Origin of the sequence: Pseudomonas zeae (genome assembly GCF_014268485.2) — a bacterium.
Taxonomy (GTDB): domain Bacteria; phylum Pseudomonadota; class Gammaproteobacteria; order Pseudomonadales; family Pseudomonadaceae; genus Aquipseudomonas; species Aquipseudomonas neuropathica.
Window position 1 is genome coordinate 403,248 of record NZ_CP077090.1, and the last position, 57,671, is coordinate 460,918.

The following is a 57,671-nucleotide window of genomic DNA, read 5'->3' on the forward strand; positions in this document are numbered from 1 at the left end:
GCGTTCGTTGAGCAGGCCGTGGCGCAGTTGTTCAAGCAGGATGTGCTGAAGCAAGCGCGGGTGATCGCGCCGGAACTGCTCAGCGAATCGATCCAGGCCGACTGGCGCAGTCTGTCCGCTGCGCAGGTGTTCTGGTTACCGCTGGTGGATCGCGACGCGCAGGTGTTCGGCGGCTTGTGGCTGGCGCGTGATGTGCCGTGGAATCCTTCCGAACAAGTCTTGCTGTCGCAACTCGGTGACACCTACAGCCACGCCTGGCTGGCGCTGCAACCGCGCAAACCGTGGCGGCTGCGCTGGACCCGCAAGCGTCAGGTGGCGTTGCTCGCGGTGCTGTTGCTCGGGCTGTTGCTTCCGGTGCGTCAATCGGTGCTGGCCCCGGCCGAAGTGGTACCGCTGGGTGGCCGCGTGGTGGCGGCGCCGCTGGACGGAGTAATCGCCGAGTTTCTGGTCAAACCCAATCAAACTGTAAAAAACGGCGATGTGCTGGTGCGTTTCGAAAGCACCACGCTCAAGGCGCAGGCCGACGTCGCTGAGCGTGCGCTGGGTGTGGCCGAAGCTGAACTGAAATCCAATTCCCAGCGCTCGTTTGCCGATGCCGAGTCGAGCGCAAAAGTCGACTTGCTCGCCGCTCGGGTTGAGCAGAAGCGCGCCGAACGTGACTACGCCCGTGAGCTGCTCAAGCGCAGCGAAGTGCGTGCCGAACGCGATGGCATCGCGGTGTTCGCCGACGCCGAGCGCTTGACTGGCAAACCGGTGCAGACCGGCGAACGCCTGATGGAAATTGCCGACCCCAATCAGGCCGAACTACGTATCGAACTGGCGGTGGGCGACGCGATCTCGTTGGAGCCTGGTGCCGAAGTGGCGTTGTTTCTCGACAGCGATCCGCTGAAGCGCCATCTCGCCACACTGGAACGCTCGGCGTACGAGGCGCAGCCGACGGCGGGCGGGCAACTGGCCTATCGGCTCGACGCCAATTTTACCGAGGCACCGCCACGCATCGGCCTGCGCGGCACGGCGAAAATCTTCGGCGACCGCGCGCCGCTGGCGCTGTACCTGCTGCGCCGGCCACTGGCCGGTTTGCGCCAGAGTGTGGGTCTGTAGATGAATCTGCCGAGCCTGCGTGCCGACCTGCAACTGTCGCCCGCGGCACCAGCCTTGGACGGTTCGCCGCGCTGGACCCTCGCCGATCCGGTGCGCGGGCGTTATTTCAAACTGGGCACGGCGGCGATGCGCTTGTTGCGCCATTGGTCGTTGGGCGACGCCGAGCAAGTCTTGCGCGCGGCCAATCGCGAGCCGGGTTTACCGTTGGCCGGCACCGAGCTTGAGCAGTTGCTGGAGTTCTTGCGCGGACACGATTTGATCAGTGCGCTCGACGGTCAACAGCGCGCCAGCTACCGCCTCAAGGCCTTGGCGCAGAAGCAAAGCCTGTGGCAAATCCTCCTGCATCAATATCTGTTTTTCCGTATTCCGCTATGGCGCCCGGACGCGTTTCTCAATCGCGCGTGGCCGTGGCTTGCGCGCTTCGGCCCGCGCCTGCTGCGTTACGGTTTACCGGCGACGCTGGCGTTGGGTGTGTTTCTGGTGGAGCGCGACTGGCAGCGTTTTATCGGCACGTTTCCACACCTGTTCAGCCTCGGCGGCGCATTGGCGTTTGGCGTGGCGTTGTTCTTTGCCAAGCTCTGTCACGAATTCGGCCATGCGTTCATGGCCAAGCGCGCCGGGTGTCGAGTGCAGAGCATGGGCGTGGCGTTCATGGTCTTGCTGCCGATGTTCTACACCGATGTAAGCGACGCCTGGCGGGTCAATGATCGCCGTGCGCGATTGCTGATCGGTGCCGGCGGTGTGCTCGCGGAATTGCTGTTGGCGTGTATTGCGCTACTCGCATGGTCGTTGCTGCCAGATGGACCGGGGCGCACAGCGGCGTTCATGCTCGCCAGCGCCACGTGGATCACCACGCTGGTGGTCAACCTCAATCCGTTCATGCGTTTTGATGGTTATTTTCTGATCAGTGATTTCTGGGAAGTCGACAACTTGCAGGGGCGCGCATTTGCCCTGTGCCGTTGGCGCCTGCGCGAGTTTTTGTTCGGTTATGGCGCCCCGGCGCCGGAGCCTTGGTCGCCGAAGATGCAACGGCGTTTGCTGATCTGGGGGTATGGCTCATGGTTGTGGCGTGCGGCGTTGTTTTTCGGGATCGCACTGGCGGTCTATCACCTGTTTTTCAAGGTATTGGGGATCTTCCTGATGCTGGTGGAACTGGTGTGGTTCATTTTTCTGCCGATCATGCGTGAGTGGCGCCAGTGGTGGAGCCGCCGCGAACAAGCGCACGGCCCGCGCGTGCTGCTCAGTGGGTTGGCGCTGCTCGGATTGTTACTGGTGCTGATCGTGCCGTGGCGCAGTTCGGTGGAGTTGCCGACGATGCTCGAAGCCGGGCGCGCCAGTGCTCTGCATGCACCGGCGGCGGCGCGGGTCAAAGCGGTGAACGTGACGGACGGGCAGAAAGTCGCTCAGGGCGATGTGCTGATCGAACTGGAGTCACCGGATCTAGAATCGCGGCTGGCGATCGTGCGCCGGGAAATCCAGATCCAGCAGCTGTTGATGCGTCGTCAGGCCAGTCGCAGCGAAACCGCCGCCGACGCTGGCATTGTCGAGCAGCGATTGGCCGAAGCGGTCGCCGAATACCGCGGGCTGACGGCGCAACGCGAACGCTTGCTGCTGCGCGCACCGCAGGCCGGCAACGTGCGTGATCTGCTGCCGAACATGACGGTCGGGCGCTGGCTGTCGAGCAAGGATGCACTGGCACGGGTCGTCGAAGACGGCGCGCGCCTGCGCGGTTATCTCGCCGAAGCCGAATTGTGGCGAGTCAAGCCCGGGGCCAGTGGCCGCTTCATCGCCGATGACCCGATGCACCCGGCGCTCGCCGTGCAATTGAATGAAATCGACACCAATGGCGTGGCCTACGTCGATCAGGAGGCGCTGACCTCCGATCACCACGGGCCGATTGCCGTGCGCCGCGATCAACAGCAGCGGGCCGAACCGGTGCAGGCGCAATACGGCGCACGGCTCAGCGTGGTCGATACCGCGCCGACACCGCCGCAACCGTTGCGCGGTGTTGTGATTTTGCAGGGTAGCGGCGAATCGTTGCTCGGTGTGGCATGGCGCCGAATGGCGGCGCTGGGGGTCAGGGAAAGCGGTTTTTAACGGAGAGCACGATGGCGGACAACGCAGCAGTGGCGGCAGACGGATTGGTGGTGCGACCTTCGCGGGCAACCGACGCGCCGTTTTTGCAGGGCCTGTATCAGACGGCGCGGCCGGACCTGCAATGGGTCGACGGCGAGCAGGAACAGGTGCAGCAACTGGTCGCGCAGCAGTTTCAGGTGCAGGAGCAGGGCATGGCCGACAACTACCCCAACGCCATGCACTACGTGGTAGAAAAACTCGGCACGGCGATTGGCGCGTTGAGTACTGATTTCGGCGCCAACGAGATTCGCGTGTTGTACCTGGCGTTCATTCCGCAGGCGCGTGGCCAGGGTTTTGGGCGGGCGGTGCTGCAAGGCGTGCAGAAAGCCGCGCAGCAGATTCGCTGCCCGGTGGCGACGGTGGTCTGGACCAGCAATCCCCATGCGCGACGGCATTACCTCGCGCTCGGGTTTGCGGTTGAAGAAAGCAACCCGGCGGCGGAGCGACTGGTCTGGTATCCCCAGTAATCTCCGTGCAGGAGCCGCCGAAGGCTGCTCCTTGGGTTCGGGTCAGTTGAAGGTGATGTGGAAGTAAGCCAGCTCTGGCGGCCGCCCCATCGGTGGTACGCGCGACACGAAGATGCCGTCCACTCGCCCCAGTTCAGGCAACTCCAGTGCACATAAACCATCGACGAATTCAGTCGCTTCCAGGCTGCTCAGTTCGACGCTGAATGGCATGCGCTCGCTGTAACGCATTTGCGCCAGCGGTTTCTCTGCGAGTTCGCCGATATGGATTTGCAATGCGCTGCCATCGGGCAGATACAGGGTGCCGATCCGCCCGAGAAGGGCCTGGAAATGTTGGCTTTTAACCGATTGCAGCATGGTCTCGCTCCGGCAAAGTGGGGAGCCGGGGGAGGGTGATCCCCCGGTGGTCGATCAGTTACGCGAAGGGAAAATGCCGTTCAGCGCGATGCTGAAGTTCATCACCAGATACGGGTTCATGATGGGCAGCGGCAAGCCGTTGCCAGTTGGCGAGATCGTGCCGCTGATAGTGGTGGCCGCGCCTTTGAGCGGAACGGGTGATGCGCCCTGAGCATCGGAAAAGATATTCGCCAGACCTGGTCCGGTCCCCGAAGCACCAATGTAGGCGTTGGTCGCGGTCGGCGCGCCCGCCGGATTGCTGGCCGGGTTGGCCAGTTGCACGGTGGTGGTGGCGGTGAGGCCGGCGAGGGTGTGAGTGTGGTTCGGCAGGTTGTTGAGGGTGGCGGTGACTTGTTCGGCGCCGGAGATTTCGCCCATGACTCTCGGCGTCAGGCCCCCGCCATTGCCTTGGCAGATCGGCATGCGGCTCTGCAGGTTGGGCAGGCCGAAGTTGACGGTACCGTTGCCGCCGTAGGTGGTGCCCAGCAATGCAAACAACGCCTGGTTCTGGTTGATGCCGATGATCTGACCGTTGCACAAGGCCCAGCCGCTGGGCGCGTAGTTGAAGGCAAACGTCAGAACAGTGCCCATGTAAACGTCCATAAAGTCCTTATCCTTCTGATTGGTTGTCGGCGGGCCGCTAGTGGGATCAGGCTGGTGCTATTGCCTTGGCACTCCGTGGCCAGGTCACGCCACGCCAGAGCGTAGACGCGGATTGGCAAGGTTGCCGGGTGTCGTGAAGTCGCAAATCGGCATCGACGGTTCTCCTGCGCCTGACCTAGAGTGACTGGCAGGTTCGGGCTCATACAGGCGTGGTGTCGTGGCACGGCAAGAGGAAGCGATGGCGGTCAACAGAGTGACACCGGTGGGCGACACACAGGATCCGCATGCGACGCCGGGTTCGTGGTTTGTCCGCTTGCCCTTGATCCGTTGGGCGAGGGAGCACTGGCTGCTGCCGATCCTGCTCTTGGCCGCCGCTGTGCGTTTTTACGACCTGACTGCGGCGGCGATCTGGGGCGACGAAGGTTCCAGCCTGCTACTGGCGCGCTACTCGCTGGGCGATATCTGGCGCCACGCGGCGTTCGATGTGCATCCGCCGCTGTACTTCATGCTGCTGCATGGCTGGATCGAACTGTTCGGCGACGGGATTTTTGCCATTCGCTGTCTTAGCGCTCTGGCCGGCCTCGCCGCAGTCGGAATGGGTATCTGGCTGGTGGATCGCTTGGCCACGCGCCGCGCTGCGATCCTCGCCGGCCTGCTGCTGGCGCTGTTGCCGACGGCGGTGCGCTACAGCCAGGAAGTGCGCATGTATTCGCTGCTCGGCCTGTTGTTGATCGCCGCGACGCTGGCGTTGGTCTACTGGATCCGCCGGCCGCAGCGTCATCGCTATCTGGCGGTTTATGCGCTGTTGATGACGGCGGCGTTCTACACCCATTACTTCGCGGTGCTGGCGGCGCTGTGTCACTGGGTTTATCTGGGAGTGATCCGGTTCCAGCGCGGCTATCGCTTGCGGCATATCCAGCGCCCGGGCTGGTGGCTGGCGAATCTGGCCATCGCGGCGTTGTACCTGCCGTGGCTGCCCAACCTGCTCGATCTGACGCAGCACATGGAACAACTCAAGGTCGGTGGCGATGTCGGCTGGGAAGATCCGGTGACGCTGGCGTCGTTGCCGTCGATGATCTGGACATGGCTGATCCAGGATGACGGCGAACATCTGCCGTTGCTGGTGTTCGGCGCGTTGCCGCTGGCATTGCTGCTGCTGACGGCGGTGGCGGTCATTCGTGATCGCAGCGTGTCGCGCGGCAGTGTCCTGCTGGCGTTGTACACCGGCTTACCGCTGTTGCTGGTGTTTGCGGTGTCGTTCATCACGCCGGTATTCATCGAGCGCTATCTGACCGCCTACGCCTTGGGGTTGCCGCTGCTGGCGGCGCTGGCCATCGACCGTTTGTACAGCCGCGTGCGGGTCCTCGCGTTAGCGCTGCTGGTGGCGTTGCTCGGGGTGGAAATGGTTGGTCTGAACAACAACGCGGCGGTCGACAGCAGTGATCAGTTCGATCGCGTGGTGAACTACGTCAATCAGCATTTCCAGCCCGGTGATCGCATCATCACCAGCGACATGCTCTGGTACTTGAGTTACGTCTACTACGATCGCACCGGCGCACAGGTGCGGCTGTACACGCCGCCGGCTGCAGACGGCCGCTCGACGCGGCCGAATCAATATGGTTTCGGTACGCTGGTCAGCGACGATGTCTACCTCGACAGCCTTGCCGAGGTTTCTGGCAACGCGCGGATATGGCTGGTCGGCACCCAGGATGACCCGACAGAGTTTGCAGCGCTGCCCGCCACTTGGCAGATCAGCGCGCAAGTCCATGCGGGCGGGGCGCAAGCGCGCTTGATCACGCCGAAATCCGCAGCCGAATAGCGACTGTTCAGACTAAAACGTTTCACCTTTAAATCCGCGATAAAAAATTAACTGGTTAGTTCTTTTTGCTCTGAGTTGATATCAAAACACTACTAGTCGCAGGGGGGTTGTTGGACTACGCTTTGTCGGACAAAGGGACTTTTGATCAGGGTGAAGGGATTGCAGCAGTTCCACTTTATCTCCGGCTTGCCGCGCTCAGGCTCCACCCTGCTTTCTGCGATTCTTTTGCAGAACCCGCGCTTTCACGCCGGCATGACCAGCCCGGTCGGATCGCTGTTCGCCAGTGTCCTCGAGCAATGCAGCGCCGGCAGTGAATACGGCGCGGTAATTGACACCGACATGCGCCGTCGTCTGTTGCGTGGTCTGTTCGACTCCTACTATGCCGACAAGGCCGACAAACCGGTGGTGTTCGACACCAATCGGCAGTGGAGCTCGCGCCTTCCGGCGCTCAACGATCTGTTTCCGCAAGCCAAAGTCATCGCCTGCGTACGCAACGTCGCTTGGGTCATGGACAGTCTTGAACGCTTATACCGCGCCAATCCCTTTGAAAACACCAAGCTGTTTGGCGATGCCGTCGAGCGCAACACGGTGTACAGCCGTTGCGAAACCCTGGCTCAGCGCAATCGCCTGGTAGGTTTTGCCTGGGCTGCGCTCAAGGAAGCCTATTACGGCGAACACGCTGACTCACTGCTGATCATCGATTACGACTTGTTGACCCAGGCGCCGGAGCGCGTGCTGCGGCTGGTCTATGAATTCATCGGTGAGCCCTGGTTCGAGCACGATTTCGAACATCTGGCCTATGACGCGCCGGCGTTCGACCAAGGCCTTGGCCTGGCTGGCCTGCACAAGGTCAAACCGAAAGTGGCCTTGCAGTCACGGCGCACCATTCTGCCGCCCGACCTGTTCAAGCAATACGCTGATTTGTCCTTTTGGCTCGATGGCTCAGCCAGCGCCGCCAATGTCATTCGTATGAAGTCCGACGCCGCGATCAGTTGATCGCGGCGTTTTTCATTGATGCCTTACGTACCTTCGTTCGAGTTCGGGTGAGCAACATGTGGTGGAGCATTTTTGGCGGTGCAAAAGTCAGGTCTCGGGCAACCGCAGGTCAGCGTTCGCTGGCCTCGCCGATGATCATGTCGCTGGAGCCGCGCATGCTGTTCGACGGCGCGGTGGCCGCCACCGTGGCCGATACCGCTGCGCAAGCCGACAGCCATGCACCCACCGCTGCCGATGCGGCCAAGGCGCCGGCAGCCGATCATCCCGTAGCGAGCAAAGACACCCACGGCCAGGCTGATGCCACGCCGGCGGCCAGCCCGGTCGCGGTGCCCGGTCAGAGTGTGGTGTTCGTCGATTCGCGGGTGAAGGATGCCGACAGCCTGGTGCAAGGGATTGCTCCCGGCACGCAGGTAGTAAAACTCGACGCGACCAAGGACGGTTTGCAGCAGATCGCCGATTTTCTCGATCAACATCACGGCGTCAGCTCGGTGCAGATCATTGCCCACGGCAACGCCGGTGACTTGTGGCTGGGCAACAGTTATCTCTCGGCAGACAACGTCGCCCAGCGCAGCGCGGTCCTCGCGGAAATCGGCAAGGACATGAATGCTGGCGGCGACATCCTGATTTACGGCTGCTACACCGCCGAAGGTGATCGTGGCTTGAGTTTCGTCGACTCGCTGGCGCAGTTGACCGGACGTGATGTGGCCGCTTCGAACAATCGCACCGGAGTCGGCGGCGACTGGGATCTGGAGATCGCCACCGGCACCATCGAAAGCGCCAACGTGCTGTCGAGCAAAGCCATGAGCGAGTACCAGTGGGGCCTGGCCACCTGGACGGCGACCAACAACCTCAACTCGGGTGTCGGCTCCCTGCGCGCGGCGCTGGCTTCGGCGCAGAACGGCGACATTGTCACGTTCAGTTCCGGCATGACCGTTCAGCTCACGTCGGAATTGCTGATCAACAAGAGCATCACCGTCGATGGCGACCTGAACAACGACGGCGTCGCCGACGTGACCCTCGACGGGCAATACAAGACCCGTGTGGTGGAAATCACTTCCGGCGCCACCGTGACGCTGGACGGGCTGGTGATCACCAAGGGACTGGTGGCGGGCAACGGCGGTAATGGCGGCTCGGCGGCGGCGGGCGCCATGGGCGGCGGCATTTTCAACGCCGGCATTCTTACCCTGAACAACGTCACCGTGACTGCGAACGCCGCTTCCGGCGGTGGTGGCGGCGGGGGTGTGACCGGCGGTTATGTCGGCGGTGGCGGTGGCGGTGGCGCGGGTATCGGTGGCCAGACCGGTGGCCATGGCGGCTCGTCCGGCCCAGCCACCGGCACTTATGCCGGCGGCGCAGGCAGTGCCAATGCCGGCGGTTATGGCGGTGGTTACAGCCCGACCGACATGGGCGGCCGAGGCGGCACCAGCACCGGTGGCGTGGGCGGCAATGGCGGCAGCGCCGGTGCCGGTTACAGTCATGGCGGCAATGGTGGCTCGGCCAGCAACGGCACGCTGTCGATTGGTGGCGGCGGTGGCGGTTCCGGCTGGGACAAAGTCGGCGGCGTCGGCGGCAATGCGGCGGGCGGTATCTACAACGCTTCGAGCGGCACCCTGAAAGTCATCGGCACCTCGGTCATCAGCAACAACATTGCTGCTGGCGGCGGCGGTGGTGGTGGCGGTGGTGTCGGCAGCAACGGTGCCGACGGCGGTGCCGGCGGTCGCGGCGTCGGGGCGATCTGGAACAACGGCGGTGTGGTGCTGATCACCGCGAGCAACTTCGCCGCGATCAGCGGCAACGGCGCCGCCAGCGGTGGCGGGGGGCTTTCCAACGGCGGTTCGACCGGCACGACGCCGAGCGCACTGGTGGGGATCTACAACAACGGCGGTACGCTCAACACCGCTTACGTGGAACCACCCACCGCCACCGTCGTGGTCGCCGATACCGCGCTGAGAATCGGCGAAACGTCGCTGGTGACCATCACCTTCAGTCGTGCGGTCAGCGGTTTCACCAACGCCGACCTGACCATTGCCAACGGCACGCTGACCAGTGTTTCCAGCGCCGACGGCGGAATTACCTGGACGGCGACCTTCACGCCGACCAACAACATTACCGACACCACCAACCTCATCACCCTCGACAACACCGGGGTGGCGGCAGTGTCCGACAGCGTGGCCGGTGTTGGTACCACCAACTCGAACAATTACGCGATCGATACTCAGCGCCCGACCGCGACCATCGTCATGGCCGACACCGCGCTGAAAATTGGCGATACATCTCTGGTGACCATTACCTTCAGCGAAGCGGTATCCGGTTTCACCAACGCCGACCTGACCATTGCCAACGGTACGCTGACCAACGTCAGCAGCGCCGACGGCGGCATCACCTGGACGGCGACGTTCACCCCGAACGCGAGCATTACCGATGCCACCAACCTGATTACCCTGGACAACACCGGGGTGGCGGATCTGGCCGGCAACGTCGGCAGCGGCACCACCGATTCAGCCAATTACGCGATCGACACCGTGCGTCCGACAGCGACCATTGTCGTTGCCGACACCAATCTCGCGGCAGGCGAAACCTCTGTGGTGACCATCACCTTCAGCGAAGCGGTGAGCGGCTTCACCGCCGCCGACCTGACGGTGGCCAACGGCACCTTGACCGGACTGAGCAGCAGCGACGGCGGCATCACCTGGACCGCCACGCTGACGCCAACCACGAGCGTCACCGACGCGACCAACCTGATCACTCTGGACAATACCGGTGTCAATGACCTGTCCGGCAACGCCGGCACTGGCAGCACCAACTCCAACAACTACGCGATCGACACCGCGCGGCCGACGGCGACCATCGTGGTCGCCGACAACGCGCTGAAAATCGGTGAAACCTCTCTGGTGACCATCACCTTCAGTGAGGCGGTCAGCGGTTTCACCAACGCCGATCTGAGCATTGCCAACGGTACGTTGAGCGCAGTCAGCAGCGCGGATGGCGGCATCACCTGGACGGCCACTTTCACGCCGACCAGCAGCATCACTGACGCCACCAACCTCATCACGCTGAATAACAGCGGGGTCACCGATCTGGCGGGCAATACCGGCGTCGGCACCACCGATTCCAACAATTACGCGATCGACACCGTGCGGCCGACCGCCACCGTGGTGTTCGCGCAAAATACTTTGAAAATCGGCGATACCTCGCTGGTGACCATCACCTTCAGTGAAGCGGTGAGCGGTTTCACCAACGCCGACCTGACCATCGCCAACGGCACTCTGACGGCGGTCAGCAGTGCGGACGGCGGGATTACCTGGACGGCGACGTTTACGCCGAGTGCGAACATCACCGATGCCACCAACCTGGTGACGCTGGACAACACCGGTGTTGCCGACCTGGCCGGTAACGCTGGCAGCGGCACCACCGATTCGAACAATTACAGCATCGACACCCAGCGGCCGACCGCGACCATCGTGATCGCCGATCCTGCCCTGAGCGCCGGCGAAACCTCACTGGTGACCATCACCTTCAGCGAAGCGATCAGCGGTTTCAGCAACGCCGACCTGACCGTGCCCAACGGCACGCTCACGGCGGTCAGTAGCGCGGATGGCGGCATCACCTGGACAGCGACGTTCACGCCGACCGTGGGGGTCAACGACACCAGCAATATCATCACCCTGGCCAACACCGGGATCGCTGACCTGGCCGGGAACGCCGGCACGGGCACGACCAACTCGGGCAACTTCACCATCAACACCGTGGCACCGACCGCGACCATCGTCGTCGCTGACAACAGCCTGACGATTGGTGAGACGACGACGGTGACCATCACCTTTAGCGAAGCCATCAGCGGTTTCAACAATGCCGACCTGACCATCGCCAACGGGACACTCACTGCGGTGAGCAGCAGCGACGGCGGCATCACCTGGACGGCGACCTTCACGCCAACCAGCAACATCACCGACGCCTCCAACCTGATCAGCCTCGACAACAGCGGCGTGCAAAACGCCTCCGGCAACGCGGGCAATGGCACCACCAACTCCAACAACTACGCCATCGACACCCAACGCCCAACGGCAACCATTGCACTCGCCGACTCGGCACTGGGCGTCGGCCAGACCACCACCGTGACCATCACTTTCAGCGAGGCGGTCAGCGGTTTGACTCTGGCCGATCTGACTGTGGCCAACGGCACGCTCTCCGGATTGAGTACGTCGGACAACATCACCTACACGGCGACGTTTACGCCGTCGGCGGGCATCACGGACACCAGCAACATCATCACCCTGGACAACACCGGCATCACTGACGTGGCGGGCAACGCCGGCAGCGGCACCACCGACTCGGGCAACTATGTGATCGACAGCCAGCGCCCTACCGCCACCATCGTTATCAGTGATACCGACTTGCGCCCGGGCGAAACCGCGCTCGTCACAATTACCTTCAGCGAGGCGGTCACGGGCTTCGACAATTCCGACCTGAGCGTCGCCAACGGCACACTGAGCAACGTCTCGTCGAGCGACGGCGACATCACCTGGACCGCCACGTTTACCCCGACCATTGGCCTCAGCGATGCGACTAACCTGATCGTGCTGAATAACGCTGGCATCAGCGATCTGGCGGGCAATGCCGGCACCGGCACCACCAACTCGGCCAACTACGCGGTGCAAACCGAAGTGCCGACGGCGACCATTGTCGTCGCGGATACTGCGCTCAAGGCCGGTGAAACCTCGACGGTGACCATCACCTTCAGTGAAGCGGTCAGCGGTTTCAGCAACGCTGACCTGACCATCGCCAACGGCACCTTGAGCAACGTCGCATCCAGTGACGGTGGCATTACCTGGACCGCTACGCTGACGCCGACCGCCAACATCACCGACACCAGCAACCTGATCACCCTCGACAACAGTGGGGTGACCAACGCTTCTGGCAACAGTGGCGTCGGCACCACCGATTCGAACAATTTCGCCATCGACACGGCGTTGCCGACCGCAACCATCGTGGTCGCCGACAATCGCCTGGGCATCGGTGAAACCACCACGGTCACTATCACTTTCAGTGAAGCAGTCAGCGGTTTTGACCTGTCGGACATCAGTGTCGCCAACGGCACACTGGCGAACCTGACCAGCAGCGATGGCGGCGTCACCTGGACCGCCACGCTGACGCCAACCGCCAACGTCAACGATGCGACCAACCTGATCATCGTCGACACCGCCGGCGTGCAGGATCTGGCCGGCAACCTTGGCGCCAGCATCGCCATTTCCAACAATTACGCGCTGGATGCGACCCGGCCAACGGTGGACATCGTGGTCGCCAATTCGCACTTGGGCATCGGCCAGACCACCACGGTGACCTTCACTTTCAGCGAGGCGGTGAGCAATTTCGACTTATCCGACCTGAGCGTGACCAACGGTGATCTGAGCAACCTCAGCAGCAGTGATGGCGGCAAGACCTGGACCGCGACCTTCACGCCGACCGCCAACGTCAGCGATCCGAGCAACTTCATCGCGCTGGACACCAGCAACGTCACGGATCTGGCCGGTAACGTCGGCAGCACGGTGGCGGTGTCGAACAACTACGCACTCGACAGCGAACGGCCCACGGCGACGGTGGTGATTGCCAATCCGAATCTCGGTCTCGGCCAGACCTCACAGGTAACCATCACCTTCAATGAGGCGGTCAGTGGTTTTGATCTGGCGGACATCAATGTTGGCAATGGCGCCTTGTCCAACCTGAGCAGCAGCGACGGCGGAAAAACCTGGACCGCGACCCTGACGCCGAATGCCAACGTCAACAGCGCCAGCAATGCCATCAGCGTCAACAGCGCCGGGGTCAGTGATCTGTCAGGCAACAGCGGCAGCGGTGTCAGCAGCTCGAACAATTACGCGATCAACACCGTGCCGGCGGTCGTTCCTCCCACTACGCCAACCAGTGTGGTGATTCCCGATCCACTGATTCGCAGCAGTGATCCGGTGGTGGCACCACCGCCACCGAACGTGCCGTTACAACCGATCATTTTCACCGCGCCGACCGGCGACCTCGGCTCCCCGCTGACCTTCGCGCCGCTGTTCGAGCAACGGGTGATCGGCAATGGCATCCGTCCTTTGGGCGATATCTTCATGAACCACGGTGCCCTCAGCCCGAGCTTCATCGCGCAGGTGTTCAGCAGCAGCGACAGCGGCGCTGATGGATCCGGCCACGGCTTCCTCGGTTTTGGCGGGGGTGACGGCGGCGTGTTCGGCAGCAGCACACTGGCGAGCCTGTTCAATCAGGACAGTGCCGCCGAGCGCGATTCATTGAATGCGTTCGGCAGTCAGTCACTCAAGGCGGGTGATGTTTCTCAAGGCCTGCGCGGCGTGTTTGGCGCGCCGACGCTGGGCCAGCAACTGCAACAACTCAAAGACACCGAACAGCACCGGGTCGACAACCTGGCGGCAGCACTGCAACAGGTCGGCATCAGCGAAATATCGGCCTGAACCAACCATTACTCAACACTGTGCGGGACCTAGGGGCGATCCAGGGATGAAGAGAAGTCAGAAGTTGTTCGGCGCCAGCCTGCTGGCGCTGGCGATCAGCGGATGTGCAGTGACCAGTGAACCGATTGAGCGCAGCGTCAGTGAACAGCGTGCCAAAAGCGATCTGCAAGGCATGTACAAGGATCAGGAACCGTTGCGCGGTCCGTTGACCTTGCACCAGGCCATGGCCCGCGCCGTGAAGTACAACCTCGAAGGCCGCTTGAAGATCATGGAGGAAGCGCTGGCCAAGCGGCAGCTCGACCTCGCCAGTTTCGACATGCTGCCGCGCATGGCGCTGGACGCTGGCTACGTCGGGCGCAACAACGTCAACGCCTCCAGCAGCCAGAGCGTACGCACCGGCACCCAGTCTCTGGAACCGTCGACCTCGCAAGATCGTGACCGCGAAGTCGCCGACCTGACCATGGTCTGGAACGTCCTCGACTTCGGCGTCAGCTACATCAGCGCCAAGCAGCAGGGCGATCAGCGCCTGATCGTCCAGGAACGGCGCCGCAAGGTGATCAACACCATCGTTCAGGACGTGCGCTCGGCCTATTGGCGGGCGATGGCCGCTGAACGTCTGCTCAAGCAGATCGACAGCCTGATGGCACGAGTGCAGACCGCCCGCGACAACAGTCAGACCCTGAGCGATCAACGCATTGGAGATCCGGTGCAGTCGCTCGGTTACCAGCGCTCGCTGATCGAAGCGACCCGGCAACTGGAGGAACAACGCCGCGCCTTGTCGCTGGCGAAAACCGAACTGGCGACGCTGATCAACTTGCCGCTGGGCACCCCTTTAACTTTGGCCACCGATGACGGTTATCAGATTCCCGAACTCAAGGTCGATCTGGCCAAACTCGAACAGGAAGCCCTGACCAGCCGCCCGGAACTGCGCGAGCAGGATTACCAGACGCGCATCAGCGCCGCAGAAACCCGCAAGGCCATGCTGCGCTTGCTGCCGGGCCTGGAGTTTTCTGCTGGCGGGCATTACGACAGCAACTCCTTCCTTGTCGAGCAGGGCTGGGCCGACTATGGCGTGAAAGTCACCTGGAACCTGTTCAACGTGATCTCCGCTCCGGCGGCGATCAACGTCGCCAAGGCCGGCGAAGAAGTCGCCACTGCGCGGCGACAAGCAATGTCGATAGCGGTGCTCGCGCAACTGTATGTGGCGAATGCCAACTATCAAGAAGCCATGCGCCAGTTCAAGACCAACCAACAGTTGTCGGACATCGACGGGCAAATCGTCGGTCAATTGCGTAACCGTCATCAGGCGGCCGGGATTGGTGAACTGGAACTGATTCAAGGCGAGCTGAACAACCTGCAAGCAGACCTGCGTCGCGATCTGTCGTACGCCGATTTACGCAATGCCTACGGCCAGATCTTCGCCAGTGCCGGCCTCGATCCGTTGCCGGATCAGGTGCAGTCGACCGAAGTGCAGTCGATCGCCACCGCGCTGGCCAACCGCGAGTCGGCGTGGGCGTCGGGGGATATTTCGGTGCCGGTGGTGGCGCATGCCCCAGCGCAGTGACGTGCTGGCGCCGAGCGCCAGCATCAGCCGCACCCAACGCGAGGTTCGTAATGGGCATCGCGGTGCAGCGATTCTGTTGACCGGTTTGCCGGCGGCGGGCAAGTCGACACTTGCCCAGGCGCTGCACGCCGAGTTGTTCGGGCGAGGTTTGCAAAGCGTGGTACTGGATGGCGACGGTTTGCGCATCGGGCTCAATCGGGATCTGCGATTCACCGACGCTGATCGCCAGGAAAATATTCGTCGCGCCAGCGAGCTCGCCGCGTTGCTGGTGGAAAACGGGCAAATCGTGATTTTGGCGATGATTGCGCCACTGGCCGAACTGCGTGAGGTGTTTGCGCAACGCTTGGGGGACGACTATCGCGAAGTCTGGTGCAGCGCTTCGCTGGCGGTGTGCGAGCAGCGTGATCCGAAAGGGCATTACGCCCGTGCGCGACGCGGTGACCTCGCTGGATTTACCGGAGTGTCGGCACCGTATGAGCCGCCAACGCAGGCGTCGCTGGTGCTCGACACCGGTGCGCAAACGGTCGAAGCCTGCCTTGATCGATTGCTGACCTGGCTCGGCGAGTGCGCGGTGTTGCCCAGGACATGAGCCGGCCGGCGTTCTCGCGTTTGCCGGTGACGGTGGATTTGCCGCTGTTGCTGCAAGCGCTGGCGGCGATTGCCGACGACGCCTGGCGCAGTCACTTCAACACCGAGTATTTCTCGGGTGACTGGAGTGGCGTCGCGCTGATTTCGGCAGCCGATGCGTTGACCGAACTGTCGCCCGGTCGCGGTGAGCCGTTGCTACGCGAACCGTGGTTGCGTGATGAGCGCTGGCGCCACGGCTTGCGCAATCTGTCGCTGAATATCGTCAGCGCTCGACTGCTGCGCCTGGGCCCTGGCGCGCGCATTCACGAACATCGCGATTACGATCTGAATGGCCCGGACGCCGATCGCCGTTTGCACATTCCGTTGCTCAGTCCGCCCAATGTCGACTTCTGGCTCGACGGCCAACGCGTGCCGATGGCTGCTGGGGAATGCTGGTTTCTCGATCTCGCCCGTCCGCACCGAGTGGATAACCGCGATACCTCTGCGCGTATTCATCTGGTCATCGATTGCAAACCCGATGCCTGGCTTGAACAGATGATCGTCGAAGGATTGCCCGACACACCAGCGCCGGGTTTGGCCGATACCGACTTGCAGCGCTTTCAAAGGCTGGTGACTGAGGATGGCTCGCTGTCACTGGTCTTGCGCACGCTGCATGACCCTGAGGTATTTATCGCTCGAACGCTGGAACTCGCGACGGAACGCGGCTTGGTATTTTCTCGCGAAGAACTGCGTACCGCGATGCGCAATGGTCGGCGGCAATGGAACGAACAATGGAGCTGTTGAGTTTCGACGGTTGGCTGCCCATTCGTGTCTGGCCGGTCGACGGGCAGTGGCGGGTCGATTGGTGCTGGTTCGGTGAGACACCGCTGCATCAGCCGTTTTTCCGTGAGGCGGTGGACGATGCACTGCGGCTGCCCTTCAATCAGGCGTTTCGACGGCAGACGCCGCTGTCGGCGCTGACCGAATGGCAAGCGCAAAGCCCCGGCCTCGCACCAAGCGCTTTTATTCTGCACGCCTCGCGCTGTGGCTCGACGTTGATCAGTCAGATGCTCGCGCAACTCGACGATCACATCGTTGTGTCCGAACCGCCACCGCTAGACGCACTGTTGCGCAACGAATTGCCTGCCATCGAACGCCGGGCGGTGATCACTGGATTGCTCTCGGCTTATGGTCAGCGCCGGCGCGGTATTGAACAGCGTTTAGTGATCAAACTCGACGCTTGGAATATCGGTGAATGGCCGCTGCTGCAGGACTGTTTCGCAGATACGCCGTGGCTGTTTCTCTATCGCGATCCTTTGGAAATTGCCGTTTCTCATCTGCGCCGGCCGGGGATGCACATGGTGCCGGGGATGCTCGGTGATTGCGTATTGGAGGATGGTTTGCCGTTTGAAGGACGTGAAGATTTTATCGCGCGGCGTTTGGGGCGCTTGCTTGAAGCAGGGTGGCTGCATTGCCGTGATTCCGGCGGTTTGGCGGTGAATTACAGTGAGTTGCCTGATGCGATGGCAGGGCGTTTGGCGCGGTTCTTTCGATTGAATGATGTGCAGCGTCAGCAGGTGTTTGCCGCTGCCGCGCAGCATGCGAAACAGCCTTCGCAAGTGTTTGTTGCCGATGGTGAAGACAAGCGCCGCGAGGCTTCGGCGCTGTTGCAGGAACGTGTGCGCACTTTTGCGCTAGCACCATTTGAAGCCCTGGAAGAATTGCGCGGCATTCAAAAGATCGCAGCCTTCGGCAGCTCCTGCATTGAAATGTGATCCCCTGTAGGAGCTGCCGCAGGCTGCGATCTTTTGCTCTTCAGGACTTGCCGGACAAATCCGCCATGCCCTTGAGCAATTCGATCGGCAACGGAAAGACAATCGTCGAACTCTTGTCCCCGGCAATCGAACTCAAGGTCTGCATATAGCGCAACTGCATTGCCCCAGGCTGGCGACCGAGCATTTCCGCTGCCTGCATGAGTTTTTCCGAGGCCTGCAATTCGCCTTCGGCGTGAATCACCTTGGCCCGACGTTCGCGTTCGGCTTCTGCCTGTTTGGCGATGGCGCGGACCATCGATTCGTTGAGATCGACATGCTTGATCTCGACGTTGGCGACCTTGATCCCCCAGGCATCGGTCTGCGCATCGAGCACCTGCTGAATGTCGATGTTCAACTGCTCGCGCTCGGCCAGCAGCTCATCCAGTTCATGCTTGCCAAGCACCGCGCGCAGGGTGGTTTGCGCCAGTTGGCTGGTGGCAGAAAGATAATCCTCAACCTGAATAATCGCCTTCTGCGGATCGAGCACGCGGAAATACAGCACGGCGTTGACCTTGACCGAGACGTTGTCGCGGGTGATCACGTCCTGCGGCGGCACGTCGAGGACGACCGTGCGCAGGTCGACCCTGACCATTTGCTGGACCACCGGGATCAGCAGGATCAGACCGGGGCCTTTGACCTGCCAAAAGCGGCCGAGCTGAAACACCACGCCCCGTTCGTATTCGCGCAGGATGCGAAACGTCGAGCCGGCCAGGGCAATGACCAGTAACAGCAGCGCAACAAAACCAATTTGCAAACCCATGATCACTCTCCGAGCGGTGCCGCGTCAGTCGCGGCCACTTGCAGCAACAATCCCTTGCGCGCCACCACGCGCACCGGTTGCCCGGTGTGCAGCGGTGTGGCACTGAGCACTTGCCAGCGTTCACCTTGCAGTTGCACCCAGCCGTTACGGGCATCGCCCGGTTGCACCGTGGTGATCGCGGTCACACTGCCGAGCAGGCCGGCGTCGCCACTGACGGCATGGCGCGGGCGGGTTTTCAGGGCACGGATCAGCAGCGCGAGCAACAGCAGGGCGCTGATCAGACCGAGGCCGATCATCATCGGTGCCGGCAATTCGGCGTTGCTCAGAATCAGCGCGCCGATGACGAACATGATGATTCCGGCCAAGCCGATCACCCCGTAATTGGGCAGCGCCGCTTCGGCGATCAGAAAGACGATGCCCAAGGTAATCAGCCACAAACCGGCCGGACTCATGGCCGGTAACTGGCTGTCGGCAGCCAGGGCTGATCCGCTGATCATCAGGAGCAAGGCAAACGCACAACATCGGCTGTTCACGTGACCCTCCGCGAGCGTCATGTCTGGTTCTTACAGTCTAGTTGAGGGTTGTCCTGTATGAATTTTGATCAATGTGCAGATATGTCCGGTGAGCGGATTTCCCTGCGCCAGACACCCGCCGAACTAGACTCAAAGACACGGCAATCACCGTTCAGCGCAACACCGAGGTGCATCATGCGTATGGCAAGAAAGGTGCAGAGCAGCCTGAACCGGGCGCACTGCGAATACGACATCGTCGCCCATCGACACTCGTCCAGCAGCCTGGAAACCGCACGGGTCGCCGGGGTACCCGCCGAGCGCGTGGCCAAATCGATCATCCTTGACGACCACCACGGGCATTACCTGATGGCCGTATTGCCGGCCAGTCGTCACCTGGACCTGAGCAAGGTACGCACCAGCGGCGAATGGCAACTGACTCGCGAAAGCAATCTGGCGCACATCTTCGACGACTGCGAACGCGGCGCGGTACCGCCGCTGGGTGGCTCCTATGGCCTGGCCATGGTCATCGACCCGTTGCTGACGCGGCAGAAGGACATTTATCTGGAGGCGGGCAACCACAACTATCTGCTGCACATGAGCATGCCGGAGTTTCTGAAAATGGTGCCGCATGCCGAGGTGCGGGAGTTGAGTGATTAGGTGTTGCGGCGCTTGCACTGACGCCTTCGCGAGCAGGCTCGCTCCCACAGGTTGAACGCATTCCCCTGTGGGAGCGAGCCTGCTCGCGAATAATCTTCCACACACCCCGTTTTTGAAGGAACTCAGCAATGGAGCAACCAACCCACACTCTCCCATCCCTGTTCAAACAACTCGGCCTGGACAACGATCCGACCAGCATTGACCAATTCATTGCTACCCATTCCCCGCTCAAACCCGAGCTGCATTTGGCTGACGCGTTTTTCTGGTCGAAGAGTCAGTCGCAGTTTTTACGGGACGAGATTCTGGATGACGCCGACTGGGCGGAGGTGGTGGATCAGTTGGATGTGTTGTTGAGAAAGGGCAGAAGTGTGTAAAAAAAATTGTAGGAAAAGGCTGAAATGTAAAAAAAACATGCGCGATGTAAAAAAAACTGGGCTTTAATCGTCGCAGTGAATTTTTATGTGGACGATGACGATGCCAACTGTTGGATATGCCCACCTGCGTGATGCGCTGAAGCTTAATGCATTTGCCCCCAAGCGCATTGCGATGATCAAACCGGTTACCCGGATTACCTTGATCGGTGAGTGTCTAGCGGTTCCAAACGGCGTCGCGCCGGCACAGGGTTCGACACTTGAGCACATCTTGTTTGCTCTGAAGCATGAGGGAATAAACCTGTGCATTCTTGCTCAGGCGCTTGAAACCGTTGAAGCGGACGAGTTGCTAGGTGAGTTGAGCCGATCACCTAACGGGGTATTTATCCGCAAGGCCTGTTTTCTTTGGGAAAGTTTCACGGGCAAACAGCTGGAATATTCCGTACCGGTTCGGGGCAACGTTGTCGCTTTGTTTGATCCCAAGCGTTATGTCACCGGGCCTGCAATTCGAAATAGTCGTTGGCGGGTAGATTTTAACGGGTTGGGGTCAATGCGTTACTGCGCCACAGTCGAGCGTACGACGGAGCTGCAGGCGCTGCTTGATCTGGACATCCTTGGTCGAGCCCAGGCTTTTATGGCGACGTTGCCGCCGGAAATGATGGATCGGGCAATCAATTGGGCCTATCTGCATGAGACCCGCGATTCTTTCGCCATTGAGAAAGAAGAGCCCAACGAAGAAAAGTCGCGCCGTTTTGTTCGGCTTCTGCGCCAAGCCCATGAGCGAACAGAGTTGAGCGAAGACTATTTGGTCGAGTTGCAGAACAGTACGGTTTCCAATCCTTTCGATAAAGCTGTGCTTTTCCGTCATGAACAGAACCATTTACACAACGGCTTGAGAGGCGCAGCTGGCGTCAGCTATGTCCCGCCTCCGCCGCAATTGTGCAGGGAGTTGATGGACGAGTTGATGAGTTTTGCCAATCACTCAGCCAAGCAGGTTGATCCGTTGATAGCTGCAGCGGTTGTGGCTTTCGGGTTTGTCTTTCTTCACCCGTTCATGGATGGCAATGGTCGACTTTCACGTTTCCTGATTCACCAGACGCTTTGCCACTCTGACGCTCTAAAAAATGGTTTGTTGTTACCGGTTTCCGTAGCGATGAAACACGAAGAGTCTGGCTATCTCGAAGCGTTAAAGGAGTTCTCGAAACCAGCAAGAGAGTTCTGGAATGTCACTTGGCTGGACGCTGATCAGATGGCTTTCGATTTTATTGGGCACGACTCAATCTATCGATTCTGGGACGGGACTCAATGTGCAGAATTTACCTTGCAGATGGCCTTGCGAGCATTGGAAGTGGAGCTGCGCGAGGAGACCGAGTTTCTTGAAAAATACGACTACGTCATCAAAGAGGTGAATGGGCGTTTTGACGTACGGGGGAGCGACCTCTCGAAACTGGTAATGATGTGTCTGGATAACGGTAACAAAGTTTCAAAGCATCGACGTAAGCAGTTCCAGTTCAGCGTGCCGGAGGAGGTTTTCGATTTCATTGAGCAGATAGCGGGTGATTTCGATTCGGTAGGCTAACCCTGAACAGGCAATTTGTTTCAAAACTTGACTGAAATTCCCCTCCAATGCGATATTGATAGTTAGCAAACTAACAGTGTGCATTTCCTCGTGCCGAACGAACTCGACGCTCTCCAGATGAACATCAGCAGTGCCATGGTGGTGGCCGCCAGGCATTGGCGGAAGATCTGCCAGACCACGCTGGTCAACTACGGAATCTCCGAAGCCTGCGCCGTGCCGCTGTTGATGATCGGCCGCTTGGGCGAGGGCGTGCGCCAGGTGCAAGTGGCGCAGGCCGCCGGGATGGAGAGTCCGTCGCTGGTGCGTCTGCTCGATCAGTTGTGTCATTCCGGCTACGTCTGCCGCACCGAAGATGCCCAGGATCGCCGGGCCAAATGCCTGAGCCTGACCGACACCGGTCGTGAACTGGTGCAAGCGGTGGAGATCGAACTGGTGCGCTTGCGTCACGAGGTGCTCGAAGGCATCGAGCAAAGCGATCTGGAAGCTACGCTTCGGGTACTCAGAGCTTTTGAGGCGGCCAGTCCGCCTTTGGTGGTCAATTCTTGAACGGTTTTTTCTCCGGCATTCCGCCGGCCCGTGACTGGTTCTACGGGGTCCGTACGTTTGCAGCGTCGATGATCGCGCTGTACATCGCCTTGCTCATGCAAATGCCGCGTCCGTATTGGGCGATGGCCACGGTGTATATCGTCTCCAGCCCGTTTCTCGGGCCGACCAGTTCCAAGGCCTTGTACCGTGCCATCGGGACTTTTCTCGGTGCCGCGGCGGCGGTTTTTTTCGTGCCGATGTTCGTGCAGAGTCCGTTTGTGCTGGTGGTGGTCATCGCGCTGTGGACGGGTATTTTGCTGTTCCTGTCCCTGCAACTGCGCACGGCCAACAACTATGCATTGATGCTCGCCGGTTACACCCTGCCGCTGATTGCCTTGCCGGTGGTGGATAACCCGCTGGCGGTGTGGGACGTAGCAGAGGCGCGCACCGAAGAGATTTTCCTCGGCATCGCCGTTGCCGCCGTGGTCGGCGCGATGTTCTGGCCGCGTCGTCTGGCGCCGGTGTTCAACGATGCCGTGAGCAAGTGGTTCGCCGACGCAACGACCTACAGCCTGAAATTCCTCAGCCGCGACGTGCAGCCCGAAGAAGTCACTGCGCTGCGCATGGCCATGGTTGCCAACTTCAACAGCCTCGAATTAATGATTGGCCAGTTGCCTCACGAAGGTGCGCGACCGCAAACCGTGCGCAACACCAAAGAATTGCGCGGGCGGATGATTCATCTATTACCGGTGATTGATGCGCTGGAAGATTCGCTCTACGCCCTCGAACGGCGCACGCCGGAACTGGTGGAAAAATTCGCACCGCTGCTTACCGCGACCCGTGAATGGCTCGGTCACCCGGACGCCGATCTCGACCGTTGGCAAACGCTGAAAGATCAGCTCGAAGCCCTGCAGCCGAGCGTCGAGGCGCTTGAGGATCGTAGGCAATTGCTGTTCTCAAATTCGATTTATCGTCTCGGCGAATTCATCGATCTGTGGCAAGACTGCCGCAGTCTGCAGGACGCGATTCTTTGCGAACGCCAGGACAGCTGGCGCGCGGTGTATCGCCACTGGCGACTGGGTCGACTGACACCGTTTATTGATCGTGGACTGATGCTCTACTCGGTGGCCTCGACCGTTCTGGCGATCATCACCGCCTCGGTGCTGTGGATTCTGCTCGGCTGGCCGGACGGCGGCAGCGCGGTGATTCTCGCCGCGGTGGCCTGTAGCTTTTTCGCCTCGATGGACGACCCGGCACCGCAGATTTACCGGTTCTTTTTCTGGACCGGGATGTCGGTGCTGTTCGCCAGCCTTTATCTGTTTCTGATTCTGCCCAACCTGCATGACTTCCCGATGCTGGTGCTGGCGTTTTCCATCCCGTTCATCTGCGTCGGCACGTTGACGGTACAGCCGCGGTTCTTCCTCGGCATGCTGCTGACGCTGGTTAACACCTCGTCGTTCATCAGCATTCAGGGCGCTTACGATGCGGATTTTTTCGCCTTCGTGAACTCCAACCTCGCTGGACCGATCGGCCTGCTTTTCGCTTTCATCTGGACGCTGGTCGCACGCCCGTTCGGCGCCGAACTGGCAGCCAAACGCCTGACCCGTTTCAGCTGGAAAGACATCGTCCACATGACCGAGCCGGCCAACCTTGCCGAACACCGCAAATTGGGCGTGCAGTTGCTCGATCGACTGATGCAGCACCTGCCGCGTCTGGCCCTCACCGGCCAAGACACCGGCATCGCCATGCGCGAAGTCCGCGTCGGCCTGAACCTGCTCGATTTACTCGCCTATACCCCACGGGTGACGGGCGCGCCGAACGCGCTGTTGCAGCAAGTGGTCAGTGAAGTCGGCGAGTATTTCCGCGCTTGTCTCAAGGCTGGCGAACGCTTGCCGGCGCCAGCGCCATTGTTGATGACCCTCGATCGCACTCGTCGCGCACTCAATGGCCAGGGCGACGATGAAACCCGTCTGAACCTGTTGCATGCCTTGAGCGGTTTGCGTCTGGCGTTGTTGCCCGGCGTCGAATTCGTCGCCAGTGCCGACTCCGAAGAACCGCTGCCCGATGGAGCGCCCCTATGATCGGTGATCTGGACATCAGCGGCATTTTCCTGCCGACCCTTCTGGTGTTGATGGGCATTACTTATGTGCTGTTTTTGTTGGTGCATGGCGTACTTCAGCGCGTGCACTTTTACCGTCTGGTCTGGCACCGGGCATTGTTCAACGTGGCTCTCTACGCGGTACTGCTGTACGGCGTGGACTCACTCAGTCGATACCTGATGACATGAAAAAACCGTTTTTGACCATCGGTCGCGTGGTACTGACCCTGCTGATCGTGACTTTTGCCGTTGTCCTCGTCTGGCGCATGGTGATGTATTACATGTTCGCGCCGTGGACCCGTGACGGCCACATTCGCGCCGACATCATCCAGATCGCCCCGGACGTTTCCGGGTTGATCCAGCAGGTTGAAGTGAAAGACAACCAGTTGATCAAGCGTGGCCAGGTGCTGTTCAGCATCGACCAGGATCGCTTCAAACTGGCCCTGCGTCAGGCCAAGGCGGCCGTCGCTGATCGCGAAGAAACCCTCGCTCAAGCCCAGCGCGAGGCCAAGCGTAACCGTGGCCTCGGTAACCTGGTGCCGGCCGAGCAACTGGAAGAAAGCCAGTCGAAGGTCGCCCGCGCGCAATCGGCACTGGCCGAAGCCATGGTCACCGTGGACAGCGCTCAGCTCAACCTCGACCGCTCAGTGATCCGCAGCCCGGTGGACGGCTACGTCAACGACCGTGCGCCGCGTCCGCAGGAATTCGTTACCGCCGGGCGTCCGGTGTTGTCGGTGGTCGACAGCAACTCGTTCCACATCGACGGCTATTTCGAAGAGACCAAACTCGACGGCATCCATGTCGGCCAGTCGGTGGATATCCGTGTGATCGGTGACCGCGCCAAACTGCGCGGGCATGTCGAAAGCATCGTCGCCGGTATCGAAGACCGCGACCGCACCAGCGGCAGCAACCTGTTGCCGAACGTCAACCCGGCGTTCAGCTGGGTGCGACTGGCGCAGCGGATTCCGGTGCGGATTGCCTTTGATGACGTGCCGGCAGATTTCCGCATGATCGCCGGGCGCACTGCCACCGTTTCGATCATCGAAGACTCAAAGGTCGACGATAAAAAGCAGGAGCCCGCGCAATGAGCAGGGCGCTGATGATCGCCGGGTTGGGCGTGATGCTCTCGGCCTGTCAGATGGTCGGGCCGGACTATCAGGTGCCTGAGGATGCAGCGGTGCAGCGCAAGGATTTTCAGGGCGAACTGGCGGTGGCCGGCAAACCGGTAGTTTCGGCGCCGGTGCCGGCGGATTGGTGGCGTCTTTATAAGGATGCGCGGCTGGATCAACTGGTGCAGCAGGCCATGGCTTCCAATACCGATCTGCGCGTAGCGGCGGCGAACCTGCAGCGGGCTCGAGCTCAGGTCGATGAGGCCGAAGCAGCGGGCGGCTGGAGCGCAGGTGTGAAGATGGGTGCGCAGCGTTTGCAAGAGTCTGGTCAGGCATTCTTGCTGCCGGAAAAAGTCCCGGTCGATAACGTCGGCGACATCGGCATCAGCGCTTCTTATCAGTTCGATCTGTGGGGCACTTTGCAACGCGGCATCGAAGGCGCAAAGGCCAATGCCGACGCGACCCAGGCAGCGGCAGACACGGCGCGGATCACCTTGGTGGCAGACGTCGTGCGTGCTTACACCCAAGTCTGCGCGGCCAACGAAGAACGGGAGATCGCCCAGCACTCTCTCGACCTGCAATCGCAAGGCACCACGCTGATTCAACGTCTGCGCGATGCCGGCCGTGGCGACGAAACTCAGGTGACTCGCTCGCAAACCCAATTCAAATCCCTGCGCGCCGAACTGCCGCGCTATGAAGCGGCCCGTCAAGCTGGGTTGTACCGTCTGTCGATGCTGCTGGCCAAACCGGTCGATCAATTGCCGGCCGGCACCGCCACCTGCGCCGAACTGCCGAAAATCGCCCAACTGGTGCCGGTCGGCGATGGCGCTGCGCTGCTCAAACGTCGCCCAGACATACGTCAGGCCGAACGTCGTCTGGCCGCTTCGACCGCCGGCATCGGCGTCGCCACTGGCGAGTTGTATCCGGACATCAGTATCGGCGCGACCATCGGCACTGTTGGTCTCATCGATGACTTGGGTGATCCGTCGACCAACCGCTGGGGTTTCGGCCCATCGCTGAGCTGGAAAGTGCCGACCAACGGCGCTCGTGCGCGAATCCGCGAGGCAGAAGCGGCGACCCAAGGCGCACTGGCGCACTTCGACGGCGTGGTGCTCAACGCCATTCGCGAAACCCAGACCGGTCTGGCTCAGTACAGCGCCTTGCTGCAACGCCGCGATGCGCTGGCCGATGCCGAGCAGTCAGCGAAACTGGCCGCCGACCAGACCCACCGCTTCTTCCAGGCCGGCCGCGAGTCGTTCCTCGCCGACCTGCAAGCAACGCGCACCTACACCGATGTCACCGCGCAACTGGCCGCCGCCAACACCCAGGTCGCCATGAGTCAGATCGATTTGTTCCTCGCCTTGGGCGGCGGTTGGGAAAGCGGACGAACGCACGCTGCAAGCCCCAGCAAACCCTGAGGCCGTTGCTATGCTTTGAAGTGTTGGAAGGGCGCCCCGAGCAAGGCGCCTTTTCAGCGCACATTGCTAGCGCTGGTCTAGGGGAAACCAATAATGAAAAACCCTTACGCTCTCGGCTTCTGGTGCGCCCTCGCAGCGCTGGTGCTGCTCTCGGCCACCTATTTCTACGGCATCATGCTGGCCCATCAGATCGACAAGGCCATGGTTTTCCTCGACAGCGCCGTCGCGCTGATTGCGGTCATGGCCATCGTCGTGGTCGCCTGGGCGTCGGTTCAGGTGCAGCGCGTGAAGAAGCGGCAGCTTGAACAGGGCAAGACCCTGGTGCTGATCTGGGACACCAAAGTCGCCCTGCGCCGGGTCGAAACCGTGTTCGACCGGTATTTCTGGGGCAGTTACTGGCAGCCGGGGCGGACCTTCGCCGAAGTCATGGGCGAACTCACCGGCACGCCGTTGGAAAAGAGCCTCGAAGCGCTGAAAAAGCAGTGCCTGGAACTCGACAAGCAGATCGATGATGAGGGCTGGCATTGGTTGAACAACGCCCGCGAATTGTCCGATGTCGCCACGGCCATGGCCCGCGAGCGCTATCAGTTGGATTTCTGCGACCCGCGCGGCGAGGGGCCGGGCGGGGCGGTGATCGATCGGGACTTTGAAGTGCTGGTCTACACCTGGACCGCGCGGCTCAAAAGCTTTGATCATCAACTGGATGAGATCGAGGTTCAGTATTCCTGATTCTCTGCTGAATCATCTGGCCCCTTCGCGAGCAAGCTCGCTCCCACAGTGGATTTGCGTTGAGCACAGATCCATTGTGGGAGCGAGCTTGCTCGCGAAGGCGGACTGAAAAACAGCGAAACTCTCACTGCCCACCCACTGTCCACTCTCCCCATAGACACTCTTTAACCTTTAAACATTGGGCCAGCTCACGCGCCCGGTGCTAATCTCCACCGCTGAATTCAGCGCAGTCGAGCCGCGACCCGGTCACGGGTTCAGGGAAGACGACCACACTCACAGCCACGGAAATCGATCAGGTCATTCATGAATAAATCAGCAGGCGTGCTTCTCGGAATTGTTGTTGCCATCGGCGCGATCAGCGCGGGCGGGGCCTGGTACACCGGGACCAAGATCGAAGGCGTGTTGAACAACGCCGTCAGCAATGCCAACCAAGAGCTGCAAACCGCCATGGCCGGCTCCAACGGCACCGCATCGCTGGAGCTGGTGTCGCTGGAACGCCACACTTTCACCAGTACCGCGCACTATCGCCTCAAGGGTGAAGGCGAGATGTTTGGCGACAAGCCGGTCGAACTGTTGTTTGTCGACCACATCGAACACGGTCCGCTGCCGTTCTCGCGTCTGGTTTCGCTGAAATGGCTGCCGGTCATGGCCACCAGCAACTACGAACTGGAAAAGAATCCGGCCACCGAGAAATGGTTCGCCGCCACCAAGGGCGCCGCGCCGCTCAAAGGCGTGACCAGCATCGGCTACGACGAGTCCACCACCAGCACTCTCGACCTGCTGCCGTTCGAAACTGCGCTGGATGAGCAATCGAGTCTGAAATTTTCCGGCCTGACCATGAACATCTCCGCTAACGCCAAAGCGCAGAAGGTCAAGGCAGACGGTTACATGGACAACCTGAAGCTGGTCACCGTGGCTGAAGATCAGGCGCCGGTGCAGGTCGAACTCAACGGTCTGACCCTGGCCAGCAACCTCGCCAAAAGCAGCTACGGCTACTACACCGGCGAGAACACCCTGGAGCTGACCAACAGCAAAACCACCTTCGGCACCAAGCAATCGGTGCTCGGTGTGAAGAACTTCGAAATGAAGAACCTCACCGAAGAAAACGGCAGCAATGCCTCGGGTCGTGCTGATTACAAGATTGGCGAAGTCAGCCTCAACGACAAGAAAATCGGCTCGGCCAATATGGCCATGAGCCTGAAAAACCTCGACATCCCGTCGACCATGTCGCTGATGCAGATCTACCAGACCAAATTGCAGCCGTATGAAAAAGCCGCGGCCGAGGCTGCAGCCCAAGGCTTGCCAGCGCCGGAGCTGAACCTCACCGAAGCTGAAAACGCCCAGGTCAAAGCCGACCTGCAGAAATTGCTGGCCGCCGGCCCACAGATTGCGCTGGAAAACCTCTCGTTCAACACCGCCAACGGCGAGAGCAAGGCCAATCTGGTGATCGACCTGACCAAGCCGCAATCGATGGATTTGCCGCCGGATCAACTGGGCAAACAACTGATCGCGTTGCTTGATCTGAATATCCAGGTGTCCAAGCCAATGCTGGTCGATCTGCTCAGCGTGCAAGCGCAACTGGATGGTCAGACTGATGCCAAAGCCATCGTCGATCAGTCCAAAGAAGCGGCTGACATGTTCGCCGGCATGGCGGTCGGTTCGCAGTTGGCCGTCGTCGACGGCAGCAACGTCGTGACCAAGCTGCATTACGCCGCCAATCAGGTCGAATTCAACGGCCAGAAGATGACCGTTGAGCAGTTCGTCGGCTTCCTGATGAGCAAGTTCGCAGGCGTCACGCAAGTGCAGTAATTCTGCGTTCTTAATAGCAGCGCCCGGCCTCTGTATCGCACAGACGCCGGGCGTTTTGCTGTCTGGCGTTCGGGTTTCGGCTGAACCGCCAGCACGATTCTGAACAATTATTGTGTTCTGGATGTTGCTCTACGCTTGCGTGCAAAACTGCCTGACTAAGCTTGGCCGTTGCATGTGCATTGGCGGCCACCGTTACGAATGGGCAAGGAGGGCATTGCGACCCGGCTGGCCATGTAAGGATGCTGACGAATGCCGCGTATTGATGTTCCTGTATTACATCGTGGTTTACGCCCTTTGTTCCGAGTCGCGCTGTGCAGCCAGTTGCTCTGGCCGGCGCTGGCGTTTGCCGACACACCCTACGATCAGATGGTGCGCGACGCTCGCGCCGGGCAGTACACGCCGGCGCTGACGGTTTTGCGTCAGGTGCCACCCGGTCAGTCGACGACCGGGCAGATCAGCGATCACCTGCAAATCGCCAGTTGGGCCGGCCTCGATGCCGAAGTGGTGCAGGTTTATGAAACCCAGGGCCGCGACCGCGTCCTGCCGGTTCAGGCGCTGACCGCCACCGCCCGTGCCTATCGCAACCTCAAGCGCTGGGACCAGGCGACTCAGGTCTACAACAAGGCCCTGGCGCTGGAGCCGGATAACGCCGATCTGCAACTGGGCCTGGCCCTGACCCAGGCTGACGCCGGTAAACCCGACGAAGCGGTGACCAGCGCCAAAGCGCTGGTGGCGGCCAAACCTGATGATCCGTCGCGCCGTCTCGCCTTGGGCTATGCCCTGACCCGTGACAACAAACCTTACGATGCCCTGTTCGAATACGATCAGGCCTTCAAGCGCGCCGGCAGCAAGCCGGAAGTCGCTCGCGAATACGTGGTTGCTCTGCAAAAGGCGCGTTTGCCGGAACCGGCGCTGCGTCTGGCCAATCAGCGTCCGGGGTTGATCGATCCGGTCACGTTGCGTCGCCTCGAAGGTGATCTGGCCGCCGAGCGCGTGCGTCTCGCCGAACTCGCCACCCGCAGCGAAAAAGAACGCTACGTCATCGCCGACCGTGCGCTGGTCGATTACGACAAACTGCTCGCCACCTGGACACCTGACGCCACAGCTCACGACGACGTCATTCGCTGGCGCATCGACCGCATGGGCGCACTCAAGGCCAGGGTACGCACGGCCGACGTCATCACTGAGTACCAGAAGCTGCAAGCCGAAGGTGTGAAGATTCCGACTTACGCCCTGCGCTGGGTAGCGGCGTCGTATCTGGATCAACGTGAACCGGAAATCGCCGCGGACTTGTATCGCCAGGTGCTGTCGGCGCCGGACGCTGATGTCGGTGATCGCCTCGAAGACACCACCGCGCTGTATTACGCATTGCTGGAAAGCGACCGTGCCGATGAAGCGCGCAAAGTCGCCGAGGACGCTGCCAAGTCCCAGCGTCCGCGTGTCGAACTCAAAGGTTTGCCCATCGGCAATCCCAACCATGAATGGATGGACGCCCAGCAGTTGGCCGCGCAGGCCGGGACCTATGGTTCCGACTTGCCCCACAGCGAAGAACGCTTGCAGACGCTGGTCGATCAGGCCCCCGGCAATGTCGGCCTGCGTCTGGCCCAGGCTGACCTGTATCTGGCGCGGCAATGGCCGCGCCGTGCGGAAATCCAGCTCAAGGAAACCGAGAGCATGGTGCCGCGCGGCATGGGCCTGGAAGTCGCGCAGGCGCGCACGGCGATGACGCTGCAGGAATGGCGGCAGATGGATGCGCTGACCGATGACGTGGTCGCGCGTTTCCCTGATAACCGTCAGGTCCAGCGTGCAGCGCGCGAGCGCGAAGTGCATGACATGTCCGAACTGCGCGTTGAAGCCTACGGCGGCAAGGCCAATGGCGGCGGCAGTGGCGATGCCGGAGCCGTCAGCGGCAGCCGCGATTTTGGTATCCAGACCACCCTGTACAGCCCGCCCATTGATGAAGACTGGCGCGTGTTCGCCGGGGCCGGGTATGCCACCGGCGACTTCGCCGAAGGCACCGGGCACCACCGCTTTCAGCGTGTCGGCCTGGAGCGCCGCACTCGTGACATGACCCTTGAAGCCGAGGTGTCCAATCACGATTACGGGTTCGGCGACAAACAGGGCGCGCGTCTGGCGATTGCCCGCGACTTCAATGACCACTGGCAGTACGGCGGCAGCCTCGAATACCTGTCGGCCGAGACGCCATTGCGCGCGCTCAACAGTGACATCAAGGCCAATGGCGGCAGCGGTTTCATTCGCTGGCGTGCCAACGAAAGCCGCGAGTGGCGCCTGTCGGTAAGCCCGTCGCACTTCAGCGACGGCAACAACCGCGTTGAAGCCTTGCTCACTGGCCGCGAGGGCGTCTACAGCGCGCCGAACGTGCAGGTCGACGCCGGTCTGGAAGTCGGTACCAGCCACAACTCCAAGTCCGATGACGTGCCGTACTTCAACCCCAAATCCGACTTCAGCGTGATGCCGCTGGTCAACGTCAATCACGTGCTCTACCACCGCTACGAAACCTCCTGGAGCCAACAATTCCAGGCCGGTGCCGGCACGTACAGCCAGCGTGAGCACGGCACCGGCGGCATGGCCCTGCTCGGTTACGGCCAGCGTTATGCCTGGAACGACGTGTTCGAGGTGGGCGGTTTGTTCAGTGTGATCAACCGGCCTTACGACGGTGATCGGGAGACCGATCTGCGTCTGCTCGTCGACCTCACTTTCCGCTTCTAGAAGAGTTTGAAGATGCCTTTGATTTCGCGTTTCATCCTTCTGCTGGGAGCGCTGCTGGTCAGCGCCTGCGCCCAGCAAGCTCCGGCCTTTGCGCCGCCGTCCGAGCGTCCGCTGGCGGCCAGCGAAAAACCGTGGCCGAAAAATCACGTGCTCGGCATCGCCTATCACGATGTTGAAGACCGCGATCCCGATCAGGCCGTGGTGGCGGTGCGCACCGAGCGCATGATCGAGCAGCTCGCGTGGCTGCGCGAGAACGGCTACAAACCGGTGACGGTCGACCAGATCATGGCCGCGCGCAAGGGCGGCCCGGAGCTGCCGGCGAAAGCGATCCTGCTCAGCTTCGACGACGGCTATTCGAGCTTTTACACCCGCGTGCTGCCGGTGCTGCGTGCCTACAACTGGCACGCCTTGCTGGCCCCGGTCGGCGTCTGGATCGACACGCCGCTCAATCAACCGGTGGATTTTGCCGGTGCGCCGCGTGTGCGTTCCGACTTCCTGACCTGGGAACAGGTGCGCGAAATCTCGCAATCCGGCCTGGTGGAAATTGCCGCGCACACCGACGCGAACCACAAAGGGATCCTGGCCAACCCGCAGGGCAACCTGCAGCCTGCTGCTGCGACCCGGCGTTATGATCCGCTGACCAAACGTTATGAGTCCGAGGCCGATTTCCAGGCGCGGATTCGCACCGACGTGAACAACATCTCGGAAAAAATCCGCAAGGTCACCGGCAAGAAACTACGCGTCTGGGTCTGGCCGTATGGTGCGGCGGATGGCACATCGCTGACCGTGGTCGGCGAGGAGGGCTACGAAATGGCCCTGACGCTGGACGACGGTCTCGACGCCCTTGACAACCTGATGAGCAGTCCGCGCTTCCTGGTTTCCTCCGATCCCGACGGCGAGGTTTTCTCCAATAGCATCGTCGACGTGCAGTCGGATTTCGTCATGCGTGTGGTGCACGTTGATCTGGACAACGTTTACGACCCGGATCCGGCACAACAGGACATCAACCTCGGAAAACTGGTGCAGCGCATGGCCGACATGGGCGCCAACACGGTGTTCCTGCAAGCCTTTGCCGATCCGCAGGGCGATGGTCTGGTGCACTCGCTGTACTTTCCCAACCGTCACTTGCCGGTACGTGCGGATATTTTCGACCGCGTGGCCTGGCAACTGCGTACTCGCGCCAATGTGAAGGTGTTTGCGTGGATGCCGGTGCTGAGTTTCGGCCTTGATGCGAAGCTGCCGCGTGTCACGCGCTGGGATCCGAAAACCGGCACCACCGCAATCGATCCGGATCAGTACCAACGCCTGTCACCGTTCGATCCGGAGGTGCGGCGGATCATCGGCGAAATCTACGAGGACGTGGCGCGGCTGACCTCGGTCGACGGCATCCTCTATCACGACGATGCGATTCTGTCGGACTTCGAGGACGCCGGCCCCGAAGCGTTGAAAGCCTACGTCGCCCACGGTTTGCCAGGTTCAATTGCCGCCCTGCGCGATGATCCGGCGGCCCTGCAGCGATGGACGCGGTTCAAGAGCCGCTACCTGATCGACTTCACCAACGAGCTGACCGCTAAAGTCCGCGCCATTCGGGGCCCGCAGGTGCTGACCGCACGCAATATTTTCGCCGAGCCGATGCTCAATCCCGGCAGCGAAGCCTGGTACGCACAGAACCTCGACGATTTTCTGCAGACCTATGACTGGACCGCGCCGATGGCCATGCCGCTCATGGAAAAACAGACCCAGGCCGAGTCCGGCCCGTGGCTGGAAACCCTGGTGCAAACCGTCAGCAAGCGCCCCGGAGCCCTGAACCGCACGGTGTTCGAATTGCAGGCCCGCGACTGGACGAAAAAGGATCAGGCCGACATCGACGGTGCACATCTGGCGGACTGGATGGGCCGTCTCAAGCGTCAGGGCGCGACCAGTTTCGGTTACTACCCGGACAACTTCCTCGACAACCTGCCGGACCTGAAAACCGTAAGGCCTGCACTCTCCAACAAATGGAATCCATAACATGCTGGATAGACTGTTAGCCCTGCTTGTTCTGGCGCTCGTCCTCGGCGTGCCGCTGGGGCTGATCTTCCTGGTCACCGGGCAGTTCCTGATGGACTTCGTGTTCTTCTACCCGCTGTTCATGTCCGGGTTGTGGATTGCCGGCGGCCTGTACTTCTGGCTGCACTGGGAACGCCACTGGCCGTGGCAGGACGACACCCTGCCACCGCCACTGGAAGGCGAGCCGCTGATCTCGATCCTGATCCCTTGCTACAACGAAGGCGACAATGCCGCCGATACGATCCACGCGGCGCTGGCCCAGCATTATCCGAACATCGAAGTTATCGCGATCAACGACGGCTCGAAGGACAACACCGCGCAAGTGCTGGATGCGCTGGCCAAGGAAGATCCGCGCCTGCGCGTGCTGCACCTGGCGGAAAACCAGGGCAAAGCCGTCGCCTTGCGCATGGGCGCTATCGCAGCGCGCAGTGAGTATCTGGTATGCATCGACGGTGATGCGCTGCTGGCGCCGAACACCGCAGCCTATCTGGTCGCACCGATGCTGGATAACGCACGCCTTGGCGCGGTGACCGGTAACCCGCGGATCCGTACGCGCTCGACGCTGGTCGGGCGGGTGCAGGTCGGCGAGTTCTCCTCGATCATCGGCCTGATCAAGCGCACGCAACGGGTATTCGGGCGGATTTTTACCGTCTCCGGGGTGATCGTCGCGTTCCGCCGTACCGCGTTGAACCGCGTCGGTTACTGGAGCCCGGACATGATCACCGAAGACATCGATATCAGCTGGAAGCTGCAACTCGACCACTGGAGCATCTTCTACGAGCCGCGCGCGCTGTGCTGGATCCTCATGCCGGAAACCCTTGGCGGCCTGTGGAAGCAGCGGTTGCGCTGGGCGCAGGGCGGTGCCGAAGTGCTGTTCAAGAACATCCGTGGCATCTGGCAGTACCGCCATCGTTACCTGTGGCCGCTGCTGTTCGAATACTGCCTGTCGACCGGTTGGGCGTTCACCTTCTTGTTGTCGGTAATCTTCTGGTGCGTCGGCAAGTTTGTGGTCATGCCCGAGGCGATCGCAGTGGATCACCTGATGCCACCGGCATTTACCGGTTTGTTGCTGGCGTTCGTCTGTCTGGTGCAGTTCGCGGTAAGCATCGTCATCGATCGGCGCTATGAGCCGGGATTGGGCCGCACGATGTTCTGGGTGGTCTGGTATCCGTTGGTGTTCTGGCTAATCAGCCTGCTGACCACGTTGGTCAGCTTCCCCAAAGTGCTGTTCGGCCAACATCAGAAACGTGCGCGTTGGGTCAGTCCTGATCGGGGCATCAAACCGATCGGCGACGACGAAGAGGAGGTCATCAAATGAAAATCATCCGGACTCGCCAGCGGCCCTTTCTGGTAGTGATCGATGTGATCCTCACCGTTGTGGCCTGGGTTGGCCTGCTGTTTCTGCTGATCCGTGGCTTATGGCCGCTGATCGAAACTCACGCGGGCGGGCCGCTGCTCGATAAGTCGGCGTTCGACGCGCTGGGCACCCTGCAGATCTATCTGTGGGTGGCCTTGGTCAATGCGGTGATTCTGATCGGTTGGGCGCGTTATCAGCAGCGCAAAAGCCGCAGCTTCGCCCAGCGCCGCTTGCCATCGCCGGTGATTGACGATGAAGGGCTGAGCAAGAGTTTCAAACTCTGCGATGAGCGCTTTCAGAAACTGCGCACGCCTGGGGTGATGACCATTCATAACGATCAGGAGGGTGACATCAGCCATGTGGTGACACATTTCTGGCCTGTTCATCCGCAGGAATTGCCACCGCCGCTGGCACCACTGGAGCATCCGCGGGTGATCTTTCTGCATGCTGAAGATGACGATAATCGCGAACCCCTTCCCCGTTAATTAATCGTTCCCACGCTCCGCGTGGAAATGCCTCTAGGGACGCTCTGCGTCCAGTGACGCGGAGCGTCACGGGCTGCATTCCCACGCAGAGCGTGGGAACGATCAAGCGTAATCGCGGATCAATGTCCAGGCCTCTTCCATTGCCAGCGGTTGCTTCATCCGTTCGGCCAACAGCGCCATTGCACGTTCTTTTTCGCAGGCGACTGCAGCGACCAGCACACCGTTTCTGCCGAACAGACCGATAAAGGGCGGATTTTCGGGTTCGCCGAGAAACTCCACTTCATCCCAGTGTTCGGCGTGGCCGAGGTAGTCGTAATTCTTGCCGAAGTGCCAGGTCCAGAAAAACGGCACGTCGAGGTAATGTTCTTCGCCACCGAGCATATTGGCCGCGGCGATGCGTGCGTGTTGCTGGGCCAGGCGCCAGTGTTCGATACGCTGCAACTGGCCGTTCAGCGGGAAGGTGGCGATGTCGCCGATCGCCCACAGGCCGTCCGTAACGCGCATGCCGTCATCGACGCGCAGTGACTGATCTTTTTCCCTCGGCAGTGACGCGAAGGCCTCGGTGGCCGGGTGCACGCCGACCCCGGCCAGCACCAGATCCGCCGAAAGACGCAGGCCATTGTCCAGCAATACGGCCTCGACTTTGCCTTCGCCGATGATCTCGGTGGCTGCGTGTTCGGTGATGAACTTCACCCCGTTCTGTTCGTGCAGCGCGCGAATCGCTTTGCCCACGGCTTCACCGAATTGCGCAGCGAAGGGAATCGCGTGGCGAGCCAGCACCGTGACATCGAGACCATACTGGCGCAGGGCCGACGCACATTCGAGGGCGATGAAGCTGTCGCCGATGATTACCGCACGTTGCTCCTCTCTGGCAGCGTGCATGATCCGTTCTGCCTGAGCTTTTGAGCGCAGCACGAATACCTGCGGAAGATCTGCGCCGGGTAAATCCAGCGGATTGGGCTCGCCGCCAGTGGCGAGCACCGCCGCGTCATAACTCAGCGTCTGGCCGTCGATAAGGTGCAGGGTTTTGTTCGGAGCGTCGATTGCGCTAATTTCGCCTTGTTGGCGTTCAATGCGCTGGTCTTTATAGAAATCATCCTCACGCAGCGGCGGTATTTCTTGCGGGGGCATCTCCCCGGCAAGGACAAATTTGCTCAGCACCGTACGGTCGTAACCCGCCCCCGGCTCGTGATCGATCATCACGATCCGGCCACCGAAACCCTTTTCCCGCAACGCCGCCGCGCACGCTGTACCTGCCGCGCCGGCACCGACAATCACGAAAGTGCGCGAATCGTCCGCCGGCGGCGTATGCGGGTCGGGCAACGGCTGATCATCGACCCAAACCTCGTCGCCACGCAGCTCCAGCGGATAGCGCTTGAGGCTGTCGAGCGCCGGGGGCTCGCACAACGCACCATCCTCGGCGCGAAACGCAGCCTTGTGCCAAGGGCAAATCAGCCGTCCGTGACACAACGCACCGTCAGCCAGCGGTGCGCCGGCATGTGGGCATTCGCCCTGATAGGCACGTAATTGCCCACCGGCGCGCAGCAGCACGATCTTGCACGCGCCGATTTCAACTTGCAGGCCACGGTCTTCTGGGACATCGGCGATACGGGCGACACGGTGCACTGGCATGATCGGCTTCCTCACGGGCATTTCTCTTGTGAGTTTGCGCGGTAGTGCGAGGTTCAGCCATTTGCTACTGCCACGGCGCGAACGGTACAGCTATAGTTTGCAAGCCGACGACGGCCCAACTGCACAAGGTGCTCCCGGAATGACCCGATTGACCTCTCTCAACCCATGGCTGGCGGCTCTCGCCGTCACCCTTTGCGTGCAGTTTCCGGCGCAGGCCCAGGAGCGTTTCACCCTGAACATCCCGGGTGTTTCCGATAACCGCCTGTTCACCTCGGCAGCGGCCAGCGATGCACCCGGCTGCGGCGGCAAGAACCAGTCGCCAGCGCTGAGCTGGAACGCTGGACCTGTCGGCACCCAGAGCTACGCGATCGTCATGCACGACCCGGATGGCCAGAAAGGCCTGGGCGTCGATCACTGGATTCATTACGGCATCAAAGCCACCACGCACCAGATTGCAGCGGGCGTCGGTGCCAAATCCGCGCTCGAAGGTCTCGGCGGCACCAACAGCAAGGGCAACACCCATTACATGGGGCCGTGCCCGCCAGTGGGCGACAGTGCGCACCACTACATCATCCAGATCTACGCGCTGGATCTGGCCCCGGACGCCTTGCCCGCCGGTCTGACCCGCGCCGAGCTGATGGAAAAAATCAAAGGCCATGTGCTGCGCAACAGCAGTGCGGTGCGGCGTTATCACCGCTGAAAATATTTTTAGCGGCGTTTAACCCGAACTGAAAGGGCTGCCCGTCTCAGGAGATGAATGATCAAATTCATCCCGAGGTCAGCCCCCATGTCTCATTCTCTTTTGCGTCCTGTTGCGGTTGGTGTGCTGCTGGCGCTCGCCGGTTGCGGTGCTTCGTCCACACCCGATTCTGCTGCTGTGCCTGCACCGGCGGAGCCTGAGGTGTTGGTTCAGCAGGAAGCCGTGATGGCTGACAGCTCAATGGCCAAACGCGCGCTGTACAGGATGCCCAATGCGGGCAGCGCGCCGATGCCGTTGAGTGAAAGTTATCCACAGAGCTATCGCGACGAGCAGCGCGAGCAGTATCAGACGTTGGCCGATAACCCGATCCACAGCGTCGCCGAGACGCCGGTTTCGACTTTCAGTGCCGACGTCGATACGGGCGCTTATGCCAACGTCCGCCGCTTGCTCAATCAAGGTCGACTGCCACCGGAAGGTGCGGTGCGGCTGGAGGAACTGGTCAATTACTTCCCCTACGACTACGCGCTGCCCAGTGATGGCTCGCCCTTCGGCGTGACCACCGAACTGGCCGCTTCACCGTGGAACCCGCACACGCGCTTGCTGCGCATCGGCATCAAGGCCTCCGACCGAGCCGTGGCGGAACTGGCCCCGGCCAATCTGGTATTTCTGGTCGACGTGTCCGGCTCGATGGATCGCCGCGAAGGCCTGCCGATGGTCAAAAGCACGCTGAAATTGCTGGTCGATCAGTTACGCGATCAGGATCGCGTTTCGTTAGTGGTGTATGCCGGCGAATCGAGAGTGGTACTGGAGCCGACCTCCGGACGCGAGAAAGCGAAAATTCGTACAGCCATCGAGCAATTGACCGCCGGTGGCTCGACCGCTGGCGCCTCGGGTATCGAACTGGCCTACCAAATGGCGCAGCAGGCCTTCATCCCCAAAGGCATCAACCGCATCCTCCTGGCCACTGATGGTGACTTCAATGTCGGCGTCAGCGACTTCGACAGCCTCAAACAAATGGCTGTGGATAAACGCAGAACCGGGATTTCGCTGACGACCCTGGGTTTCGGTGTGGATAACTACAATAAGCACTTGATGGAACAACTGGCCGACGCAGGCGACGGTAACTACGCCTACATCGACAATCTGCGCGAGGCACGCAAAGTATTGGTGGATCAGTTGAGCTCGACCCTCGCCGTGGTGGCGCAAAACGTCAAACTGCAGGTGGAATTCAACCCGGCGCAGGTCAGCGAATATCGCCTGCTCGGCTACGAGAACCGTGCGTTGAAGCGTGAGGACTTCAGTAATGACAAAGTCGATGCCGGCGAAATCGGCGCAGGACACACGGTGACCGCGCTGTACGAAATTGTTCCGGCGGGCGAGCAGGGCTGGCTGGAGCCGCTGCGTTACGGCAAATCCGACGCTGTTGTTTCGGCAAAGAGCGGAGAATTAGCGATGCTGCGTGTGCGTTATCAGCGTGCCGAAGGTGGGAAAAGTCTGCTGATCGAGCGGCCCATCGCCAATCAGGTTGTAACTGCCAGCGAAGACCTGCGCTTTGCCGCTGCCGTCGCCGCGTTTTCCCAACAACTCAAGGACGCTCGCTATACCGGCGACTTCAGCCTGAAAGACACCGAAGCACTGGCTCGCGGCGCTCGTGGCGATGATCGCTTTGGTCTGCGCAATGAGTTTGTGCAACTGGTCGAATTGGCGCAGAGCTTGCGCAGTTCAACCGCATCGAACGCGTTGGCCACTGAACAACGGATCGAATAAGTGAGTCGTCTGAAAGGCTTCATCAGTCAGCTGTTTGCCTCGGCAGACAGCTCAACCGCCAGCAGCGATGAATCGCTGCTGGCGCGTTATCGCCAGGGCGACAGCGCGGCGTTCGAGACCTTGTACGCGCGTCATCGCCAAGGCCTGTATCGGTTTCTGCTCGGATTGAGCGGCAAACCGGAACTGGCCGACGAGGTGTTTCAGGAAACCTGGCTGAGCCTGATCCGCAGCAGCAGTCAGCCACAAGGGCGGGCGACATTTCGTACGTGGTTGTTCCAGATTGCCCGTAATCGCCTGATCGACCACTGGCGCAAACACGGCGCCCGGCAACCGTTGCACGACAGCTACGACGAGCAAAATCACGCGGTCAGTGATGAGGCAAATGATCCCGAACAGCTGCTCAGCCTCAGTCGAGACAGCCAGCGCCTGGAAAGCGCCCTGCAAACCCTGCCTGCCGACCAGCGCGAGGTGTTCTTGCTGCGCGCCCACGGCGACCTCGACCTGGCACAAATCGCCAGCCTCACCGAAACACCGCTGGAAACCGTCAAAAGCCGCTTGCGCTATGCCCAGCAAAAACTGCGTCGGCTGCTGGCCGAGGAGGTACTGACATGACTGACGCCCGCCAGACACCGGAAGATTCGGTGATTAAACATGTTCGCGAACAGCACAACGCTGAACCGCCAGCGCACCTTGATGCGTTCATCCTCAACGCTGCGCAGCGTCAAACCCCTGCGCCGAAACCAAGCCTGTGGCAACGCTGGGCGGATTTATGTCGCAAACCACGCTGGCAAGTTGCATTCGCCAGTCTCGTCGGCGTGGCTTTGATGTTATCGCTGGTACAGCGCGCCCCTGAACCGGACTACGCGCCAGCCCCCAAGCTTGCCGTACCGATGACCGACACGGACTCAGCGCAACTGCACCGATTGTCCGCTCCGGCCGGCGCCATGCCGGCACCTGCGCCGATGATGGAAATGGCGGCGCCGATGCAAGATCAAACTATCAGCGCCGGTGAAGCCAAACTCAGCAAGCGTGCTGCCACCCCGGCCAACGGCCTCGACGCACAACTGCGCGAAGTCCTGCGCCTGCGCGAATCCGGCCAGTCACAAGCCGCCGACAGCCTGTTCAACAACCTGCACAAACGCTACCCGAACGCCGATCTCGACGCCCGACTCCAACAGCTGCAGAAAAAATGACCGCCTGACCCCTCAGCCATTTGGCATTGCCCCGCAAAAACGCGCACTATCGGGGCATTGCCGATGCGCTGGAGGACAACGTGGCAGCAAAAATTGACCGCATCGCCCAACTGCTCAACTGCCCGGAGAAGGGCGAAGAGATGCGGCGAGCGATTACCGAGACGCGTAAGGAATTTCTGCTGAATCAGCCGGAAGAGGATGTCGTTGATGAAGACGAGGTTTTTGAGGAGGAGGTTGAGGAGGAAGAAGACGACGATGATTACGACGAGTTCGACTGGACGACGGAGTAAGGGTTGGCCGTGGAGCACCAGCACCCTCAAATGACTAAGCGTTTAGGGAGGGGGGACACGGATGCTAGGGGAACAACAGTCGATTTTTCTTGGACTACCCAAGAAAAACTACCCAAGAAAAACTACCTAAGAAACTACCCAAGAACGTTCTCGACCCGATTAAAGTCAGCGGATCGGAACGTCGAGTTTTACTTGAGTTGCCCAGTTTGAGCATTTTAAGTGGGTATCGCATGGGAGTAAGAGCATCAGTGATACCCGCATGCGTGGCTTTGGGTGATGAATGCTTAAACCTATTTTTGTTCAATTGTTGCTAAATCGCTAAGAACAAGCGCTGCCATGCCATCCAGTCGAGCCTTGACCCTTTCCCAATGCGGCATGACCTGTCTCATCAGCCGGTAAAACCGCTCGCTGTGATTATGTTCTGCGATATGGCAGAGCTCGTGAAGGATCACGTAGTCAATGCATTCGCGCGGCGTTTTAACCAGGTGAGGATTCAAGGTGATCCGACCATTGGGTGAGCAACTTCCCCACTGAGTCTGCATCGTCTGAATACGTAAGGGCGGCTCGTCCACTACCCATAGCGTTTGCTCAAGTACAGCTTGTAGGCGCCGACTGAATACGTCACGAGCCCTCACCCTATACCAGGCTCTGAGATGTTCACGCACAATCTCGGCCTTCTTCTGTCTGACAGAAATTTCTAGCTTTCCCCTTAGCAAGCGTACTTGCGGAACATCAGAAGTGGCCTCTATCACTTTGAGCACGTGTTGTTTGCCCAAGTAGTAATGACTTTCTCCGCTGATGTATTGGCGTGGCGTCACGTGCGCTGAGTTTTCTCGGAACTGACGCAACTGCTGGTAAATCCAACGGCCACGTTTTTTCAATGCTTGCAGCACTTCCTCGTCATTCGCACTGGCAGGTGCTTGCACCGATACTCGACAGTCCGGGTCGACCTTGATCAGCAGACGCGGCACTTGTCGTGCTTTGGGTGCGCGCTCCACGACAATGAGTTCGTCGGCGTAGTGAAAGCTAAGCCAGTGTTTTGCAGCGCGTCCATGAGCTTCCGGCAGAAGGATGGGAACGCTCATGCAGCTCCCAGTCCTACGCGAGTGATCTGAACCACCGTTTCAACGATGACTTTCGCTTGGTCCATTCCAGCACCGATTGCCTTGCACTCTTTGAACATCAGCGGCAGCAGTTTCTTGCGAATATCCGCTTCAATGTTTTGCGGATTAATCGAGTGTTCGGCGACGGACGCTGTAACCATTTCCTCGAGGCTGAAGGCGAGCTTGACCCACATGTCCTGAGCTTGTGCATCAAGTGCCGCAAACGTATCAGGCAGAGTCTTCTTGAACACGCCGTAGTAGGCCTGTGCATGTTTGTTGCCGGAAAACGCATCCGGTAGCTCATCCAGTTTGCGCGACTGCACCTGTTGTTCGAATTCGTGAAACAACATGTACTGCTTCAGTGGGTGATCGAAGAGCTTTTCTGCTTCCTCGATAGCCTGACGCAGTAGTTTGGAAAAGGCCTCTTGAGCATAGGGATCGTCTTTAAGATCCTGCTCAATCATCTTGCTAACCCGAGTCTTGATGATGTCAGTCTCGTTTCGGGTTTTTTCCTCAGGCCAGTCCTCAGGCTGTTTCTGCCCCATCCTGCCGACTTCATATGTGCCTTTGGGCTCTCGCACCTCTACACCGACCACATGTTTATCCAGCAGCTTACGCACCCGTTCGGCGTATTCGTCGTAGCTGATGGTTTCACCCGCGTCTTGCTTGGCCAGCATCCTCAAGCTGGAAAGCTGCTGCAGGGTTTCCTTGTAGTGCGTTCGATCCGCCTCGGTGAAGCTGGTGTCTTCGAAAAACGAAGCCGACTGCAACGCTACTTTCAAGCAAGACGCGAACTCGGTCAGCGCGTCGTAGAAATCCTCGCGGACCTTGAGATTGATATCTATAAACTCGCCATCAAGCTCTTGCATCCTCGGCACCAGCACATGACGCAGTTGTTCGATATCACCCTTATTTTTAACGTTGGCAAAGATCGCCCACAGATTTTTGTAAAGAGAGGGCAGGCGTTTGTACTCACTGCTCATCGGATCGTAGAGACCGGCAATGTCATTGATGTCATAGCCGCCTTGGGTGCGCGATGCCAAGTCCTGGTACTTCTGAATCGTGGTATCGAGTTCGGTGAGGATGCCGCGATAGTCAATCAGCAAGCCGAACTTCTTCAGTGGGTGCAACCGGTTGACCCGGGCAATGGCTTGAATCAGGTTGTGCTCTTTGAGTGGCTTGTCGATGTACAAAACGCTGTTCTTTGGTTCATCGAATCCGGTTAACAGTTTGTCTACAACGATCAAAAGTTTGAGCGAATCATCCTTTTCGAAGCGTTCGATTACCTGTTTGGTATAAGTCTGCTCGTTAGTGCCACCAACGTTTTTGTTCCACCATTGGGTCACTTCCGGAATGTTGGACTCGTCGACCTCCAGATTGCCCTCACGGCTGTCCGGCGGACTCATCACGAGAGCGCTTTCGAACAGACCCGCTTCGTCCAGATACTTTTTGTATTTGACTGCCTCAGCCTTGCTTTCACAGGCGAGTTGCCCTTTGAGACCGTTGTCGACGTTTTTTACAAAGTGGTTGGCGATGTCCAAAGCAATCAGCCGAATACGGTCTTCAGCGGAGTAGATGCGCTGTTTTTTGGCAAATTTGCGCTTCAGATCTGTCTTCTGTTCTTCCGTCAGACCTTCGGTAATGCGTGCAAACCAGCTGTCTATTGCCCGGTCGTTTACGTCGAGATCAGGTTTACGCTCTTCATAAAGGAGTGGCGTAACCGCTTTGTCTTCCACTGCCCGCTGCATGGTGTAGGCATGAACAATCGGGCCGAATTTGTTAGTGGTTTTGTCTTTTTTCAACAGTGGCGTGCCGGTAAACGCCACGAACGCCGCATTCGGCAGCGCTTGTTTCATACGTACGTTGTTTTCACCGCCCTGGCTACGGTGACCTTCGTCGATCAACACGATAATGTCGGAGCTGGTATTGATACATTCCGGCAGTTTGGTGGCGCTGTTGAATTTCTGGATCAGCGAAAAAATGATGCGCTCATGACCGCGACCGATCTGTTCGGCGAGGCGAGTGCCTGAGGTCGCCATGGCAGACACCCAATCTCTTTTGCCGGAGAGCTCACCACTTGAGGCGAAGGTCTTGCTCAACTGGTTTTCCAGGTCGATACGGTCGGTAACTACCACGATTCGGCATTGTTTAAGGTCGTCGTGAAGTATCAACGCCTTGCTCAGGAACACCATGGTGAAGGATTTGCCTGACCCCGTGGTGTGCCAGATCACCCCTCCCTCACGGCCGCCGTCCTTGCGCTTGAGACGGACGCGCTCAATCAATCGCTTTATCCCGAAAACCTGCTGATAGCGCGCGACGATTTTGCCGGCCTTTTGGTCGAACAACGTGAAGTAACGCGTCATCTCCAACAAGCGGGTAGGGGAGAGCAGGCCAATCAACAATTGATCCTGCCCGGTCACTGCCAGCTCTCCACCCGCCAATAAGCCTTCATACCAAGTAAGGTCATCGGGATTGCGATGAGAAAACAGTGCATTTTTCTGTTCAGCGCTCAGGTGCTGATTCTTGATAGCGTGCTGTTTGGCGGTGCCGAGATCTTCATCGCGCCAGGCTGCCCAAAACTTCTGATCGGTTCCGCACGTTGCATAGCGACCGTCACTGCCATTGATCGAGAGCAGCAGTTGGCTGTAGGCAAATAGTCGTGGAATTTCATCGTGGCGCTGGTTGCGCAGACTTTGTGAAATCCCGGCATCAATGGTCGGGCCTTTCTTGGCGTGACCATCAGGGCGCTTGGCTTCAATCACCACCAGCGGGATACCGTTAACAAAGCAAACGATATCCGGCCGCCGAGTATCCACTCCACCGCTGCGCAGCACGCGGAACTCTTCGGTGAAGACAAAACTGTTGTTGGACAGATCCTGCCAGTCAATCAAAGCAATGGTCGGATTCGCCCGCTTACCATCAACGAACTCTGTCACCGAAATGCCATACAGCAAGTGGTTGTAGAGCTTTTCATTGGCCGCTTGCAGTCCTTCATTCAGAGCGGGGCTGCAGACCTCACTGACGAGGTTATCAATGGATTTTGCCGACAACGGGTATTCGTTACCCGCAAACGTGAATCGACGTTTACTCAGTTGTTCGCGAAGAAGGTCACGCAGTACCACTTCATCGGTTTTGCCGGATCTGGCGGCCAGCGCCTGTTCTGGCGACAGAAAGTCCCAGCCCAGGTTGCTGAGCAGGGTCAGCGCAGGCAATTTCGCGCTGTATTCTTCCTGAAATTTCGGGCCGCTAATCATCGGGGCAAATTCCTTGTGTGGCACTGACTTCATTGGGTCTTCTTGCTGCTACGCAAGCGTTTTTCCAGGTCTTCCAGTTCTTGAAGTTCCTGAGAGTCCACTGCTATGGCTTCTATTTTTCGGCGTTTCTTATCGAAGTCTTCGTATCGCTCATGCACGACTTGCTTCATGTGTTCGTGGCTAACCGTGCCCGCTGTACGTAACAGCGGCTGCTCGTTAAACGCCATAAAGCTGTCGATGTACTGCCGCCAGTTTTCCAGCTTCAGGTGTTGGCGCTGTTTTGCACGCAGCTCAGCGAAGTCCAGAAACATGCTGACCAGACGATTGAGCTGGTCCAGTTCTTCGCCGTTCAGGTAATTCTTGGCTACGACCACATCGGCCTTGCGTACGCGGTCACCTTTGAAGCTGAGCAGGTTCATGTTCGGTACGCTGGCATCGGCGCGGCGCACAATCAGTTCGGCTGCGGTATGTCCGGTCACGGCAAAGAACAGTTTGTTCTGCACCTCGGCGAACAACCGTGCGGTGTCTTGCTCATTGGCGCGATAGTCCTCGGCCAAGCAGAACAGATCACGAACCTTCTGATAGAAACGCTTCTCCGACGACCGTATGTCGCGGATGCGTTCCAGCAGTTCATCGAAGTAATCCCAGCGGGGCTCCTTCAGACGGGCGTCGTCCATCACGAAGCCTTTCAGCATGTACTCGCTCAGGGTTCGCGTGGCCCATTGGCGAAATTGTGAGCCGCGACTTGAACGGACTCGGTAGCCAATAGCGATGATCATCGGCAGCGCATAGAGCTGCGTCAGGTATTCCTTGCCGTCAGCGGCAGTTGTCAACTTAGAGTTGACAACTGCCGGTTCGGCGAGCTCGCCATCGGCCAAAACCGCCTGAATGTGCTTGCTGATGTTCTGCTTGCTGGACTGATACAGCTCGGCCAGCTCGAGTTGCGTGAGCCAGACCTGACCGTTCATTTCACGTAGCGTGAACTGCGCCAAACCGTCTTCGGTGCTGTAGAGGATCAGGTCGTTGATGGTCATTTATTGGATCTCGGTATTGACTCGGATTTTGCCGGTGAGCAGTTTTTGCATCAGGCTACTTTTCTCTTTTTTCAGATTGGAGAGCTTTCGTTGTAAGGCGTTGATTTCTTGATCTGCAGTAGATAATAGAGAGGCAATCGCTTTTTGTTCATTGATATCTGGAATAGACCATTTTATCTTGGCGAAATTAGAGTATTTTAAGTTCCAAGTGTCGGATACCATGCCCTGTGAATGTCTGTAAAACAAATGGATAACTGAAGGTAGTTTGAATAAGTAAGATGCATAGATTGAGTCAATTTCTTTTTGGGGTATTAGGACGGTATACGCTGGGCTAACTATTCCCTCAAATTTTGCAAGTCCGGACACACCCTGCCACATTCGCATAGTATTGTAGCCAATGTCCCCTATGCAGATTCTTAAATATTTTGATTTGTCAGCATTGGATGTGTCTTTTCTGCCTACATCCTCTCTATATATTACTCCGTCGTCAGAGGTGATCGATAATAGTGGTAAGTCTATGGAGTCAGTCTCTACACGCTCTTTGAATAATGTTCCGAACTTATACTTCGTCCAGTCACCTTTAAATGCAGGCAGCCTTCTTTTTTCTGTCAATAATAATTGCATTAGCGCGGCTTTTTGTAGCTTGCTATTGGAAATTAAGTTGGAGGTTGCATTTATCGCTTTGTCCCATGCAAACAACAATTCAGAAATTATTTTCTGTTCCTCTATAGGTGGTATTAGTGCAAGGACACCCGTCAGTCGCTCCGGTGATGTATGCTTTACTTTAGTGCCAGAAGCTTGTTCAGAAATCTGCTTTCTGATGTCCTTGAAGTTATATAGCCAATATAGGAAGTTGACATCTATTTTTGACGTGTCTAGCGATTTTATAAGCCCAAGTCGTTGATTGTGAAGATACTTATTGCCATCAGGGACAAGTGCTGTACTGCCTAGAAGGCCTGCCGCCTGTTCTGTCATAGCAATTACTACATCGCCCTTTTTTAGCAAATATCCTGCAGGTACTTCGCCAGTAAAGTACTTGGTTTTTGAACCTTGACATCGGAAACCACCTTCTTCATGAAAATGGCCAGGGGTCATTAAAATATGAGGGCCACAGTCTGAAAAATATTCACTTTTGAATGCAAAGCCGTGTTTTATATCGATCAGCGTTTTTAATGTGGTTTTTAGCCATCCTTCAGGCGCCATAACCCAACTCCTTCAAATAAGCGTCCATGCGCTCTTCAAGCTCAGCTATTTCTTTTGTTATTTTTTTTCTCTCGATACTCACCAGTGTTAGGTCTATATCTGCTTCTTGTTCAAAAGTATCAACGTAACGAGGAATATTTAGATTGTAATCGTTTTCTTGAATTTCTTTGAGGCTCGCACGGTGACTATATTTATCAGAGTTGATACGGTGACGATAGACCAGTAAGATGTTTCTTATATGCTCATCACCAAGGGCGTTCTGGTTTTTTCCGGATTTAAAGTCACGGCTAGCATCTATAAATATAACACTCTGATCGATTTTTGCTTTGTTGAATATTAAAATAGCAGCAGGAATTCCTGTTCCGTAAAAAAGCTTCTCAGGTAGACCAATTACCGCATCTAGTAAATTTTCATCAATAAGTTTTTGACGAATTTTTCCTTCGCTTGAGCCCCGGAACAGTACGCCATGGGGAACTACCACCGCCATACGTCCTGTCTTGGGTTTCAGTGTTTCAATCATATGTAATATAAATGCATAATCGCCCTTTGTTTTAGGTGGGATACCACGCTTGAATCGCCCGAAGTGGTCACTCTCTGCGATGTCATGCCCCCACTTATCCAACGAGAACGGTGGGTTTGCAGTCACGATATCGAACTTCAACAACTGGCGATTATGGTCGAGCAATTTAGGGTTACGCAGCGTGTCGCCCCACTCGATCTTGTGGTTGTCCTCACCATGCAAAAACATGTTCATCTTGGCCATGGACCAAGTAGAGCCGATGGCTTCCTGACCATAGAGCGCGTAGTTCTTGCTGTTATGGTGCTCACGCACTTTGCGTCCGCACTTCATAAGAAGTGAAGCGGAGCCGCAAGCCGGATCACAGATGGTGTCGCCCGGTTGTGGATCAAGCAATTCAGCGATCAACTCGGAAACCTCTGGCGGGGTGTAAAACTCACCCGCCTTTTGTCCGCCGTTGGTTGCGAAATTCTTGATCAAGTATTCGTAGGCGTTACCGATCACGTCCAGACTGCCAACGCGAGACGGTTTGAGGTTCAGCTCAGGCTTGGCAAACTCCTGAAGCAGGTCACGCAGAATGGTGTTCTTCTGCTTCTCTTCACCCAAGCGATCAGTGTTGAAGGAGATGTCCTGGAACACGCTTTTGCCAGCGTCCTTGAGCTTGGTGCCGTTGGCTTCTTCGATAGCGTGCAGAGCCTGGTCAATCCGCTCGCCGTTGCCTGGTTCATGACGCTTGTCGTACAGCGCGTAGTAGCTGGCGTCACGCGGCAACACGAAGCGTTCGTTCTTGAGCATCTCTACAATCAGTTCAGGCTCATCGCCGTACTGCTTTTGGTAGGTGTCGTAATGATCCTGCCAGACATCGCTGATGTACTTCAGGAAGAGCATGGTCAGGATGAAGTCTTTGTAGGTGTCGGCGCTGATCGTGCCGCGGAAGATATCGCAAGCCGCCCATAGCGCCTTGTTGATGTCGTCCTGTTTTACTTTGCCACTCATGGTCAATCCTTAATAAGTTGCTGATAAATGCCTTGGAGCATTTGCTCACGATTCGTATGAAGCTGGGCGATCAATTGATCTTCTTCATCCCAGAGGCGCTGCAAGTTCGTCAGCTTTGCCTGGGTTTCCAGCGACGGTAACGGGATAGGCATGCTCATCAGCGATGCTTTGCTGATGGCCTGAATGCTGCTGCCGTTTCGTTCGAGGCTTCGTTGGCTTTGTGGGAGGTTGATCATCCAGCACAGATATTCCGGTGAGATTTCAGCTGTTTTGCGGCTGACGATGAAAAATTGACTGGTAGCCACTATCCGTTGCCCTTCTTTATATAGCGCGGCGGTATTGCTATCGCCCCGAGCGACCACGGCGATATCTCCGTCTTCCAGCAGCGGAGGGTTTTTACTTCCCTCCCAACTGACTGAAATCAGTGCGTCGGCGTCGATCACGGCACGCTGGCGCAGGTCCTTTATCTGCAGGACTTTGATATCGCCGTCCGGGTTATTTTCCAGCGCTCCTCGGAAGGTGTAGCCAGATCGGACATTCGCCACGTCACTCAATGTGCATAATCGGGTTGGCATAGTGCTCTCAAAGTAGAATCGCCGTCCTTGGCGCACAGTCTTAAACGGTGCGGTGTGACGCTCAGGTTTTCAGCCACTGCGTCACTTCGGTTGGCAGCCCTTTCCAGGCTGCTTCTCCGTGCAGGCGAGTAACCAGCAGGCCGTCCTCTCTATCCATCACATCACGAAGATTGTCCCTGATCTGAACTGCGGTTTCCTGGGTGACGATAATCCATGTGGAATCCATCGCTTGGCACCAGGTGCCGTAACCTTTGATCCGCTCGAACAGGGATGGGCACTCTTGCGGCTTACCCCCGCCATAGGTGATTTGATACAGTCGCACGGCTTTGGCTCTCCTAACCGGTCAGTTATTGCATTCGCGGCAGGTTGCAGCCTGCCGCACCCCAAATTTTGTCAGTAGCGCTGCTACTTGATTGGTGGCGAGGCAATATCGCTCCGAAACACTTTGTCGTCAAATGTTATTTTTTGCAGTAGCTCCTCTATGGATTTGCGATTTCTCAGGAAGACTTTTGCAGATTTCGTTTTTCACCCTCAAAGCTGATCGCTGAAAAGGAATTTGGATGAGCGATATTCAGCTCTTTCGTTTGGGTTTGGCCGACGGTGCATGTGAGCTTCCGGGCAGAGCAGTCGCGGTGGAAAAGCAACTGCAAACCCTGCTCGAAGCGCATATGGAAACCTTTCTCGGGGTGCGTTTTCTCGCCTCTGAATACGCTACGGGCAAGACTCACAAGGGACGTATCGACTCCTTGGGTCTCGATGAGAATGGCTGTCCGGTCATCGTCGAATACAAACGGCACAGCAATGAAAATGTGATCAATCAGGGCTTGTTTTATCTCGACTGGTTACTCGACCACCAAGCAGAGTTTCGCTGGCTGGTGATGGAGACATTGGGAAAGGATGCTGCCGAACAGATCGAGTGGGGTGGCACGCGGTTGCTGTGTATCGCGGCGGATTTTACCCGCTACGATCAGCACGCCGTGCAGCTGATTCAGCGCAATATCGAATTGATTCGCTACAAATTGTTTGCTGATGATCTGTTGCTGCTTGAGCTGGTCAATGCGGTAAGCACTGGTAATGCCTCCGCAACGAGCAAGTCAGTAGAAGCTGATACGAGTAAATTTGCACCTGCTGCCAAGGACAAAACTTGGCAGGAACAACTCAGTCAGGCGACGAAAGAAATCTCTGAGCTCTTCGAGCAGACCAACAGCTATCTGCACTCCTTCGGTGATGACGTACAAGAAAAGCACTTGAAGCTATACGTTGCCTACCGTCGATTGAAAAACTTCGCCAGTTTGGTGGTGCAATCCAAGCGCTTACAGCTTTATCTGAAACTCAATCCCGATTCGGTCGAGCTTGTTGAGGGGTTCAGTCGCGATGTGCGCAATATCGGTCACTGGGGTACCGGTGATCTGGAGTTGAGTCTGCGTACTCAGGCCGATCTGGAAATGGCCAAAGTGCTGATCGAACGCAGTTATCAAGAGAATTAATGCCCGCTGAATCTCAGCCACAAAAAAGCCCCGGACCATCACAGTCCGGGGCTTTCTCGTTTAAATCAATGGTGCACCAGGCGGGATTCGAACCCACGACCCCTGCCTTCGGAGGGCAGTACTCTATCCAGCTGAGCTACTGGTGCAGCGGGCGACATCATACCTAGGTCGACTCGGGGCGTCCATGCCGGGTTTTGGCGGGTATTGTCAGTGCGCGTGTCGGCAGAAAGCGCTGCATTCCATAAAGCTGTAACGTCCTGCAAAACCCTCGCTTGGCGCTTTGGCAGGGTTGATCTAAGGTTTTCCTGCGACGGGGACTTTTGGCTCGTTGATCTGAAAAATTCCACAAATACGCCGTTTTTGTTCTTTTTTTCGAACGACCTATTGTCCTTTAACCCCTTTGATCCTACGATCCGTTTGAGATTTCAAACGCTCGTTGACCGGGCGTTGAAGCGCCGGTGTTTCGAATCGTGCACGGTTGATGCGCCACGCCCGGTCACTGATTTCCCTGACGGCAGCCTTGCGAGGCGCCTTTCTACAATCATAATTTGCTCCGCGCAGGCCGCGGTGCTGTTAAGGAAAGCCGACATGCAGCTTAAAGACACCCTGTTGTTCCGCCAGCAAGCCTTCATTGATGGCGCTTGGGTCGATGCGGACAACGGTCAGACGATCAAGGTCAACAACCCGGCCACCGGCGAAATCCTCGGTACCGTGCCAAAAATGGGCGCTGCCGAAACCCGCCGTGCCATCGAAGCTGCTGACAAGGCGCTGCCGGCCTGGCGTGCCCTGACCGCCAAAGAGCGTGCCGGCAAGCTGCGTCGCTGGTTCGAACTGATGATCGAGAATCAGGACGACCTCGCACGCCTGATGACCCTCGAACAGGGCAAGCCGCTGGCCGAAGCCAAGGGCGAAATCGTTTACGCCGCTTCGTTCATCGAGTGGTTCGCCGAAGAAGCCAAGCGCATCTACGGTGACGTGATTCCGGGCCACCAGCCAGACAAACGCCTGATCGTGATCAAGCAGCCAATCGGCGTGACCGCCGCGATCACCCCGTGGAACTTCCCGGCGGCGATGATCACCCGTAAGGCCGGTCCAGCACTGGCTGCCGGTTGCACCATGGTGCTCAAGCCTGCTTCGCAAACTCCGTTTTCCGCTTTCGCGTTGGCCGAACTGGCCCAGCGCGCGGGTATTCCTGCGGGCGTGTTCAGCGTGGTCTCCGGCAGCGCTGGCGACATCGGCAGCGAGCTGACCAGCAACCCGATCGTGCGTAAATTGTCCTTTACCGGTTCGACCGAAATCGGTCGTCAGCTGATGTCGGAATGCGCCAAGGACATCAAGAAAGTCTCGCTGGAACTGGGCGGCAACGCGCCGTTCATCGTGTTCGACGACGCGGACCTGGATAAGGCCGTTGAAGGCGCGATCATTTCCAAGTACCGCAACAACGGCCAGACCTGCGTCTGCGCGAACCGTCTGTACATTCAGGATTCGGTCTACGACGCGTTCGCCGAGAAGCTGAAAGTGGCTGTGGCGAAACTGAAGATCGGAAATGGTCTGGAAGACGGCACCACCACGGGTCCGCTGATTGACGAAAAAGCCGTGGCCAAGGTGCAAGAACACATCGCTGACGCCGTAGCCAAAGGCGCCACCGTGCTGGCTGGCGGCAAGGCGATGGAAGGTAACTTCTTCGAACCGACCATCCTGACCAACGTGCCGAAAAACGCCGCTGTGGCCAAGGAAGAAACCTTCGGTCCGCTGGCGCCGCTGTTCCGCTTCAAAGATGAAGCCGAAGTGATCGCGATGTCCAACGACACCGAGTTCGGCCTGGCCTCCTACTTCTACGCTCGCGACCTCGGTCGTGTGTTCCGTGTCGCGGAAGCGCTGGAATACGGCATGGTCGGCGTCAACACTGGGCTGATCTCCAACGAAGTAGCGCCATTTGGTGGCATCAAGGCCTCGGGCCTCGGCCGTGAAGGCTCCAAGTACGGCATCGAAGATTACCTGGAAATCAAATACCTCTGCCTGGGCATCTAAGCCGAGAAAGGGATTGCTGCAAACGCAAAGGGCACGAGAGCGCTGTCCCTTTGCGTGGTTTCAAACCGGAATTTTCTCTGCGGCCAGGAACGCCGTGGCAGTCGATCATCGCATGCTGCCACCGTCGATTTCTCCCGCTTAATCCTTGAACCACGCCGCCCGATGAGCGGCGAATGAGGACTGTAATGAGCAAGACTAACGCTGAACTGATGGCCCGTCGTACCGCAGCTGTTCCACGTGGTGTTGGCCAGATTCACCCGATCTTCGCTGAATCGGCGAAGAACGCCACCGTGACTGACGTTGAAGGTCGTGAGTTCATCGACTTCGCCGGCGGCATCGCGGTACTGAACACCGGCCACGTGCACCCGAAAATCATCGCCGCCGTGACCGAACAGCTGAACAAGCTGACTCACACTTGCTTCCAGGTACTGGCTTACGAGCCGTACGTTGAGCTGTGCGAGAAAATCAACGCCAAGGTGCCAGGTGATTTCGCCAAGAAAACCCTGCTGGTCACCACCGGTTCCGAAGCCGTTGAAAACGCCGTGAAAATCGCCCGTGCCGCCACTGGCCGCGCTGGCGTGATCGCCTTCACCGGCGCTTACCACGGTCGCACCATGATGACCCTGGGCCTGACCGGTAAAGTCGTGCCGTACTCGGCCGGCATGGGCCTGATGCCAGGCGGCATCTTCCGCGCGCTGTACCCGAACGAACTGCACGGCGTGAGCATCGATGATTCGATCGCTTCCATCGAGCGTATCTTCAAGAACGATGCTGAGCCGAAAGACATCGCCGCGATCATCATCGAACCTGTGCAGGGTGAAGGTGGTTTCTACGTTGCGCCGAAAGAGTTCATGAAGCGTCTGCGTGCCCTGTGCGACCAGCACGGCATCCTGCTGATCGCTGACGAAGTACAGACTGGCGCTGGCCGTACCGGCACCTTCTTCGCCATGGAGCAGATGGGCGTTGCTGCCGACCTGACCACCTTCGCCAAATCCATCGCAGGCGGCTTCCCGCTGGCCGGTGTGTGCGGCAAGGCCGAATACATGGACGCCATCGCCCCGGGTGGCCTGGGCGGCACTTACGCCGGTAGCCCGATCGCTTGCGCCGCTGCGCTGGCGGTGATGGAAGTGTTCGAAGAAGAACAACTGCTGGACCGCTGCAAGGCTGTCGGCGAGCGTCTGGTTACTGGCCTGAAAGCTATCCAGGCCAAGTATCCGGTGATCGGCGAAGTCCGTGCCTTGGGCGCGATGATCGCGGTCGAGCTGTTCGAAAACGGCGACAGCCACAAGCCGAACGCCGCCGCTGTAGCGTCCGTTGTGGCCAAGGCGCGCGACAAGGGCCTGATCCTGCTGTCCTGCGGCACCTACGGCAACGTTCTGCGCGTCCTCGTACCGCTGACCTCGCCGGACGAGCAACTGGACAAAGGTCTGGCGATCATCGAAGAGTGCTTCTCGGAGCTGTAAGCCGCGCACTGTGTGATCGGATAGACAAAAAAACCCGCTTCGGCGGGTTTTTTTTCGCCCCGTGAACATATCAATTGCTTTAGCGCTGTATCGAATGGCCAGCATTGGCTAAGGTTCAGGCATTGCAAGGGAGAGCGCGCATGACTGCCGTTGATTTACCCGCCGTACCCCGAGTGCTGATTGCCGAGGCCGATCCGTGGTCCCGGGACCTGCTCAAACAAGTGCTCCTGAACGTGCGTTGCGATGCGCGGATAGACTTGTGCGCCGACGGGCAGCAAGCCCTGTCATTGCTCAGTGAAGTGCCGTATGACCTGGCGATCGTTGATTGGGAGTTGCCCGGCATCGATGGTTTGAGCGTGCTGCGCAGCGTGCGCCAGCGCAAACGCAATCCGCCGCTGCCGTTCATCCTGATGAGCAGCCGCAACGACAGCGCCAGCGTGCGCGAAGCGCTTCCGTTGGCACCAACGGCCTATCTGACCAAACCACTGAACATGGAAAGCCTGACCGAGCGTTTGCAGGGCTTGCTGCTGAATGCCGGTGAAGAGGTTTTCTGTGAAGTACCGGCATTGGCGCCGGGCATGACCTTGTCGGTGTTTCTCGAGCGACGTCGTGAGCAGGCTGACGGTGCGCCGTTGATGACTGATGTGCAGGTGGCGGTGAAGCGCAGCCTCAATCCCAATGGCCTCGATCTGAAGCTGTTGGAAGATGAGATCAAGACCGACCCACAAATCACGGCGGTGCTGATCGCTGCGGCCAACAGCGCGGCGCAGCACCATGGCGCGCCGGTGCAGACACTGGCGCAGGCCCTGCATCGGCTGGGCACCGGGCAGAGCATGAACCTGATTCTGGGGCTGGCACTCAAGCGCAGCGCCAGGCTCAGCGATCCATGTCTGGCGGACTATGCCGAACGTTACTGGGGGGTGTCGCTGCACACCGCTGAATATGCGCGCACCCTCGCGCGGCTGCTCGATCTCGATCAGGAACGCTGTTACTGCGCGGGCATGCTGCATCGCCTGGGTGATCTGGCGTTGTTGCGTTGTCTGCAGGAGTGGAAACAGGCCGGTGGAGAGCTGGATGAGTGGGAGGAGGTGGGCGACGCGCTGGCCGAGTTTGGCGCGGCTTATGGTTCGGCGTTGCGTACCCGATGGCGCCTGCCGCTGGAATTGCGGGAGCTGATTGCGTCGGTCTACCAACTCGGCGGCGGGGTGTATTCCCGTGAGGCGTTGGTGATGAACATGGCGGCGCAGATGGCGCATCTGACCGAGCATGAAGGCGTTGAGGAACTGGCGAAGAGTCGCACGGCGCGGTTGCTGAAGATTGGCTTGCCGGAATTGATGCGGATGCGCAAATAACCTGACTTACGCAACCCCCTGTAGGAGTGAGCCTGCTCGCGATGCTGAGTGTCAGACACCAACGGTTCGTTTGACACTCCGCTATCGCGAGCAGGCTCACTCCTACAATGGATCTCTGTGTAGCTGAGATACGGGTCAGGCAGAAATGATGCGGTTCTTGCCCTGTCGCTTGGCCTCATACATCGCCGCATCCGCGCGGGCGAACAGGCTGTCGAGGCTGTCGTCGGTCTCGGTCAGACTGGTCAACCCCTGGCTGACGGTGATACCGAATGTCTGGCCATCATGGCTGAAACTCAACCGTTGAATCTCCTGCTGCAGCCGCTCCGCCACTTGCATGGCCATGTCCGGTGCACAACCGGGAAATACCGCTGCAAACTCTTCGCCGCCAATCCGCCCGAACAGATCCCCTCGACGTAATGACCCGCGCCCGCACTCGGCAATCCGCTGCAACACGTTGTCGCCTTCGGGATGACCGTAGGTGTCGTTGATCATTTTGAAATCATCGATATCCAGCAGCAGAAAGGCCATTTGCGCGCCCTGCACCCGCGCTACTTCGAACTCGCGATTGGCGCACTCGAAGAAGTGCCGGCGATTGCTGCTTTGCGTCAGCACATCGGTAGTCGCCAAACGGTGCAGCTCGGTTTCCATCTGCTTCTTGTCAGTAATGTCTTCGGCGATGCCCACGATGATCACCGGCTGACCGGGTTCGTCCTGACGGTTGATGAAGCATTTGTCGCTGAGCCAGCGCACCTGGCCGTCGGCGGCGATGATCCGGTATTCGCGATCTTCCACCGCGCCTTTGTGCAGGACTTCGGCGAGGCTGCGTTCGGCGTAGTCGAGATCGTCGGGGTAGATGCTGTCGCGCCACTGGTTGTAGTCGGCGAGCAGCAGGCCGGCGGAACGGCCGAAAATCCGTTCATAGGCGGGGCTGACGTACAGCACCTGCCGGGTTTCCCAGTTGA

46 protein-coding genes and 1 tRNA gene (2 of these 47 cut by a window edge) are annotated in these 57,671 nt (G+C 59.0%); 33 read left to right on the forward strand and 14 right to left on the reverse strand.

All coding sequences use genetic code 11. The features are described 5' to 3' along the window. The 3 genes in view from HU754_RS01775 to HU754_RS01785 are tightly spaced (at most 11 nt apart) and all read left to right on the forward strand, a layout consistent with a single transcriptional unit that may run on beyond the window. Positions 1-1,101, forward strand: the 3' portion of a protein-coding gene (locus HU754_RS01775; RefSeq protein ID WP_186620852.1) for an efflux RND transporter periplasmic adaptor subunit. 219 nt of this gene lie to the left of the window's left edge; the window shows 1,101 of its 1,320 coding nt (coding positions 220-1,320); its start codon lies beyond the left edge, outside the window; it ends in the stop codon at positions 1,099-1,101. Further along, entirely contained in the window at positions 1,102-3,198 is a 2,097-nt protein-coding gene (locus tag HU754_RS01780) for a site-2 protease family protein (protein WP_186620850.1), read from the forward strand. 11 nt (positions 3,199-3,209) lie between these two features. After that, complete coding sequence (locus HU754_RS01785; RefSeq protein ID WP_186620848.1) at positions 3,210-3,704, forward strand: GNAT family N-acetyltransferase; 495 nt, start codon at positions 3,210-3,212, stop codon at positions 3,702-3,704. Positions 3,705-3,746: 42 nt separating this feature from the next. Here HU754_RS01785 and HU754_RS01790 read toward each other — a convergent pair whose 3' ends face one another. Together HU754_RS01790 and HU754_RS01795 are read right to left on the reverse strand one after the other, a co-directional pair. Further along, a complete protein-coding gene (locus HU754_RS01790; protein WP_064117422.1) occupies positions 3,747-4,058 on the reverse strand; it encodes a DUF6916 family protein in 312 nt (103 codons plus the stop codon). 54 nt (positions 4,059-4,112) lie between these two features. Beyond that, positions 4,113-4,700 carry a phage tail protein gene (locus HU754_RS01795; RefSeq protein ID WP_099757665.1) on the reverse strand — a complete coding sequence of 196 codons (588 nt, stop codon included), beginning with the start codon at positions 4,698-4,700 and terminating at the stop codon, positions 4,113-4,115. A 238-nt stretch (positions 4,701-4,938) separates the two neighbouring features. Between HU754_RS01795 and HU754_RS01800 the strand changes: the two genes are divergently transcribed. From HU754_RS01800 to HU754_RS01830, 7 genes are all read left to right on the forward strand, one after another. Continuing rightward, a complete protein-coding gene (locus tag HU754_RS01800; RefSeq protein ID WP_186620846.1) occupies positions 4,939-6,519 on the forward strand; it encodes a glycosyltransferase family 39 protein in 1,581 nt (526 codons plus the stop codon). Between the two features lie 150 nt (positions 6,520-6,669). Then, positions 6,670-7,515 (forward strand): sulfotransferase family protein, encoded by an 846-nt coding sequence (locus tag HU754_RS01805; protein WP_093440257.1) that lies wholly within the window; start codon positions 6,670-6,672, stop codon positions 7,513-7,515. Between the two features lie 56 nt (positions 7,516-7,571). Beyond that, positions 7,572-13,979, forward strand: coding sequence for an Ig-like domain-containing protein (locus HU754_RS01810; RefSeq protein WP_186620844.1), 6,408 nt, complete (start codon positions 7,572-7,574; stop codon positions 13,977-13,979). Positions 13,980-14,025: 46 nt separating this feature from the next. Then, positions 14,026-15,543 carry a TolC family protein gene (locus HU754_RS01815; protein WP_186620842.1) on the forward strand — a complete coding sequence of 506 codons (1,518 nt, stop codon included), beginning with the start codon at positions 14,026-14,028 and terminating at the stop codon, positions 15,541-15,543. After that, positions 15,527-16,132 carry an adenylyl-sulfate kinase gene (cysC, locus tag HU754_RS01820; RefSeq protein WP_186620840.1) on the forward strand — a complete coding sequence of 202 codons (606 nt, stop codon included), beginning with the start codon at positions 15,527-15,529 and terminating at the stop codon, positions 16,130-16,132. The genes HU754_RS01815 and cysC overlap by 17 nt, the downstream gene beginning before the upstream one ends. Next, positions 16,129-16,914, forward strand: coding sequence for an aspartyl/asparaginyl beta-hydroxylase domain-containing protein (locus HU754_RS01825; RefSeq protein ID WP_186620873.1), 786 nt, complete (start codon positions 16,129-16,131; stop codon positions 16,912-16,914). Before cysC ends, HU754_RS01825 begins: the two co-directional genes overlap by 4 nt. Continuing rightward, entirely contained in the window at positions 16,902-17,885 is a 984-nt protein-coding gene (locus HU754_RS01830; protein ID WP_099757669.1) for a sulfotransferase family protein, read from the forward strand. Before HU754_RS01825 ends, HU754_RS01830 begins: the two co-directional genes overlap by 13 nt. Before the next feature lie 40 nt (positions 17,886-17,925). Here HU754_RS01830 and HU754_RS01835 read toward each other — a convergent pair whose 3' ends face one another. Both HU754_RS01835 and HU754_RS01840 read right to left on the reverse strand, forming a co-directional pair. After that, on the reverse strand, positions 17,926-18,684 hold the full coding sequence (locus tag HU754_RS01835) for a slipin family protein (protein ID WP_007917711.1): 759 nt from the start codon (positions 18,682-18,684) through the stop codon (positions 17,926-17,928). A 2-nt stretch (positions 18,685-18,686) separates the two neighbouring features. Next, the gene (locus tag HU754_RS01840; protein ID WP_186620838.1) at positions 18,687-19,238 is read right to left on the reverse strand and encodes an NfeD family protein; all 552 of its coding nucleotides are present in this window, start codon (positions 19,236-19,238) and stop codon (positions 18,687-18,689) included. A gap of 153 nt (positions 19,239-19,391) precedes the next feature. Here HU754_RS01840 and HU754_RS01845 point away from each other — a divergent pair, with 153 nt between their 5' ends. The 14 genes from HU754_RS01845 to pgaD all read left to right on the forward strand — a co-directional run bounded on the left by HU754_RS01845 (position 19,392) and on the right by pgaD (position 36,112). After that, positions 19,392-19,853, forward strand: a complete 462-nt coding sequence (locus HU754_RS01845; RefSeq protein WP_186620836.1) for an aminoacyl-tRNA deacylase — start codon at positions 19,392-19,394, stop codon at positions 19,851-19,853. Between the two features lie 128 nt (positions 19,854-19,981). Then, the gene (locus HU754_RS01850; protein ID WP_186620834.1) at positions 19,982-20,227 is read left to right on the forward strand and encodes a DUF2789 domain-containing protein; all 246 of its coding nucleotides are present in this window, start codon (positions 19,982-19,984) and stop codon (positions 20,225-20,227) included. Between the two features lie 100 nt (positions 20,228-20,327). Then, the gene (locus tag HU754_RS01855) at positions 20,328-21,803 is read left to right on the forward strand and encodes a Fic family protein (protein WP_175559669.1); all 1,476 of its coding nucleotides are present in this window, start codon (positions 20,328-20,330) and stop codon (positions 21,801-21,803) included. 117 nt (positions 21,804-21,920) lie between these two features. Continuing rightward, the gene (locus tag HU754_RS01860) at positions 21,921-22,349 is read left to right on the forward strand and encodes a MarR family winged helix-turn-helix transcriptional regulator (protein WP_127925375.1); all 429 of its coding nucleotides are present in this window, start codon (positions 21,921-21,923) and stop codon (positions 22,347-22,349) included. Continuing rightward, on the forward strand, positions 22,346-24,409 hold the full coding sequence (locus HU754_RS01865; RefSeq protein ID WP_093440313.1) for an FUSC family protein: 2,064 nt from the start codon (positions 22,346-22,348) through the stop codon (positions 24,407-24,409). The genes HU754_RS01860 and HU754_RS01865 overlap by 4 nt, the downstream gene beginning before the upstream one ends. Beyond that, on the forward strand, positions 24,406-24,615 hold the full coding sequence (locus HU754_RS01870) for a DUF1656 domain-containing protein (protein ID WP_034151805.1): 210 nt from the start codon (positions 24,406-24,408) through the stop codon (positions 24,613-24,615). Before HU754_RS01865 ends, HU754_RS01870 begins: the two co-directional genes overlap by 4 nt. Then, positions 24,612-25,514 carry an efflux RND transporter periplasmic adaptor subunit gene (locus tag HU754_RS01875; protein ID WP_034151806.1) on the forward strand — a complete coding sequence of 301 codons (903 nt, stop codon included), beginning with the start codon at positions 24,612-24,614 and terminating at the stop codon, positions 25,512-25,514. The genes HU754_RS01870 and HU754_RS01875 overlap by 4 nt, the downstream gene beginning before the upstream one ends. Next, positions 25,511-26,953, forward strand: a complete 1,443-nt coding sequence (locus HU754_RS01880) for an efflux transporter outer membrane subunit (protein ID WP_099757675.1) — start codon at positions 25,511-25,513, stop codon at positions 26,951-26,953. Before HU754_RS01875 ends, HU754_RS01880 begins: the two co-directional genes overlap by 4 nt. Before the next feature lie 93 nt (positions 26,954-27,046). Then, positions 27,047-27,682: an NADH:ubiquinone oxidoreductase subunit N gene (locus HU754_RS01885; protein ID WP_099757676.1), complete on the forward strand. Its 636-nt coding sequence runs from the start codon at positions 27,047-27,049 to the stop codon at positions 27,680-27,682. 303 nt (positions 27,683-27,985) lie between these two features. Further along, positions 27,986-29,491, forward strand: a complete 1,506-nt coding sequence (locus HU754_RS01890) for a YdgA family protein (RefSeq protein WP_186620832.1) — start codon at positions 27,986-27,988, stop codon at positions 29,489-29,491. A gap of 249 nt (positions 29,492-29,740) precedes the next feature. Beyond that, entirely contained in the window at positions 29,741-32,221 is a 2,481-nt protein-coding gene (gene pgaA / locus HU754_RS01895) for a poly-beta-1,6 N-acetyl-D-glucosamine export porin PgaA (protein ID WP_186620830.1), read from the forward strand. A 12-nt stretch (positions 32,222-32,233) separates the two neighbouring features. Then, the gene (gene pgaB / locus HU754_RS01900; RefSeq protein ID WP_186620827.1) at positions 32,234-34,231 is read left to right on the forward strand and encodes a poly-beta-1,6-N-acetyl-D-glucosamine N-deacetylase PgaB; all 1,998 of its coding nucleotides are present in this window, start codon (positions 32,234-32,236) and stop codon (positions 34,229-34,231) included. Between the two features lies 1 nt (position 34,232). Beyond that, positions 34,233-35,588: a poly-beta-1,6-N-acetyl-D-glucosamine synthase gene (gene pgaC, locus HU754_RS01905; protein WP_116256406.1), complete on the forward strand. Its 1,356-nt coding sequence runs from the start codon at positions 34,233-34,235 to the stop codon at positions 35,586-35,588. Further along, positions 35,585-36,112 (forward strand): poly-beta-1,6-N-acetyl-D-glucosamine biosynthesis protein PgaD, encoded by a 528-nt coding sequence (gene pgaD, locus HU754_RS01910; protein ID WP_186620826.1) that lies wholly within the window; start codon positions 35,585-35,587, stop codon positions 36,110-36,112. Before pgaC ends, pgaD begins: the two co-directional genes overlap by 4 nt. Positions 36,113-36,214: 102 nt before the next feature. On the opposite strand, the gene HU754_RS01915 is transcribed toward pgaD, so the two are convergent. Beyond that, on the reverse strand, positions 36,215-37,744 hold the full coding sequence (locus HU754_RS01915; RefSeq protein ID WP_099757679.1) for an FAD-dependent oxidoreductase: 1,530 nt from the start codon (positions 37,742-37,744) through the stop codon (positions 36,215-36,217). A gap of 139 nt (positions 37,745-37,883) precedes the next feature. Here HU754_RS01915 and HU754_RS01920 point away from each other — a divergent pair, with 139 nt between their 5' ends. The 5 genes from HU754_RS01920 (at position 37,884) to HU754_RS01940 (ending at position 41,694) form a co-directional block, all read left to right on the forward strand. Then, positions 37,884-38,444 (forward strand): YbhB/YbcL family Raf kinase inhibitor-like protein, encoded by a 561-nt coding sequence (locus tag HU754_RS01920; protein WP_093440364.1) that lies wholly within the window; start codon positions 37,884-37,886, stop codon positions 38,442-38,444. Between the two features lie 87 nt (positions 38,445-38,531). Further along, positions 38,532-40,211 (forward strand): vWA domain-containing protein, encoded by a 1,680-nt coding sequence (locus tag HU754_RS01925; protein WP_186620825.1) that lies wholly within the window; start codon positions 38,532-38,534, stop codon positions 40,209-40,211. Between the two features lie 30 nt (positions 40,212-40,241). Further along, complete coding sequence (locus HU754_RS01930; protein WP_175559670.1) at positions 40,242-40,823, forward strand: RNA polymerase sigma factor; 582 nt, start codon at positions 40,242-40,244, stop codon at positions 40,821-40,823. After that, complete coding sequence (locus HU754_RS01935; protein ID WP_186620824.1) at positions 40,820-41,404, forward strand: hypothetical protein; 585 nt, start codon at positions 40,820-40,822, stop codon at positions 41,402-41,404. The genes HU754_RS01930 and HU754_RS01935 overlap by 4 nt, the downstream gene beginning before the upstream one ends. A 20-nt stretch (positions 41,405-41,424) precedes the next feature. Further along, positions 41,425-41,694 (forward strand): hypothetical protein, encoded by a 270-nt coding sequence (locus HU754_RS01940; protein ID WP_186620823.1) that lies wholly within the window; start codon positions 41,425-41,427, stop codon positions 41,692-41,694. A 290-nt stretch (positions 41,695-41,984) separates the two neighbouring features. Here the strand turns inward: HU754_RS01940 and HU754_RS01945 are convergent, their stop codons facing one another. The 7 genes from HU754_RS01945 to HU754_RS01975 all read right to left on the reverse strand — a co-directional run bounded on the left by HU754_RS01945 (position 41,985) and on the right by HU754_RS01975 (position 50,698). Then, complete coding sequence (locus HU754_RS01945; protein WP_186620822.1) at positions 41,985-42,779, reverse strand: M48 family metallopeptidase; 795 nt, start codon at positions 42,777-42,779, stop codon at positions 41,985-41,987. Then, positions 42,776-46,084 carry a type I restriction endonuclease subunit R gene (locus HU754_RS01950; protein ID WP_264082794.1) on the reverse strand — a complete coding sequence of 1,103 codons (3,309 nt, stop codon included), beginning with the start codon at positions 46,082-46,084 and terminating at the stop codon, positions 42,776-42,778. The genes HU754_RS01945 and HU754_RS01950 overlap by 4 nt, the downstream gene beginning before the upstream one ends. Beyond that, positions 46,081-47,085: a virulence RhuM family protein gene (locus tag HU754_RS01955; RefSeq protein ID WP_186620821.1), complete on the reverse strand. Its 1,005-nt coding sequence runs from the start codon at positions 47,083-47,085 to the stop codon at positions 46,081-46,083. The genes HU754_RS01950 and HU754_RS01955 overlap by 4 nt, the downstream gene beginning before the upstream one ends. Further along, complete coding sequence (locus tag HU754_RS01960) at positions 47,086-48,288, reverse strand: restriction endonuclease subunit S (RefSeq protein ID WP_186620820.1); 1,203 nt, start codon at positions 48,286-48,288, stop codon at positions 47,086-47,088. Then, positions 48,278-49,801, reverse strand: a complete 1,524-nt coding sequence (locus HU754_RS01965; protein ID WP_186620819.1) for a type I restriction-modification system subunit M — start codon at positions 49,799-49,801, stop codon at positions 48,278-48,280. Before HU754_RS01965 ends, HU754_RS01960 begins: the two co-directional genes overlap by 11 nt. A gap of 2 nt (positions 49,802-49,803) precedes the next feature. Further along, a complete protein-coding gene (locus HU754_RS01970) occupies positions 49,804-50,376 on the reverse strand; it encodes a restriction endonuclease subunit S (protein ID WP_186620818.1) in 573 nt (190 codons plus the stop codon). Between the two features lie 61 nt (positions 50,377-50,437). Continuing rightward, positions 50,438-50,698 carry a hypothetical protein gene (locus tag HU754_RS01975; protein ID WP_186620817.1) on the reverse strand — a complete coding sequence of 87 codons (261 nt, stop codon included), beginning with the start codon at positions 50,696-50,698 and terminating at the stop codon, positions 50,438-50,440. 238 nt (positions 50,699-50,936) lie between these two features. On the opposite strand from HU754_RS01975, the gene HU754_RS01980 reads away from it, so the two are divergent. Beyond that, a complete protein-coding gene (locus HU754_RS01980; RefSeq protein WP_186620816.1) occupies positions 50,937-51,863 on the forward strand; it encodes a DUF5655 domain-containing protein in 927 nt (308 codons plus the stop codon). A gap of 69 nt (positions 51,864-51,932) precedes the next feature. On the opposite strand, the gene HU754_RS01985 is transcribed toward HU754_RS01980, so the two are convergent. After that, positions 51,933-52,009 (reverse strand) — tRNA-Arg (locus HU754_RS01985). A 442-nt stretch (positions 52,010-52,451) separates the two neighbouring features. Here HU754_RS01985 and gabD point away from each other — a divergent pair. The 3 genes from gabD (at position 52,452) to HU754_RS02000 (ending at position 56,709) form a co-directional block, all read left to right on the forward strand. Continuing rightward, positions 52,452-53,894: an NADP-dependent succinate-semialdehyde dehydrogenase gene (gene gabD / locus HU754_RS01990; protein WP_007917688.1), complete on the forward strand. Its 1,443-nt coding sequence runs from the start codon at positions 52,452-52,454 to the stop codon at positions 53,892-53,894. Positions 53,895-54,079: 185 nt separating this feature from the next. Then, on the forward strand, positions 54,080-55,357 hold the full coding sequence (gabT, locus tag HU754_RS01995; protein WP_007917687.1) for a 4-aminobutyrate--2-oxoglutarate transaminase: 1,278 nt from the start codon (positions 54,080-54,082) through the stop codon (positions 55,355-55,357). A gap of 140 nt (positions 55,358-55,497) precedes the next feature. Further along, entirely contained in the window at positions 55,498-56,709 is a 1,212-nt protein-coding gene (locus tag HU754_RS02000; protein ID WP_186620814.1) for a response regulator, read from the forward strand. A gap of 135 nt (positions 56,710-56,844) precedes the next feature. On the opposite strand, the gene HU754_RS02005 is transcribed toward HU754_RS02000, so the two are convergent. Then, positions 56,845-57,671: the 3' portion of a GGDEF domain-containing protein gene (locus HU754_RS02005; protein ID WP_093440388.1), read on the reverse strand. It continues 163 nt past the right edge of the window; only the last 827 of its 990 coding nucleotides appear in the window; the start codon falls outside the window, past its right edge; its stop codon occupies positions 56,845-56,847.

What these genes read in the sequence shown, in the direction of transcription:
- HU754_RS01780 (WP_186620850.1), top strand. Translation starts at nt 1,102, where the DNA reads ATGAATCTGCCGAGCCTGCGTGCCGACCTGCAACTGTCGCCCGCGGCA.
- HU754_RS01785 (WP_186620848.1), top strand. Translation starts at nt 3,210, where the DNA reads ATGGCGGACAACGCAGCAGTGGCGGCAGACGGATTGGTGGTGCGACCT.
- HU754_RS01790 (WP_064117422.1), bottom strand. Translation starts at nt 4,058, where the DNA reads ATGCTGCAATCGGTTAAAAGCCAACATTTCCAGGCCCTTCTCGGGCGG.
- HU754_RS01795 (WP_099757665.1), bottom strand. Translation starts at nt 4,700, where the DNA reads ATGGACGTTTACATGGGCACTGTTCTGACGTTTGCCTTCAACTACGCG.
- HU754_RS01800 (WP_186620846.1), top strand. Translation starts at nt 4,939, where the DNA reads ATGGCGGTCAACAGAGTGACACCGGTGGGCGACACACAGGATCCGCAT.
- HU754_RS01810 (WP_186620844.1), top strand. Translation starts at nt 7,572, where the DNA reads ATGTGGTGGAGCATTTTTGGCGGTGCAAAAGTCAGGTCTCGGGCAACC.
- HU754_RS01815 (WP_186620842.1), top strand. Translation starts at nt 14,026, where the DNA reads ATGAAGAGAAGTCAGAAGTTGTTCGGCGCCAGCCTGCTGGCGCTGGCG.
- cysC (WP_186620840.1), top strand. Translation starts at nt 15,527, where the DNA reads ATGCCCCAGCGCAGTGACGTGCTGGCGCCGAGCGCCAGCATCAGCCGC.
- HU754_RS01825 (WP_186620873.1), top strand. Translation starts at nt 16,129, where the DNA reads ATGAGCCGGCCGGCGTTCTCGCGTTTGCCGGTGACGGTGGATTTGCCG.
- HU754_RS01830 (WP_099757669.1), top strand. Translation starts at nt 16,902, where the DNA reads ATGGAGCTGTTGAGTTTCGACGGTTGGCTGCCCATTCGTGTCTGGCCG.
- HU754_RS01835 (WP_007917711.1), bottom strand. Translation starts at nt 18,684, where the DNA reads ATGGGTTTGCAAATTGGTTTTGTTGCGCTGCTGTTACTGGTCATTGCC.
- HU754_RS01840 (WP_186620838.1), bottom strand. Translation starts at nt 19,238, where the DNA reads ATGACGCTCGCGGAGGGTCACGTGAACAGCCGATGTTGTGCGTTTGCC.
- HU754_RS01845 (WP_186620836.1), top strand. Translation starts at nt 19,392, where the DNA reads ATGCGTATGGCAAGAAAGGTGCAGAGCAGCCTGAACCGGGCGCACTGC.
- HU754_RS01850 (WP_186620834.1), top strand. Translation starts at nt 19,982, where the DNA reads ATGGAGCAACCAACCCACACTCTCCCATCCCTGTTCAAACAACTCGGC.
- HU754_RS01855 (WP_175559669.1), top strand. Translation starts at nt 20,328, where the DNA reads ATGCCAACTGTTGGATATGCCCACCTGCGTGATGCGCTGAAGCTTAAT.
- HU754_RS01860 (WP_127925375.1), top strand. Translation starts at nt 21,921, where the DNA reads ATGAACATCAGCAGTGCCATGGTGGTGGCCGCCAGGCATTGGCGGAAG.
- HU754_RS01870 (WP_034151805.1), top strand. Translation starts at nt 24,406, where the DNA reads ATGATCGGTGATCTGGACATCAGCGGCATTTTCCTGCCGACCCTTCTG.
- HU754_RS01875 (WP_034151806.1), top strand. Translation starts at nt 24,612, where the DNA reads ATGAAAAAACCGTTTTTGACCATCGGTCGCGTGGTACTGACCCTGCTG.
- HU754_RS01880 (WP_099757675.1), top strand. Translation starts at nt 25,511, where the DNA reads ATGAGCAGGGCGCTGATGATCGCCGGGTTGGGCGTGATGCTCTCGGCC.
- HU754_RS01885 (WP_099757676.1), top strand. Translation starts at nt 27,047, where the DNA reads ATGAAAAACCCTTACGCTCTCGGCTTCTGGTGCGCCCTCGCAGCGCTG.
- HU754_RS01890 (WP_186620832.1), top strand. Translation starts at nt 27,986, where the DNA reads ATGAATAAATCAGCAGGCGTGCTTCTCGGAATTGTTGTTGCCATCGGC.
- pgaA (WP_186620830.1), top strand. Translation starts at nt 29,741, where the DNA reads ATGCCGCGTATTGATGTTCCTGTATTACATCGTGGTTTACGCCCTTTG.
- pgaB (WP_186620827.1), top strand. Translation starts at nt 32,234, where the DNA reads ATGCCTTTGATTTCGCGTTTCATCCTTCTGCTGGGAGCGCTGCTGGTC.
- pgaC (WP_116256406.1), top strand. Translation starts at nt 34,233, where the DNA reads ATGCTGGATAGACTGTTAGCCCTGCTTGTTCTGGCGCTCGTCCTCGGC.
- pgaD (WP_186620826.1), top strand. Translation starts at nt 35,585, where the DNA reads ATGAAAATCATCCGGACTCGCCAGCGGCCCTTTCTGGTAGTGATCGAT.
- HU754_RS01915 (WP_099757679.1), bottom strand. Translation starts at nt 37,744, where the DNA reads ATGCCAGTGCACCGTGTCGCCCGTATCGCCGATGTCCCAGAAGACCGT.
- HU754_RS01920 (WP_093440364.1), top strand. Translation starts at nt 37,884, where the DNA reads ATGACCCGATTGACCTCTCTCAACCCATGGCTGGCGGCTCTCGCCGTC.
- HU754_RS01925 (WP_186620825.1), top strand. Translation starts at nt 38,532, where the DNA reads ATGTCTCATTCTCTTTTGCGTCCTGTTGCGGTTGGTGTGCTGCTGGCG.
- HU754_RS01935 (WP_186620824.1), top strand. Translation starts at nt 40,820, where the DNA reads ATGACTGACGCCCGCCAGACACCGGAAGATTCGGTGATTAAACATGTT.
- HU754_RS01945 (WP_186620822.1), bottom strand. Translation starts at nt 42,779, where the DNA reads ATGAGCGTTCCCATCCTTCTGCCGGAAGCTCATGGACGCGCTGCAAAA.
- HU754_RS01950 (WP_264082794.1), bottom strand. Translation starts at nt 46,084, where the DNA reads ATGAAGTCAGTGCCACACAAGGAATTTGCCCCGATGATTAGCGGCCCG.
- HU754_RS01955 (WP_186620821.1), bottom strand. Translation starts at nt 47,085, where the DNA reads ATGACCATCAACGACCTGATCCTCTACAGCACCGAAGACGGTTTGGCG.
- HU754_RS01960 (WP_186620820.1), bottom strand. Translation starts at nt 48,288, where the DNA reads ATGGCGCCTGAAGGATGGCTAAAAACCACATTAAAAACGCTGATCGAT.
- HU754_RS01965 (WP_186620819.1), bottom strand. Translation starts at nt 49,801, where the DNA reads ATGAGTGGCAAAGTAAAACAGGACGACATCAACAAGGCGCTATGGGCG.
- HU754_RS01970 (WP_186620818.1), bottom strand. Translation starts at nt 50,376, where the DNA reads ATGCCAACCCGATTATGCACATTGAGTGACGTGGCGAATGTCCGATCT.
- HU754_RS01980 (WP_186620816.1), top strand. Translation starts at nt 50,937, where the DNA reads ATGAGCGATATTCAGCTCTTTCGTTTGGGTTTGGCCGACGGTGCATGT.
- gabD (WP_007917688.1), top strand. Translation starts at nt 52,452, where the DNA reads ATGCAGCTTAAAGACACCCTGTTGTTCCGCCAGCAAGCCTTCATTGAT.
- gabT (WP_007917687.1), top strand. Translation starts at nt 54,080, where the DNA reads ATGAGCAAGACTAACGCTGAACTGATGGCCCGTCGTACCGCAGCTGTT.
- HU754_RS02000 (WP_186620814.1), top strand. Translation starts at nt 55,498, where the DNA reads ATGACTGCCGTTGATTTACCCGCCGTACCCCGAGTGCTGATTGCCGAG.